This window comes from Plantibacter sp. lyk4-40-MEA-4 (assembly GCF_030209415.1).
GTDB lineage: Bacteria > Actinomycetota > Actinomycetes > Actinomycetales > Microbacteriaceae > Plantibacter > Plantibacter flavus_A.
This window is the reverse complement of record NZ_JARVSA010000011.1, coordinates 170,115-224,785: the sequence shown is the minus strand read 5'-3', so window position 1 is coordinate 224,785 and position 54,671 is coordinate 170,115. Positions and strand designations below refer to the sequence as shown.

60 protein-coding genes (2 of these 60 cut by a window edge) are annotated in these 54,671 nt (G+C 66.3%); 24 read left to right on the top strand and 36 right to left on the bottom strand.

Annotated elements, in window-relative coordinates; genetic code table 11:
* On the bottom strand, positions 1-2 hold a 2-nt sliver of the coding sequence (locus tag QRN44_RS18100) for an ArsR/SmtB family transcription factor (protein ID WP_285039948.1). It extends 313 nt beyond the left edge of the window; a 2-nt sliver of its 315-nt coding sequence is all that appears in the window; only part of the start codon is in view: it crosses the left edge, with 2 bases visible at positions 1-2; its stop codon lies off the left edge, out of view.
* Positions 3-87: 85 nt separating this feature from the next.
* Between QRN44_RS18100 and QRN44_RS18095 the strand changes: the two genes are divergently transcribed.
* Positions 88-1,137 (top strand): SDR family oxidoreductase, encoded by a 1,050-nt coding sequence (locus tag QRN44_RS18095; protein ID WP_285039946.1) that lies wholly within the window; start codon positions 88-90, stop codon positions 1,135-1,137.
* A gap of 113 nt (positions 1,138-1,250) precedes the next feature.
* Here QRN44_RS18095 and QRN44_RS18090 read toward each other — a convergent pair whose 3' ends face one another.
* Positions 1,251-1,502, bottom strand: coding sequence for a hypothetical protein (locus QRN44_RS18090; RefSeq protein ID WP_064295621.1), 252 nt, complete (start codon positions 1,500-1,502; stop codon positions 1,251-1,253).
* Between the two features lie 76 nt (positions 1,503-1,578).
* The gene (locus QRN44_RS18085) at positions 1,579-1,974 is read right to left on the bottom strand and encodes an SRPBCC family protein (RefSeq protein WP_285039943.1); all 396 of its coding nucleotides are present in this window, start codon (positions 1,972-1,974) and stop codon (positions 1,579-1,581) included.
* A 124-nt stretch (positions 1,975-2,098) separates the two neighbouring features.
* On the opposite strand from QRN44_RS18085, the gene QRN44_RS18080 reads away from it, so the two are divergent.
* The gene (locus QRN44_RS18080; protein WP_285039941.1) at positions 2,099-3,169 is read left to right on the top strand and encodes a S41 family peptidase; all 1,071 of its coding nucleotides are present in this window, start codon (positions 2,099-2,101) and stop codon (positions 3,167-3,169) included.
* Between the two features lie 81 nt (positions 3,170-3,250).
* Here QRN44_RS18080 and yidC read toward each other — a convergent pair whose 3' ends face one another.
* From yidC to QRN44_RS18050, 6 genes are all read right to left on the bottom strand, one after another.
* A complete protein-coding gene (gene yidC, locus QRN44_RS18075; RefSeq protein ID WP_285039939.1) occupies positions 3,251-4,021 on the bottom strand; it encodes a membrane protein insertase YidC in 771 nt (256 codons plus the stop codon).
* Between the two features lie 60 nt (positions 4,022-4,081).
* Positions 4,082-4,396, bottom strand: coding sequence for a DUF6412 domain-containing protein (locus QRN44_RS18070; RefSeq protein WP_138945628.1), 315 nt, complete (start codon positions 4,394-4,396; stop codon positions 4,082-4,084).
* Positions 4,397-4,428: 32 nt separating this feature from the next.
* The gene (locus tag QRN44_RS18065; RefSeq protein ID WP_285039937.1) at positions 4,429-4,887 is read right to left on the bottom strand and encodes an NUDIX hydrolase; all 459 of its coding nucleotides are present in this window, start codon (positions 4,885-4,887) and stop codon (positions 4,429-4,431) included.
* 59 nt (positions 4,888-4,946) lie between these two features.
* Positions 4,947-5,525, bottom strand: coding sequence for an NUDIX domain-containing protein (locus QRN44_RS18060; RefSeq protein ID WP_285039936.1), 579 nt, complete (start codon positions 5,523-5,525; stop codon positions 4,947-4,949).
* A gap of 41 nt (positions 5,526-5,566) precedes the next feature.
* Entirely contained in the window at positions 5,567-5,950 is a 384-nt protein-coding gene (locus QRN44_RS18055) for a cupin domain-containing protein (RefSeq protein WP_064295627.1), read from the bottom strand.
* Between the two features lie 84 nt (positions 5,951-6,034).
* Positions 6,035-6,592: a dihydrofolate reductase family protein gene (locus QRN44_RS18050; RefSeq protein ID WP_285039934.1), complete on the bottom strand. Its 558-nt coding sequence runs from the start codon at positions 6,590-6,592 to the stop codon at positions 6,035-6,037.
* 121 nt (positions 6,593-6,713) lie between these two features.
* Here QRN44_RS18050 and QRN44_RS18045 point away from each other — a divergent pair, with 121 nt between their 5' ends.
* Positions 6,714-7,187, top strand: coding sequence for a GNAT family N-acetyltransferase (locus QRN44_RS18045; RefSeq protein ID WP_121289381.1), 474 nt, complete (start codon positions 6,714-6,716; stop codon positions 7,185-7,187).
* 143 nt (positions 7,188-7,330) lie between these two features.
* Positions 7,331-7,840: a hypothetical protein gene (locus QRN44_RS18040; protein ID WP_285039933.1), complete on the top strand. Its 510-nt coding sequence runs from the start codon at positions 7,331-7,333 to the stop codon at positions 7,838-7,840.
* Here QRN44_RS18040 and QRN44_RS18035 read toward each other — a convergent pair.
* Both QRN44_RS18035 and QRN44_RS18030 read right to left on the bottom strand, forming a co-directional pair.
* A complete protein-coding gene (locus QRN44_RS18035) occupies positions 7,795-8,199 on the bottom strand; it encodes a VOC family protein (RefSeq protein WP_285039931.1) in 405 nt (134 codons plus the stop codon). The genes QRN44_RS18040 and QRN44_RS18035 overlap by 46 nt on opposite strands.
* A 53-nt stretch (positions 8,200-8,252) precedes the next feature.
* Positions 8,253-8,741: a MarR family winged helix-turn-helix transcriptional regulator gene (locus QRN44_RS18030; RefSeq protein WP_285039929.1), complete on the bottom strand. Its 489-nt coding sequence runs from the start codon at positions 8,739-8,741 to the stop codon at positions 8,253-8,255.
* Between the two features lie 96 nt (positions 8,742-8,837).
* Between QRN44_RS18030 and QRN44_RS18025 the strand changes: the two genes are divergently transcribed.
* Positions 8,838-9,629: an SDR family NAD(P)-dependent oxidoreductase gene (locus QRN44_RS18025; RefSeq protein ID WP_285039927.1), complete on the top strand. Its 792-nt coding sequence runs from the start codon at positions 8,838-8,840 to the stop codon at positions 9,627-9,629.
* 54 nt (positions 9,630-9,683) lie between these two features.
* On the opposite strand, the gene QRN44_RS18020 is transcribed toward QRN44_RS18025, so the two are convergent.
* Positions 9,684-10,574, bottom strand: coding sequence for a MurR/RpiR family transcriptional regulator (locus tag QRN44_RS18020; protein WP_071262092.1), 891 nt, complete (start codon positions 10,572-10,574; stop codon positions 9,684-9,686).
* Positions 10,575-10,776: 202 nt separating this feature from the next.
* On the opposite strand from QRN44_RS18020, the gene QRN44_RS18015 reads away from it, so the two are divergent.
* From QRN44_RS18015 to QRN44_RS17995, 5 genes are all read left to right on the top strand, one after another.
* Positions 10,777-12,099, top strand: a complete 1,323-nt coding sequence (locus QRN44_RS18015) for an MFS transporter (RefSeq protein ID WP_064295641.1) — start codon at positions 10,777-10,779, stop codon at positions 12,097-12,099.
* A complete protein-coding gene (locus QRN44_RS18010; protein ID WP_285039924.1) occupies positions 12,096-13,259 on the top strand; it encodes an anhydro-N-acetylmuramic acid kinase in 1,164 nt (387 codons plus the stop codon). Before QRN44_RS18015 ends, QRN44_RS18010 begins: the two co-directional genes overlap by 4 nt.
* An 87-nt stretch (positions 13,260-13,346) precedes the next feature.
* Entirely contained in the window at positions 13,347-14,243 is an 897-nt protein-coding gene (gene murQ, locus QRN44_RS18005) for an N-acetylmuramic acid 6-phosphate etherase (protein ID WP_285039922.1), read from the top strand.
* Positions 14,244-14,262: 19 nt separating this feature from the next.
* Positions 14,263-15,048 carry a glucosamine-6-phosphate deaminase gene (nagB, locus tag QRN44_RS18000; protein WP_285039921.1) on the top strand — a complete coding sequence of 262 codons (786 nt, stop codon included), beginning with the start codon at positions 14,263-14,265 and terminating at the stop codon, positions 15,046-15,048.
* A gap of 119 nt (positions 15,049-15,167) precedes the next feature.
* On the top strand, positions 15,168-17,999 hold the full coding sequence (locus QRN44_RS17995) for an FAD-binding and (Fe-S)-binding domain-containing protein (protein ID WP_285039920.1): 2,832 nt from the start codon (positions 15,168-15,170) through the stop codon (positions 17,997-17,999).
* 58 nt (positions 18,000-18,057) lie between these two features.
* Here QRN44_RS17995 and QRN44_RS17990 read toward each other — a convergent pair whose 3' ends face one another.
* Together QRN44_RS17990 and QRN44_RS17985 are read right to left on the bottom strand one after the other, a co-directional pair.
* Complete coding sequence (locus QRN44_RS17990) at positions 18,058-18,693, bottom strand: LysE family translocator (protein WP_064295645.1); 636 nt, start codon at positions 18,691-18,693, stop codon at positions 18,058-18,060.
* 90 nt (positions 18,694-18,783) lie between these two features.
* The gene (locus QRN44_RS17985) at positions 18,784-19,659 is read right to left on the bottom strand and encodes an oxidoreductase (protein ID WP_285039918.1); all 876 of its coding nucleotides are present in this window, start codon (positions 19,657-19,659) and stop codon (positions 18,784-18,786) included.
* Positions 19,660-19,769: 110 nt separating this feature from the next.
* Here QRN44_RS17985 and QRN44_RS17980 point away from each other — a divergent pair, with 110 nt between their 5' ends.
* Positions 19,770-20,198 carry a winged helix-turn-helix transcriptional regulator gene (locus QRN44_RS17980; RefSeq protein WP_285039917.1) on the top strand — a complete coding sequence of 143 codons (429 nt, stop codon included), beginning with the start codon at positions 19,770-19,772 and terminating at the stop codon, positions 20,196-20,198.
* Positions 20,199-20,335: 137 nt separating this feature from the next.
* Here the strand turns inward: QRN44_RS17980 and QRN44_RS17975 are convergent, their stop codons facing one another.
* From QRN44_RS17975 to QRN44_RS17965, 3 genes are all read right to left on the bottom strand, one after another.
* The gene (locus tag QRN44_RS17975) at positions 20,336-21,049 is read right to left on the bottom strand and encodes a hypothetical protein (RefSeq protein ID WP_285039916.1); all 714 of its coding nucleotides are present in this window, start codon (positions 21,047-21,049) and stop codon (positions 20,336-20,338) included.
* Between the two features lie 279 nt (positions 21,050-21,328).
* Positions 21,329-21,727 carry a hypothetical protein gene (locus QRN44_RS17970; RefSeq protein WP_285039914.1) on the bottom strand — a complete coding sequence of 133 codons (399 nt, stop codon included), beginning with the start codon at positions 21,725-21,727 and terminating at the stop codon, positions 21,329-21,331.
* Between the two features lie 198 nt (positions 21,728-21,925).
* Positions 21,926-22,807 carry a MerR family transcriptional regulator gene (locus QRN44_RS17965; protein WP_285039912.1) on the bottom strand — a complete coding sequence of 294 codons (882 nt, stop codon included), beginning with the start codon at positions 22,805-22,807 and terminating at the stop codon, positions 21,926-21,928.
* A 319-nt stretch (positions 22,808-23,126) separates the two neighbouring features.
* Between QRN44_RS17965 and QRN44_RS17960 the strand changes: the two genes are divergently transcribed.
* Positions 23,127-23,996 carry a hypothetical protein gene (locus tag QRN44_RS17960; protein WP_285039911.1) on the top strand — a complete coding sequence of 290 codons (870 nt, stop codon included), beginning with the start codon at positions 23,127-23,129 and terminating at the stop codon, positions 23,994-23,996.
* Between the two features lie 337 nt (positions 23,997-24,333).
* Here QRN44_RS17960 and QRN44_RS17955 read toward each other — a convergent pair whose 3' ends face one another.
* Positions 24,334-24,840, bottom strand: a complete 507-nt coding sequence (locus tag QRN44_RS17955) for a hypothetical protein (RefSeq protein ID WP_121289443.1) — start codon at positions 24,838-24,840, stop codon at positions 24,334-24,336.
* Between the two features lie 279 nt (positions 24,841-25,119).
* Complete coding sequence (locus QRN44_RS17950) at positions 25,120-25,992, bottom strand: alpha/beta fold hydrolase (RefSeq protein WP_285039910.1); 873 nt, start codon at positions 25,990-25,992, stop codon at positions 25,120-25,122.
* Positions 25,993-26,077: 85 nt separating this feature from the next.
* Between QRN44_RS17950 and QRN44_RS17945 the strand changes: the two genes are divergently transcribed.
* A complete protein-coding gene (locus tag QRN44_RS17945) occupies positions 26,078-26,575 on the top strand; it encodes a CGNR zinc finger domain-containing protein (protein ID WP_175116567.1) in 498 nt (165 codons plus the stop codon).
* A gap of 46 nt (positions 26,576-26,621) precedes the next feature.
* Here the strand turns inward: QRN44_RS17945 and QRN44_RS17940 are convergent, their stop codons facing one another.
* Both QRN44_RS17940 and QRN44_RS17935 read right to left on the bottom strand, forming a co-directional pair.
* Complete coding sequence (locus QRN44_RS17940) at positions 26,622-27,173, bottom strand: RES family NAD+ phosphorylase (protein WP_285039907.1); 552 nt, start codon at positions 27,171-27,173, stop codon at positions 26,622-26,624.
* Positions 27,136-27,501, bottom strand: coding sequence for a bacteriocin immunity protein (locus QRN44_RS17935; RefSeq protein WP_175116568.1), 366 nt, complete (start codon positions 27,499-27,501; stop codon positions 27,136-27,138). The genes QRN44_RS17940 and QRN44_RS17935 overlap by 38 nt, the downstream gene beginning before the upstream one ends.
* An 89-nt stretch (positions 27,502-27,590) precedes the next feature.
* Here QRN44_RS17935 and QRN44_RS17930 point away from each other — a divergent pair, with 89 nt between their 5' ends.
* Positions 27,591-28,043: a hypothetical protein gene (locus QRN44_RS17930; protein WP_175116569.1), complete on the top strand. Its 453-nt coding sequence runs from the start codon at positions 27,591-27,593 to the stop codon at positions 28,041-28,043.
* Positions 28,044-28,094: 51 nt separating this feature from the next.
* On the opposite strand, the gene QRN44_RS17925 is transcribed toward QRN44_RS17930, so the two are convergent.
* Positions 28,095-28,340: a hypothetical protein gene (locus QRN44_RS17925; RefSeq protein ID WP_175116570.1), complete on the bottom strand. Its 246-nt coding sequence runs from the start codon at positions 28,338-28,340 to the stop codon at positions 28,095-28,097.
* Between the two features lie 107 nt (positions 28,341-28,447).
* Here QRN44_RS17925 and QRN44_RS17920 point away from each other — a divergent pair, with 107 nt between their 5' ends.
* Together QRN44_RS17920 and QRN44_RS17915 are read left to right on the top strand one after the other, a co-directional pair.
* Positions 28,448-29,185: a MerR family transcriptional regulator gene (locus QRN44_RS17920; RefSeq protein ID WP_285039904.1), complete on the top strand. Its 738-nt coding sequence runs from the start codon at positions 28,448-28,450 to the stop codon at positions 29,183-29,185.
* Positions 29,186-29,439: 254 nt separating this feature from the next.
* The gene (locus tag QRN44_RS17915) at positions 29,440-30,111 is read left to right on the top strand and encodes a CPBP family intramembrane glutamic endopeptidase (RefSeq protein ID WP_285039902.1); all 672 of its coding nucleotides are present in this window, start codon (positions 29,440-29,442) and stop codon (positions 30,109-30,111) included.
* A 543-nt stretch (positions 30,112-30,654) separates the two neighbouring features.
* Here QRN44_RS17915 and QRN44_RS17910 read toward each other — a convergent pair.
* Positions 30,655-30,831, bottom strand: a complete 177-nt coding sequence (locus tag QRN44_RS17910) for a hypothetical protein (protein ID WP_285039901.1) — start codon at positions 30,829-30,831, stop codon at positions 30,655-30,657.
* Between the two features lie 315 nt (positions 30,832-31,146).
* Between QRN44_RS17910 and QRN44_RS17905 the strand changes: the two genes are divergently transcribed.
* Positions 31,147-32,028 (top strand): hypothetical protein, encoded by an 882-nt coding sequence (locus QRN44_RS17905; protein ID WP_285039900.1) that lies wholly within the window; start codon positions 31,147-31,149, stop codon positions 32,026-32,028.
* Between the two features lie 58 nt (positions 32,029-32,086).
* On the opposite strand, the gene QRN44_RS17900 is transcribed toward QRN44_RS17905, so the two are convergent.
* The 3 genes from QRN44_RS17900 to QRN44_RS17890 form a co-directional block, all read right to left on the bottom strand.
* Positions 32,087-33,358, bottom strand: coding sequence for an AlbA family DNA-binding domain-containing protein (locus QRN44_RS17900; RefSeq protein WP_285039897.1), 1,272 nt, complete (start codon positions 33,356-33,358; stop codon positions 32,087-32,089).
* Positions 33,359-33,406: 48 nt separating this feature from the next.
* The gene (locus tag QRN44_RS17895; protein ID WP_285039895.1) at positions 33,407-34,615 is read right to left on the bottom strand and encodes a Fic family protein; all 1,209 of its coding nucleotides are present in this window, start codon (positions 34,613-34,615) and stop codon (positions 33,407-33,409) included.
* A 224-nt stretch (positions 34,616-34,839) separates the two neighbouring features.
* Positions 34,840-36,117: an AlbA family DNA-binding domain-containing protein gene (locus QRN44_RS17890; RefSeq protein WP_285039894.1), complete on the bottom strand. Its 1,278-nt coding sequence runs from the start codon at positions 36,115-36,117 to the stop codon at positions 34,840-34,842.
* 328 nt (positions 36,118-36,445) lie between these two features.
* Here QRN44_RS17890 and QRN44_RS17885 point away from each other — a divergent pair, with 328 nt between their 5' ends.
* Positions 36,446-37,387, top strand: coding sequence for an SIR2 family protein (locus QRN44_RS17885; RefSeq protein ID WP_285039892.1), 942 nt, complete (start codon positions 36,446-36,448; stop codon positions 37,385-37,387).
* A 243-nt stretch (positions 37,388-37,630) separates the two neighbouring features.
* Positions 37,631-38,014 (top strand): hypothetical protein, encoded by a 384-nt coding sequence (locus QRN44_RS17880; RefSeq protein WP_285039890.1) that lies wholly within the window; start codon positions 37,631-37,633, stop codon positions 38,012-38,014.
* Positions 38,015-38,369: 355 nt separating this feature from the next.
* Here QRN44_RS17880 and QRN44_RS17875 read toward each other — a convergent pair whose 3' ends face one another.
* Positions 38,370-38,648, bottom strand: a complete 279-nt coding sequence (locus QRN44_RS17875; protein WP_285039888.1) for a penicillin-binding transpeptidase domain-containing protein — start codon at positions 38,646-38,648, stop codon at positions 38,370-38,372.
* Positions 38,649-39,256: 608 nt separating this feature from the next.
* On the opposite strand from QRN44_RS17875, the gene QRN44_RS17870 reads away from it, so the two are divergent.
* Positions 39,257-40,597: a hypothetical protein gene (locus tag QRN44_RS17870; RefSeq protein WP_285039887.1), complete on the top strand. Its 1,341-nt coding sequence runs from the start codon at positions 39,257-39,259 to the stop codon at positions 40,595-40,597.
* 176 nt (positions 40,598-40,773) lie between these two features.
* Here QRN44_RS17870 and QRN44_RS17865 read toward each other — a convergent pair whose 3' ends face one another.
* Positions 40,774-42,057 (bottom strand): MBL fold metallo-hydrolase, encoded by a 1,284-nt coding sequence (locus QRN44_RS17865; RefSeq protein WP_285039885.1) that lies wholly within the window; start codon positions 42,055-42,057, stop codon positions 40,774-40,776.
* 626 nt (positions 42,058-42,683) lie between these two features.
* Here QRN44_RS17865 and QRN44_RS17860 point away from each other — a divergent pair.
* The gene (locus QRN44_RS17860) at positions 42,684-44,597 is read left to right on the top strand and encodes a hypothetical protein (protein ID WP_285039883.1); all 1,914 of its coding nucleotides are present in this window, start codon (positions 42,684-42,686) and stop codon (positions 44,595-44,597) included.
* Between the two features lie 278 nt (positions 44,598-44,875).
* Here the strand turns inward: QRN44_RS17860 and QRN44_RS17855 are convergent, their stop codons facing one another.
* Together QRN44_RS17855 and QRN44_RS17850 are read right to left on the bottom strand one after the other, a co-directional pair.
* Complete coding sequence (locus QRN44_RS17855; RefSeq protein WP_285039881.1) at positions 44,876-45,463, bottom strand: restriction endonuclease subunit S domain-containing protein; 588 nt, start codon at positions 45,461-45,463, stop codon at positions 44,876-44,878.
* Between the two features lie 95 nt (positions 45,464-45,558).
* The gene (locus QRN44_RS17850) at positions 45,559-46,350 is read right to left on the bottom strand and encodes a DUF6414 family protein (RefSeq protein ID WP_285039879.1); all 792 of its coding nucleotides are present in this window, start codon (positions 46,348-46,350) and stop codon (positions 45,559-45,561) included.
* Between the two features lie 556 nt (positions 46,351-46,906).
* On the opposite strand from QRN44_RS17850, the gene QRN44_RS17845 reads away from it, so the two are divergent.
* Positions 46,907-47,326, top strand: a complete 420-nt coding sequence (locus QRN44_RS17845) for a hypothetical protein (RefSeq protein WP_285039878.1) — start codon at positions 46,907-46,909, stop codon at positions 47,324-47,326.
* A gap of 227 nt (positions 47,327-47,553) precedes the next feature.
* On the opposite strand, the gene dnaB is transcribed toward QRN44_RS17845, so the two are convergent.
* The 5 genes from dnaB to rpsF all read right to left on the bottom strand — a co-directional run bounded on the left by dnaB (position 47,554) and on the right by rpsF (position 51,231).
* A complete protein-coding gene (dnaB, locus tag QRN44_RS17840; RefSeq protein ID WP_502928654.1) occupies positions 47,554-48,927 on the bottom strand; it encodes a replicative DNA helicase in 1,374 nt (457 codons plus the stop codon).
* 575 nt (positions 48,928-49,502) lie between these two features.
* Complete coding sequence (gene rplI / locus QRN44_RS17835) at positions 49,503-49,955, bottom strand: 50S ribosomal protein L9 (protein ID WP_056780635.1); 453 nt, start codon at positions 49,953-49,955, stop codon at positions 49,503-49,505.
* Between the two features lie 12 nt (positions 49,956-49,967).
* A complete protein-coding gene (gene rpsR, locus QRN44_RS17830) occupies positions 49,968-50,231 on the bottom strand; it encodes a 30S ribosomal protein S18 (protein ID WP_056010351.1) in 264 nt (87 codons plus the stop codon).
* 65 nt (positions 50,232-50,296) lie between these two features.
* The gene (locus QRN44_RS17825; RefSeq protein ID WP_064295656.1) at positions 50,297-50,818 is read right to left on the bottom strand and encodes a single-stranded DNA-binding protein; all 522 of its coding nucleotides are present in this window, start codon (positions 50,816-50,818) and stop codon (positions 50,297-50,299) included.
* A gap of 5 nt (positions 50,819-50,823) precedes the next feature.
* The gene (gene rpsF / locus QRN44_RS17820; protein ID WP_217485263.1) at positions 50,824-51,231 is read right to left on the bottom strand and encodes a 30S ribosomal protein S6; all 408 of its coding nucleotides are present in this window, start codon (positions 51,229-51,231) and stop codon (positions 50,824-50,826) included.
* A 204-nt stretch (positions 51,232-51,435) separates the two neighbouring features.
* On the opposite strand from rpsF, the gene QRN44_RS17815 reads away from it, so the two are divergent.
* Together QRN44_RS17815 and QRN44_RS17810 are read left to right on the top strand one after the other, a co-directional pair.
* Positions 51,436-52,743: a heparan-alpha-glucosaminide N-acetyltransferase domain-containing protein gene (locus QRN44_RS17815; RefSeq protein ID WP_285039874.1), complete on the top strand. Its 1,308-nt coding sequence runs from the start codon at positions 51,436-51,438 to the stop codon at positions 52,741-52,743.
* Positions 52,744-52,751: 8 nt separating this feature from the next.
* Positions 52,752-53,843 (top strand): hypothetical protein, encoded by a 1,092-nt coding sequence (locus tag QRN44_RS17810; protein WP_285039872.1) that lies wholly within the window; start codon positions 52,752-52,754, stop codon positions 53,841-53,843.
* Positions 53,844-53,929: 86 nt separating this feature from the next.
* On the opposite strand, the gene QRN44_RS17805 is transcribed toward QRN44_RS17810, so the two are convergent.
* A protein-coding gene (locus QRN44_RS17805; RefSeq protein WP_502928652.1) for a bifunctional 3'-5' exonuclease/DNA polymerase crosses the window boundary here: on the bottom strand, positions 53,930-54,671 show its final stretch. Its footprint extends 977 nt past the window's final position; the window shows 742 of its 1,719 coding nt (coding positions 978-1,719); its start codon lies beyond the right edge, outside the window — the gene reads right to left on this strand; its stop codon occupies positions 53,930-53,932.

Here is a 54,671-nt window from a genome sequence, read left to right as displayed (position 1 = left end):
ATATCTCAACCATATCGCAATATCGCGATTCCACGATGTTGTGCAACACTATGGATCGGTAAATCGCAATCTAACGATGGAGATGTCATGACGCAGCACACAGCACTGGTGGTCGGCGCCCGCGGGGTGATCGGCGGGAACCTGATCACCCACCTCGAGGGGCTCGGCTGGGACGTGGTCGGGTTGTCCCGCCGCGGCGGCACCGACCGGGGATCCGTCAGGCACCTCGCGGTGGACCTGCTCGACCGCGACGCGACCATCCGCCGGTTGCGCGGACTGTCGGAGGTGACGCACCTGTTCTACGCCGCGTACCAGGATCGCCCCAGCTGGGCCGAGCTCGTCGCGCCGAACCTCGCGATGCTCACCAACGTCGTCGACGCCGTCGAACCCGTCGCGCCGGGCCTCGAACACATCAGTCTGATGCAGGGCTACAAGGTCTATGGCGCACACCTGGGGCCCTTCGCCACACCGGCGAAGGAGTCCGACCCGCCGCACATGCCACCGGAGTTCAACGTCGACCAGCAGCAGTTCCTCGAGCGCCGCCAAACCGGGGCCAGCTGGTCGTGGTCGGCGTTGCGACCGTCGGTCGTGGCCGGGATCGGCCTCGGCAACCCGATGAACCTGGCGATGGTCATCGCCGTCTACGCGTCCATGAGCAAGGAGCTCGGCATCCCGTTACGCTTTCCCGGCAAGCCCGGCGCCTACACGAGCCTGATCGAGATGACGGACGCCGACCTCCTCGCGAAGGCCACGGTGTGGGCGGCGACCACGGAGCACGCCCGCAACGAGGCGTTCAACATCACGAACGGCGACCTGTTCCGGTGGTCGTCGATGTGGCCGAAGATCGCCGCTTTCTTCGACCTCGACGTCGCACCGCCACTCGAGATGAGCCTCTCCGAGGTGATGGCCGACAAGGAAGCCCTGTGGAACGCGATGGTCGAGCGGCACGGCCTCGCGCCCACCAGCTACGCCGAGGTGTCGTCGTGGGCGTTCGGCGACTTCGTCTTCGCGTGGGACTACGACGTCATCGCCGACACCTCGAAGTCCCGCCGGGCCGGCTTCTACGAGTACGTCGAGACCGAGGCGATGTTCCTCCGCATCTTCCAGGACCTGCGGGAGCAACGACTCATCCCGTAAGCGTCGGAGCCCGGCTACTGCTCGAAGGCGATGTCGAGGGGATCGAGAGGAGGAGGCGCCCCCCTCGAGCCCGAACACCGGCCCACCGGTGAGCTGGACGGCGACGCCCTGCTTCATCGACGAATGCCGGCGGTAGCGCCGTGTTCCCGCTCGAACGCCTGCTGCGTCCGACGCGAAGCCACTACCCGCCGGATGCCGAAGCACGCCCAGACGGTCCAGAACACCGCCATCGCCCAGCTGAGCGGGGCGCCTGCGGCTGCGAACCAGACGGAGCCGACCACGAAGAGCAGACCGACCGTGATCATCACCCAGCCGACGGTGCGCTCACGTTCGAAGGCGAGCCGTTGCTGCACGAGCGAGTCCATGGGAGGACGCTATCGCGAGGTCCGGAGCGACGGCCCACCAACCGACGAGACCGCGGCCAGGTCAAACGGGTGCCGATCACTCATGCCCGGTGAGCCGACGATCGAGGCGTTCGAGGTCCGCCTCGACCATGGCGACATCCCGCGCGAACGCGTCGTCGTCCAGCTCGATCTGTCGGACCGTGAAGACCACCTCGGCGCCCTCCGGATGGGCCAACACGCGGACCGGGTTGGTCACGACGGTCCCCGACGGCAGGGTGACGTCGTGGTCGAGGACGCCGAAGCGGTTGCGCTCGACGAACCGGACCTCCACCCGACCCATCGGCGACTCGACGAACAGCGAGTCACCCTCACGGACCACCTCGGCCTGCGCGAGACCGGCCGCCCACCGCGGGAGGTTGTCGACGTCCGACGCGTACTCGTAGACGGCATCCGGCGACGCGTGGATGACCCGGCTCACGTGGCGACTTCTCATGGACGGCATCCTGCCACCTCGGTGTGTCATCCATCAGCCACGTCCCGCCTGCGAATGATGCTCCGCGAGCGGGATCGTGCTGCAGACTGACGATTCGACCGTCGATGGTTCGTAGCCTGGAGGCATGCCCCGGAACACCAGCGATCGCTCGGCCCCGTCACCACCGGCCTCGGCGGAACGGCGTCATCGTCGGCGTCGACGTGGCTTGATCGCAGGCATCGTCGTAGCCTCCCTCCTGGCCTTGGTCGTCGGTGGGTCCTTCGCCGCCGCACCGCTCTTGCGGTCCTACGGGATCTACCTCGTTCCGCCGTCGCCCCAGACCTACGCCGAGGTCGCACTGGACGCCATGCGCCGGGGTGTCGAGGCGACACCGGACCGCTACGCCGAAGTGCGGAGTCGGGTCCTGTCCGAAGTCGCCGACGCCTCCGACTATGCCGACACCTACGGACCGCTCACGAAGGCTTCGGCCGAGCTGGGCGGCCCGCACACCACCTTCAACGATCCCGCGACCGCGGCCGAACTGTTCGGACCGACGTCGGGATCGAAGGCGGAGAACGAACTCCCCACCGTCACGAGCGCTGACGGCGTGACGACAGTCCGCCTTCCGACGCTCATCGGCGGCGGCTCCGGAGAGGACTCCTTCGGCCAGCGGTACATCGATACGGCCGTCGACGCGATCGCCGCCGCCGCGCCCGACACCTCAGCGTGGGTGGTGGACCTGCGGGACAACCACGGCGGCAACGTGTGGCCCATGCTTGCCGCCGTGGCACCGCTGCTCGATGACGGGACCGTCGAGACCTTCGAGTCCGTCGACGGGTCCACGGTAGTATCCGTGGACGGCGGGACCGTCTCCTCCGACGGCACACGACAGGGTGCGGCGATGACACCGCAGCCGAAGGTGCACGGGCCGATCGCCGTGGTCATCAACGGGATGACCGGTAGCTCCGCGGAGGCGGTCGCGATCGCCTTCATCGGGCAGTCGGACGTGCGAGTGTTCGGGCAACCCAGCTACGGTTTCAGCACGGCGAACCAGCCGGTCCACCTCTACGACGGCGCGGTCGTCAATCTGACCGTGGCCGTCGACGCCGATCGCACCGGCAAGCGCTACGGCGTGCCGATCGAGCCCGACACCACCGTCGAGGACTTCGCGCAACTCCCTGCGGCGATCAGCGAGTGGCTGGCCACGCTCGGCTGAACGACGCGACCGCCGAGAGAGCTCGTTCTGCTCGCCGAATCGCTCCAGAAGAGCAGTTCGAGCTCGCTCGGCGAGACGTACTCAGACAGCGGGTGCGTAGGGGTCGCGGATCACACGGCGGAGGATCGCCCGCTCCGCGACCGTCCACAGGGCGCTCGTCGCGAGGTAGACGGCCGCTGCGAACGGGACGATCGTCGCGAAGCCGACCGACAGGAACGGGAGCCAGCGCATGACGGGACCGATTGCGGCGGTGCCGGCGGGAACGGGTGTCCGTGCCTCAACAGATTCCTGAGGGACCGCCGTCCATCGCACGCTCGCCCGCCGCGTCAGCTCGATCGCCAGTCCCAACAGGAGCAGGACGACGAGGAACGGCCAGACGGCGGTGACCGTGGTGCCGATCAGCTGGAACAGGTTCGAGCCGAGCGGGACGCCCCCGACCACGGCTGCGAGCAGCGCGTTGGCATGACCGGCGATGTCCTGGTGGACGAACAGCGCGTACACGGCAGAGACCACGGGCGCCTGCGCCAGGAGCGGCAGACAGCCGGCCACGGGAGAGGTACCGTGCCGCTGGTAGAGCTCGACGAGCGCGCGATTCAGCTCCTCGGGGCGTCCGGCGTAGCGCTTCCGCAGGCCTGCGAGTTCCGGGGCGAGGCGGCGCCTGGTGCGTTCGGCGCGGACCTGTGAGACACCGACCGGGAGCAGGAGTAGGCGCACCAGCACAGTGAGGACGACGATGGCGAAGAGCGGCGCCCACGAGCCGGTGAACGGTTCGAGGGCGGCGCCGGTGGCTGCGACGAACCCGGCGAGGCCGTCGAGGATGGTGGAGACGAACGGGATGGTGGAGAGGTCCATGAGTGGTCCTTCGATCGAGAACGGAAGAGGATCGTTCGACCGTCACGGACCACCGGGGCGCTACTGCACGCTGAAGCCGGCCGTTCTGACGGTCACGATCGCGCTCCCGGGTGCTCGCGACCGGACGTGCCCCGGTGCGTCGGGGTTGTTGTGCGTGACCAGCACGCGCAGGTTCTCGACCTCGCGCAGCTCGACCGGACCGGTGCGTGGCCGGAGCGTCACCCGCACCTGCAGGATGACGGCGATGAGGACAGCCGCCGCGGAAACGGCCCCGATGAACCCGAACACCATGAGGGCGGGGATCACGACGTTGCCGCTGCCCCCTGCTCCCAGCAGCGCGAACGTCCGCGCCACGAGTTCGAGCAGACCGACCATGCTCCGACGCTAGCAGCTCCCTCGAAGTCGACTCAGTTCACCAACGGGTACCAGTGTCGGTCGCGCAGCTGAAGCTCGTCGTCGTCGAGACGCACCCACGTGCCGTCAGTGATCGGGGCCGCGTCCGAAGCCCACACGCCGAAGTGGGCGAGCGGGGCCGGCCACTCGTATCCGTCATTCGGCGCTTCGACGACGTTGCGCACGGCGCCGACGAACTGCATGGGCGGGTGCTCGCCGGTGATGCGCTGCGCCAGTTCGCGAACGGCAGCCGTGCCGTCGGCATCAGCGGATGCAGCGTCGAGCATCGGCAGATCGAGCCGACCTGTGCCCTGCCTCGGCACGCAGAACACCCGATCGGAGTCGCGCAGGAGCAGGCGCACGACCGACATCGGCCGGGGTGGTGTCGTCCGGCGGACCACCTCGGCCCGGCCTCCAGGAGGCAGCCACGGCGCGTCATGCGTCACGTGGACGAGCGTCTCGTCTTCGTTCACGCCGCGAGCGTACCTGAACCCAGGGAGCAGGCCATCCCCGGACGACGTGCGCAACGAGGTCATAACTCGCTGGCCACTCCGAGTGGTGGGAGGACACCCTGGGCCGCCGCCACGGCTCGGGCGACGATGAGGGGCGGGTCGACGATCGTCCCGGTGGCGATCAGTGCGTCGAGCTCGGGCAGCGGGATCCGCACGAGCCGCACCTGCTCCGCGGGATCCGATCGGTCTGCCAGGCCGTCACGGATGCCTCGAGTCGAGACGAACAGGTGAGTCGGCCAGGACGCCCGCCCCGGGTTCATGAAGAAGGTGTGCAGCGGTCGGAGATCGTCCGGAACGATGCCGAGTTCCTCTTCGAGCTCGCGCCGGGCGGCCTCGAGCGGGGCTTCGTCCGTTCGACCGGCACCACCCGGCAGGTCGTGGATCCAGCGGTCGAGCGGGTATCGGTACTGCCGGGCGAGGAGCACGTCGTCGCCGTCGATGATCAGCGAGGCGACGGAGAAGGGGACGCTCTCGTCGACGAGGTACTCCGACCGCGACCCGTCCGGCAATCGGACCTCGTGATCGACCAAGGTGACCCGGCCCCGGTGGACCGTCGTCCTTCCGAAGGTGGTCCAATGCGATTCATCCGCAACAGGCATCCGCCCACCCTACGGTCGAGCGGCGGCCGGCGGTCAGGTCGTCAGCGGAAGTCGCCCAGCTGGCGCTCGACGGGCACCGTGCCCTCGACGATCACGTCGCCGGTGTGCGCAGTCGTGACGGTCTCGATCAAGACGATCTCGACCTCCTCGTCGGCGATGGGATTGTGCTGCACGCCCCGCGGCACGACGAAGAACTGGCCCGGCGTGAGCACGACCTCCTCATCGTCGGGGAGCTGGATACGGAGCGTGCCGGAGACGACGAGGAACATCTCGTCCTCGTTCGCGTGGTCGTGCCAGACCAACTGGCCGAGGAGCTTCGCGACCTTCACGTATTGATCGTTGACCCGCCCGACCACTCGAGGCGTCCAATGGGCCTCGACCTGTCGGAGTTCGGCGGCGATGTCGATTCCGTGGAGAGCGTTCATGTGTCCATCCTCTCCCGGCTGGAGTGCGTATGCGGACGTCCCTCTTCAGCAGGGGCATCGAGCATGGGCGATCTGGCGACGACGTCAGACGGGTCGGTATCGCATGGCGACCGCGCCCGAGCGGAGCTCCCGGCGGTCCACGAGTTCGAGCTCGATGCGCTCGCGCAGCCCGGCGAGCAGGGTCGGGCCGCGTCCGGTAAGCACCGGCTGCACGAGGAACTCGTACTCGTCGATCAGTCCCAGGTCCGCCAGCGCGAGCGGCAGCGTCACCCCACCCACCCACAGGCCCTCGCCCGGTTCCTCCTTGAGCCGCCGGACCTCCTCCTCGAGGTCGCCACGGACCAACTCCGCGTTCCAGTCGGGATCACTCAACGTGCTCGAGACCACGCACTTCTCCGCCCGGTCGATGGTCTCCGCGAAGGGGACCTGCCACGGCTCGACCCAGTCCGGCCAGGTGCCGGAGGCCGGCCTCCGCCAGGCGGACTCCATCATCTCGTAGGTCACCCTGCCGAACAGGAGGGCGTCCGCCCGCGCCAGCTGCTCGGTCCAGTACTGCATCGACTCCCCATCCGGCAGGAGTCCCGCCTCGTGATGACAGCACCCGTCGAGTGTCACGTTGATCGAGTATCGGAGTGGTCTCATCGCACTGCGCTCCCTCACGGATCGACGGCCTCCCGACGCTGGGAACCCGTCTGGCCAGCGAACCACGTCGCTGATCGGATGTCGATCACAGGTGTCTCGTCGCCCTGCCAGACTGGCGTCGATGATCATCCGCACCGAACGAACCACCCTCGAACCGATCTCACCGGCGCTCGCGCGACGCATCGTCGAACGCGACGAGCGTGACGGTGACGCCTGGCACCCGGAGTACCCCTTCGCCGATGAGCTCGGCCCGCTCCGCGGTCTTGCGGAATCGACCGTCAGCGACCCGATCTTCACGATGTACCTCATCCGTGATGCCGACGGTTCGGCCGTCGGTGGACTCGGCTTCTTCGGGCCGCCGGACAGCGACGGTCGCGTCGAGTTCGGCTATGGTCTCGTTCCCGCCGCTCGCGGGGTCGGACTCGCGACGGAAGCGGTCGTCGGCGCGCTGTCGTTCGCCGCAGCGCACGGCGCCGAACGGGCGGCCGCTGAAACCGACGTCACGAACGTCGCATCACAGCGGGTGCTCCTGAAGGCGGGACTGGCGGAGACCGGACGCACCACCACGACGGTGTCGTTCGCGCGCGAGCTCTGACAGCAGATGCAAGCCATGGTCGAGGCCTGATGGCTCCGCTCGCCCGAGCGGAACGTGAGGAGACCGTCGGGGTTCCGGGGATCGACGTATGGATCCCGTGAGGGCGATCGCTCGGGCAGACGGTGAGGCGTAGACCGGAGGTCATGACCCTCACGACGATCCTGCCTTCACTCCGCCGCAGCATCCCGGACCCGTTCGCCCCCGACCGCTGGCCGGCACACACCCACCTCAGCACCACGGACGTGATCGTCGACGACGTTCCGATGCTGCGCCTGGTCGAACAGTGCGGAACCCCGTGCGTCCATTCGGCGGCAGCGGTGATCCCCGGCACGGGCGGGTGCCCGTCCCCCGCCGCACGCACCTCCGTGGTCGTCGTCCGCGTGAACACGGCGATCTTCGACGAGGACGGCCATCACCTCACCCTCGAGGCCTGCCTCTCAGACGTCGAACCGTGCTGGTCGGAACTCCGGCTCATCGGGCGAGCGTCGACGACGCACACGGTGCCGTTCCGCATCGGCAGCGAGGCCGGAATCGAGCAGCGCGTGCCACTCCCCCGCGACCTCGCGCCCGGCGACCTGCTCGCCGTGCCGTGTCGCGGCGAGGTCGCTCAGTCGGTCGGCTCGGCGTCGGGCTTCATCCAGAACGGCGAGTAGTGGTACCCGTCGGGGTCGTCGAATTGGCGCTGGTACATGAAGGGGTAGTCGTCGGTCTCGCCGATCCGTCCACCCGCGGCCCCAGCGCGCTCGACGAGCTCGTCGACCGCCTCGCGGCTCCCGAGGTCGAACGAGACCGTGACCTTCGAGGGCGTGTCGGGTCCACCGATCAGCTCCTCAGTGCCGCCGACGCTCGCGTACATCTCCCGGCTGCCGAGCATGACGTACTGCTCGGGCGCGATCTCGAAGCAGGACACCTGGTCGGTGGACATCGCGGCGTTGCGGGTCCAGCCGAGGGCGTCGTAGAAGGCGGTCGCGCGTTCGACGCTCTCGACCGGACACGTGATGAAGAGGCTCATGCGGTCAAGCTACGCCCGGCGTGAGCGGGTCCACAAGGACGTTCTTCCGAGGTTCACTCGGACGGCGCCCATGGCACGGTCGGGTCGATCGTCGTCGCGATCTTCGCGCTGATCTCGGCCAGTTGCCGCACCTGCGCCTGGGTGAGCGAGCCGAAGACGAGCTCCTCGACCAGGGCGTGGTGCGCGGGCGTGGACCGCGCGACGTGAGCGTGCCCGTCGTCGGTGAGCACCGCGAGCGTGAACCGACCGTCGCTCGGGTCGACCTCACGCCGCACCCAGCCGTGCTTCTCCAGTCGCGAGATCGCGCGGGAGAGCCGGGAGAGCGTGCTGCTCGCGTACCCGGCGAGGGTGCTCATCCTGAGCGCGCGGTCCTGGGCGGTGTCGAGCGCGAAGAGCAGCCCGTGCTCGTAGTGGCTCAGCCCGCTGTCGCGCTGCAGCTGGGCGTCGAGGGCGGCGGGGAGTCGCTCGAGCAGGGTGGCGACGGACGCCCAGGCTGCAAGCCGATCACCGCTGAGGCCGGGACGTTCGGCGGGATCGGTCATGGGGCAAGCCTATTCGACTTGCTTGAGCAAGTGAGCCGACCTATGGTGACTTTCCTGAGCAAGTGAATCGGCGCATCGCCGACAGAGGGAGATGACATGGACCTACAACTCCGAGGCAAGACGGCCTTCATCAGCGGATCGACCGGCGGGATCGGCGCAGCCATCGCCCGGACGCTCGCCGCGGAGGGTGCACGGGTCATCGTGAACGGGCGCTCCGAGCAGGCGGTGCATGATGCGGTCACCGCACTTCGGCGCACGCACCCCGACGTCGGCCACGACGGGATCGTCGCGGACTTCGCCGATCCGGCCTCCGTCGAGCGATTGCTCGGCGACCTCGCCGCCGTCGACATCCTGGTGAACAACGTGGGCCGGTTCGGTCTCGCGCAGTTCGAATCCATCTCGGACGACGACTGGGCCCACATCCTCGAGGTCAACCTGATGAGCGGCGTCCGGCTGTCCCGGCACGCCCTGCCAGGCATGTTGGATCGCGGCTGGGGGCGCATCCTCTTCATCAGCAGCGAGTCCGGTGTGAACATCCCCGCCGACATGATCCACTACGGCGTCACGAAGGCGGCGATGGTCGCCCTCGGCAACGGACTCGCGAAGCGGACCCGCGGCACCGCCGTGACAGTCAACACGATCCTCGGCGGCCCGACCTACTCGGACGGCGTCGCCACGACGATCGCGTCGATCGCCGCCGACCAGGCCGCGCCTGTCGACGCCGTGAAGGCCTCGATCATCGGTCGCAACACCACCACCCTGCTCGAACGCTTCATCGAGCCCGAGGAGATCGCCGCGCTTGCGGCCTACCTCGCGAGCCCACTGGCGTCGGCGACGAACGGTGCGGCCCTCCGCGCGGACGGCGGAGTGCTGACCGGGATGCTCTAGCCCGGCCGGTTGCGACGGGGCTGGCGGCGGCACTATCGGATACCGGCGCCCTCGTCACTCGGAGGAGCGACGCTCCCGTACCGCGTCGAAGGTCCGCTGCAGCGCACCGATGGACGACTCGGAGTCGACCTGGGCGACGCCGATGAAGAGGCAGTCGACGACCATCAGCTGCGCGATCCGACTCCCGAGCGCTCCCGAGCGGAACGCCGTCTCCCGCGCGGACGTCTGGAGGACGATGTCCGCGCTGGTCGCCAGGGTCGACTCCGCGTGGTTCGTGATCGCGATGGTCGTCGCGCCGGAGCGGGCCGCGAGCCGGAGATAGTCGACGGTGTCCGCGGTCGCGCCGGAGTGCGAGATCGCGACGGCGACCGCCTGCTCGTCGAGGATCGCCGCGGCGGTCCAGGCGGCATGCGGGTCGGGCCATTCGAGCGCCACCCGTCCGATCCGCGAGAGTTTCCGCTGCAGGTCGACGGCGACGATCGAGCTCGCCCCGACACCGAAGATGTCGACCCGGCGAGCGCCGGCGACCGCGGCGACCGCACGCGTGAGGGCTGCCGTGTCGAGGGCCTGAGCGGTGTCGGCGATCGAGAGGGATTCGTTCGCGGCGACTTTCGCGACGATGTCGTCGAGGCTGTCGCCGGCGACGATGTCGGGCGACTGCACATTGGTCCCGGCGAGCGCGAGCCGCTCGCGGAGGTTCTCCTCGGTCAGGTCGTGGCGGAAGTCCTTGAAGCGGTCGTAGCCGATCTTGCGCGTGAAGCGCACGACCGTCGTCGTCGATGTCGAGGCCTCCTCGGCGATCTCGGCGACCGACCGCGTCGCGAAGGCGCCCGGGTCGGCGAGCAGCGATTCGGCGATCCGCCGCTCGGAGGGGCGGAGTTCGTCGAGGCGGGCGCGCACCTCGGTGGACACCGCTCGTGATGTCCGGTGGACGTCGGCTCCCATCGGTGCTCCTCTCGACCGTGAACACTGTACCGTCGGCACCCACCGGCGGGATGTATGGAAATTACCATCCAGCGTCAAACTGTGTATGTTTGTTGCAACGACTCGCGACCGGTGCCCTCCTCAGGTGCGGACTGGCCGACACGTATAGCGGAGTACCGCGGGTACTGCCGGCATGCACGATCCAGGAACCAAGGGAGGTCCCGTGACCAGCTCCACACCACGCAGCGACGTGATCAGCAGCACTGCCCGACGCCGGGCCATCGTCGCCGGCAGCGTCGGCAACTTCATCGAGTGGTACGAGTTCGGGATCTACGGGTTCCTCGCCACGATCCTCGCCGCACAGTTCTTCAGCGACGGCCAACAGACCGGTATCGAGTCGCTCATCGCGACCTACGCGTCCTTCGCGATCGCCTTCTTCTTCCGCCCGGTCGGGGCTGCGCTCTTCGGCCGCATCGGCGACCGGATCGGCCGCAAACCGACGCTCATCCTCGTCCTGGTCATGATGTCCGGGGCGACCGCCCTCATCGGCATCCTCCCGACGTACGCCTCGATCGGCGTCGCGGCGCCCATCCTGCTCACGATCGTGCGCATCCTGCAGGGCCTCTCCGCCGGCGGTGAGTTCGGCGGCGCCGTCTCGGTCATGACCGAGTTCGCCCCGGCCGGGAAGCGTGGCTTCTACGGATCGTGGCAGTCGTTCACGGTCGCACTCGGACTCCTCGGCGGCGCCGGCACCGTCGCGCTGCTGGCATCCCTGCTGTCCGAAGCCGATCTGGCGGCGTGGGGCTGGCGGATCGCCTTCCTGCTCGCCATCCCCCTCGGCGCGGTCGCCCTGTTCCTCCGCTTGAAGCTCGAGGAGACGCCGGAGTTCCAGAAGGTTGCCACCGCCGACACCACCAAGGTCGCCGAGCCGGTCGTCCGCGCGGGTGCCGCAGAGACCGCCAAGGCGATCCTCCTGGGGATCGGCCGCCTGATGGGCTGGTCCGCCGCCGGGTACACCTTCCTCGTCGTCATGCCCTCCTACCTCCAGAGCAGCCTCAACGCGTCCTTCCAGGAGGCGCTGATCTCCACGGTGCTCGCGAACGCCGGCTTCGCCGCGACGATCCTCCCGGCCGGCTGGCTGTCCGACAGGATCGGTCGGCGTTGGGTGATGCTCACCGGCACCGGTCTCATCGTGATCCTGGCGCTGCCCCTGCTCAACGTGCTGCAGAACCCGGACCTCGGCGTCGGTGTCCACGGCCTCGCCGTGTTCGTCGCCGGAGCGGTCGTCGGCCTGATCGCAGGCCCGGGCCCCGCCATGCTCGCCGAGATGTTCCCCACCTCCGTGCGATACACCGGTCTCGGACTGTCCTACTCGATCTCGAACGCCGTCTTCTCGGGCAGCGCCGGCCTCATCATCACCTCGCTGATCGCCTCGACCGGTAACGTCGACGTCCCGGCCTACTACGTGATGGCGACCTGCCTGGTGAGCGCGATCGCCATCGGCACGCTCCGCGGGAACGCCCACCGGGCGGAGCTGCGCAAGTGAGCCGCCCGATGCGCGTCATCGGCCTCATGTCCGGCACCTCGCACGACGCGATCGACGCCGCCGCAGCCGAGATCGGCGTGGACGGCGACACCCTCGTCGTCCGCCCGCTCGGGATGATCACCGCCGGGTACGACCCGGAACTGCGAGCCGCTATCACCGCAGCCCTGCCGCCGGCGACCACCACTGTCGACGACGTCTGCCGGTTGGACACGCGGATCGGGCAGGCCTTCGCCGATCTCGCGGTCCGAGCGGTCGAAGAACTCTGCGGCGGGGAGGCCGACCTGATCGTCTCCCACGGCCAGACGATGTACCACTGGGTGGAGGGCGGCCGGGTCGAGGGCACGCTCCAGCTCGGCCAGCCGGCCTGGATCGCCGAACGCACGGGCTGCACCGTCGTCGCCGACCTGCGTTCGCGTGACGTCGCGGCCGGTGGGCAGGGCGCTCCGCTCGTGAGCATGATCGACGCGCTCTGGCTGGGTGGCGAGACCGCTGCGGCCGTCAACCTCGGCGGCATCGCCAACGCCACCATCGTGCGGCCGGGCCACGACCCGATCGCCTTCGACAGCGGACCGGCGAACGCGCTCATCGACGCCGTCGTCGCCGAGCACACCGGCGGCGCCCGGCAGTTCGACGCCGACGGCGAGCTCGCCGCGCGTGGCACCGTCGACGAGGAGACGCTCGACCTCCTCCTGCGCGAGCCGTACTACCAGCGCCCCGCCCCGAAGTCGACGGGCAAGGAACTGTTCCACCTCGACTACCTCCGCGAGCAGCTCGCCGGCCGTCCGACGCTTCCGATCGAGGACCTCGTCGCGACCCTCACCGAGCTGACCGCACGGACCGTAGCCGACGCCGTCCGTGGGGTGGAGCGCGTCATCCTCGCCGGCGGAGGGGTGCGCAATCCTCAGCTCGTCGCGCGCATCCGGGCCGCACTCCCCGAGGCCGACGTCGTCAGCAGCGACGACGCGGGCCTCCCCTCCGACGCGAAGGAGGCGCTCGCCTTCGCCGTCCTCGGCTTCCTGACGGTGAACGGCCAGGCCGGATCCCTCCCCTCGGCCACCGGCGCCTCACACGGCAGCGTCCTGGGTGCGATCGTCCCGGGACGCTCGCTCCCCGCGCGGACGCTCGACGGGCCGCCTCGCTCGCTGCGGTTCGAAGCATGACCGACGACAGCCCCACGGACCACCACGACGGCGTCAGCCCGTCCGACCCAGAACGGAGGGCCGTTCGTGCCTGAAGCATCGAGTACCTTGGCAGCGCTCTCCACCGAGGGACGCAACCCGCGCACGGTCGACCTCGACACGCTGGACACGCTCCGGCTGCTCGAGGTGATCAACGACGAGGACCGACTCGTCGCCGACGCGGTCCGAGCGGAACTGCCGAGCATCGCGCGCGCCGTGGAACGCATCACGGAGGCTCGCCGGCAGGGTGGGCGACTCGTCTACCTCGGTGCGGGGACGAGCGGCCGGATCGGACTGCTCGACGCGGTCGAGTGCCCGCCGACCTTCGGCACCGATCCCTCCGAGGTCCTGGGGCTCATCGCCGGGGGCGAGCACGCCTTCGTCGTCGCCGTCGAGGGCGCCGAGGACGACATCGAGCTCGGCGCCTCGGAACTCATCGCGGCCGACCTCCTCCCCACGGACGTCGTCGTCGGTCTCGCGGCCAGTGGTCGCACCCCGTACGTCATCGGCGGCCTGCGCTACGCACGCCATCTGGGCGCGGGGACGATCGCGGTGTCCTGCAACCGGAACGCCCGGATCAGCGCCGAGGCGGACATCGCCATCGAGGTGATGACCGGCCCTGAGGCGCTCACCGGTTCGACCCGGCTGAAGGCCGGCACCGCGCAGAAGCTCGTCTGCAACATGCTGTCCACCGCGTCCATGGTGCGCTCGGGCAAGGTCTTCTCCAATCTCATGGTCGACGTGAAGCCGACCAACGAGAAGCTCGTCGACCGCGCGCAGCGGATCGTCGCGGACGCCACCGGTGTCGAGCGGTCGATCGCCGACGCCGCCCTGGAGCAGGCCGGCGCACACGCCAAGACCGCCGTCGTCATGCTGCTCGCCGATGTGGACGCGGCGACGGCCGCCCGGCTGCTCGAATCGCACGACGGCGACGTCCGCTCGGCCGTGGCCGCGGCGAGCGCCTGAGCAGGAACGAAAGGACACCGTGGAGATCATCATCCTTCCCGACGCCGCCGAGGTCGGTCGCGTCGCCGGCGCGAAGATCGCGTCGATCGTCGCCGGACGGCCCCAGGCCGTCATCGGCCTGGCGACCGGGTCCAGCCCGCAGGGCATCTACAAGGAGCTGGCCCGTCGCGTGCAGGAGGACTCGCTGTCGTTCACCGAAGCGCGCGGCTTCGCGCTGGACGAGTACGTGGGCATCCCGGCCGACCACCCCGAGTCGTACGCCAGCGTGATCACGCGCGAGGTCGTCGCCCCGCTCGGCTTCGAACCCTCGCGCGTCCGTGTCCCGGACGGTCGCGCCGCAGACCTCGCGGCCGCCGCGAAGGAGTACGACCGGGCCATCGCCGAGGCCGGCGGCATCGACGTGCAGATCCTCGGCATCGGGTCGAACGGACACATCGGATTCAACGAGCCGACGTCGTCGTTCGCGTCACGCACGCGCATCAAGACCCTCGCGCCGAAGACCCGACAGGACAACGCCCGCTTCTTCGACTCGCCCGACCAGGTACCGACCCACTGCATGACGCAGGGGCTCGGGACCATCCTCGAGGCGCGCGAACTCGTGCTGGTCGCCCAGGGTGCTGGAAAGGCCGACGCCGTCGCGGCCGCCGTCGAAGGACCGCTCAGCGCGTTCGTCCCCGGGTCGGCGCTCCAGTTGCACGAGCACGCGACCGTCGTCATCGACGAAGCGGCGGCATCAGGGCTGCGGTTGTCGGACTACTATCGCTACACCTACGACAACCGGCCGGACTGGCAACGCTTCGAATGAATCGGCCGGGCGATGGCCGACGACGCCCCCGTCCTCTGAGGCGTCCGGCCACCGCAGCCGCAACCCAGCACCCCGCTCCCCTGCACCCCGCTGACGCCCGCATTCGAGAAGGAAGCCTCGTGGCACACCCGACCACCGCCCCATCCCGCATCACCGAAGCCATCGGCGGAGCCGTGGGCGATCCCACGCGCATCCGCACCAGGGCGATCGACCTGGCCGCCTACGCCGGGGATGCATCGCACTACCTGCTGACGCCGGAGGCGGTCGTCATCGCGGAGAGCGCTGCCGAGGTCGCAGCGATCCTCCGGGCGGCGACGCGGTCCGCCGCACCCGTCACGTTCCGGTCGGGTGGCACCAGCCTGTCCGGCCAGGCGTCAGGTTCCGGCATCATCGTCGACACCAGGCAGCGGTTCAAGACCATCGAGGTGCTCGACGACGGCAAGCGCGTCCGGGTGCAGCCGGGTGCGACGGTGGCGCAGGTCAACGCGCGACTCACCCGACTCGGCTACCGGCTCGGCCCGGACCCGGCGAGCGAGGTGGCGTGCACGATCGGCGGTGTGATCGCGAACAACTCCAGCGGTATGGCCTGCGGGATCGACGAGAACACCTATCGGACGCTGGAGTCGATGGTGTTCGTCCTCCCGTCCGGCACCACGATCGACACGGCCGACCCGACGGCCGACCGGCAGCTCCACGAAGCGGAACCGGAGCTCGCCGAGGGCATCGAGCGCCTGCAGCGCCGCGTGCGATCGGATCCGGCGTCGGTCGCGTCCATCGAGCGCCAGTTCTCCCTGAAGAACACCATGGGGTACGGGATCAACGCGTTCCTGGACTTCGAATCGCCCGTGGACGTCCTGCAGCACCTCATCATCGGCTCGGAAGGCACGCTGGCCTTCGTCGCCGAGGCGACCTTCCGCACCGTCCCCGTCCTCCCGCTGGTGTCGACGGCACTGGCCGTGTTCCCCTCCCTCGACGCGGCGACGCGCGCGCTGCCCGAGTTGGTCGCGTCCGGAGCCGCCACGCTCGAGCTCATGGACGCCACGTCCCTGACGGTCGGGCAGCGGCTCCCCGGCAGCCCGGCGGAGATCCAAGGGGTCACGCCGCAGGATCACGCGGCACTCCTCGTCGAGTACCGCTCCGAGGACGCCGTCGAGCTCCGGGACCGCGCGACGGCGGGCGGCGTGCTCCTGAACGGTCTGGACGTGCACGCGCCGGTGGTGTTCTCGAGCGACGCGTCCCAGCGGTCGCGCGCCTGGGCGCTCCGCAAGGGTCTCTACGCCTCGGTCGCGGGAGCGCGCCCCTCCGGCACCACGGCCCTCCTCGAGGACATCGTCGTCCCGACCGCCGCCCTCGCAGACACCTGCGCGAGCCTGCAGGAGCTCTTCGTGCAGCACGCCTATCGCGACTCGGTCATCTTCGGCCACGCGAAGGACGGCAACATCCACTTCATGCTGACCGACCGGTTCGAGGGCGACGCCGCGCTCGGCCGGTTCAACGGCTTCACCGAGCAGATGGTCGACCTCGTCCTCGACGCGGGCGGCAACCTGAAGGCCGAGCACGGCACGGGTCGCGCCATGGCACCGTACGTCCGCCGGCAGTACGGCGATGAGCTGTACGGGGTGATGCTCGAGCTGAAGCGGTTGGTCGACCCGGCCGGGGTGATGAACCCCGGCGTGCTGATCGACGAGGATCCCAAGGCGCACCTCCAGGGGATCAAGCTCCAGCCGACGGTCGAGGAGGAGGTCGATCGCTGCGTGGAGTGCGGGTACTGCGAACCCGTCTGCCCGAGTCGCGACCTGACGCTGACGCCGCGGCAGCGCATCGTCGTCCGCCGTGCCGAGGAGTCCGCTCGCGCCCGCGGGGACATCGCCCTCGCCGAGGAGCTCGCGGACGACTACGACTACGCCGGCGTGCAGACCTGTGCCGTCGACGGGATGTGTCAGACCGCGTGCCCGGTCCAGATCAACACGGGCGCGCTGGTCAAGCGCATCCGGCGCACGGAGGCGGCTCCGGTCGCCGCCGCGGGTTGGAAGGCGGCCGCCACCGGTTGGGGGCCGGTCACGCGGATCGGTTCGGTCGCACTCTCCGGCGCGAAGCTCCTGCCGGCTCCGGTGGTCGGTGCGGTGACCGACGTGGCCAGGGCCGTGCTCGGTACCGACACCGTGCCGAAGTACTCAGGAGATCTGCCGGGCGGCGGACGCTCGCGGAAGGCACTCGGTCGGACGGTGGGTGCCGCTGAGGGCCCGACCGTCGGCATCTACGTCCCGGCGTGCGTGAACAGCATGTTCGGCGCGGCGGACGGCGGGGACGGCGTCATGGGCGCTTTCACCCGACTGCTCGAACGGGCGGGCCTGAGCATGATCGTGCCCGACGGCGTCGAGTCGATCTGTTGCGGCACCCCGTGGTCGTCGAAGGGCTTCGCGTCCGGCGCTGCGGTGAACGAGCAGCGCACGGTCGAACGCATTCGAGCGGCCGTGGCCGACAGCGGCCTGGTGGTCGTCAGCGACGCGTCGAGCTGCACCGAGGGCTTCGCGAAGCTCCTCAGCGAGAGCGGCGTGGTCGTCGAGGACGCGGTGGCCTTCGCCGCCCGGGAGATCCTGCCTCGGGTCGACGTCTCAGCGCAGATCGAGCAACTCGTCCTGCACCCGACCTGCTCCTCACGGCAGATGGGCCTCGACCCGGATCTCGTGCGGATCGGCGAAGCCGTGGCCGAGCGCGTGCACGTCCCGGACGACTGGGGCTGCTGCGCCTTCGCCGGCGACCGCGGCATGCTGCACCCCGAGCTGACGGCGTCCGCGACGAAAGCCGAGGCCGCCGAGGTCGCCGCCCTCGGTGCCGATGCGCACGCGTCGTGCAACCGCACCTGCGAGCTCGGGATGACCCGTGCCACGGGCGAGGACTACCGCCACGTGCTCGAGCTGCTCGACGCCGCGTCGTCCGGCCCGGCCTAGGAGACACCGCGCCCCGCTGCCGTTCTGATCCCGAGTCGACGCCCTCGACTGCCCGTGCTCAGCGCGCCACGGCGAGACGGATGCCGAACCCGGTGATCGCGGTGCCGGCGACGACGTCGAGCGTCGTGGCGACCGCTCGTCGATTGAGCCACTGGCGGAATACCTGGGCGGTCAGGACGAGCGTCGTGAGCCACACCGATCCGAGGATGACGTGGACGCTGGTGAGCGCCATGCCCCAAGCGAGTTGCGGTGCATGCGACGGAATGAACTGGGGCAGCAGGGCGAGGTAGAACGCGCCCATCTTCGGGTTCAACAGATTGGTCGTCAGCCCCTGGACGAAGCCCGACACCACGCCGCCCGACGATTCGGTGTCCCGAGCGTCAGGCGCGATCGACCGCTTGCTCCGCAGCGCCGTCCACACCATGCGCCCACCGATCCAGACCAGGTAGGCGGCACCCGCGAGGCGAAGTGCGTCGTACGCGACCTCAGACGCGGTCAACAGCGCTGTCACCCCGATCGCGGTGAGGGCGCCCCAGACGAGCGTGCCGACTTGGATACCGGCGATCACGCCCCAGGCGCGCCGCTTGCCGGTGAAGGCGGCGGTGCGCAGGACGAGGGCCGTGTCCAGCCCAGGGGTGATCGTCAACAGACCGACGACCAGGGCGAACGACCAGAGGGTTTCCGCGGGAGGCATCACGGACTCCCACTCTATCGACGCGTTCCTCCTGATCTGACGAAGCGGGGGCGAGAACCGGCACCGGTCGGTCGCCACTCATCCACTCGATCAGGGCGCGGCGATCCGGTCCAGCTCGGCGAGGTCCGCTTCGGCGAGCGTGAGCGCGGCGCCCGCGAAGTTCTCGCGGAGATGGGCCACGGATGACGTGCCCGGGATCAGCAAGATGTTGGGTGAGCGCTGCAGCAGCCACGCCAACGCGACGGACATCGGCGAAGCGTTGAGTCGAGCTGCGACCGCGGTGAGCGCGTCGGACTGCAGCGGGCTGAACCCACCGAGGGGGAAGAACGGGATGTAAGCGATCCCTTCGCCGGCGAGTCGGTCGATGAGCGCGTCGTCCCCTCGGTTGGCCAGGTTGTACGAGTTCTGCACCGACACGATCGGCGCGATCGCCTGCGCTTCCTCCACCTGCTCGGCGGTGGCGTTGCTCACGCCGAGGTGACGGATGAGTCCCTGTCGCTGCAGGTCGACCAGGGTCTCGAAGGCTTCCGTGACCGGCTCGGGAACTGGTCCGTTCGCATCACCCAGGCGGAGATGGACGAGGTCGAGGACGTCGACACCGAGCGTCTCGAGATTGTCGTCGATCTGCGCTTTGAGCTCATCGGGCTTCCGCGCTGCAGGCCAGCCGCCCTGCGCGTCACGGCGTCCGCCCGCCTTCGTCGCGATGAGCAGTTCCGCGGGATACGGGTGCAGGGCCTCGCGGATGAGTTCGTTGACGACGCGGGGCCCATAGGTCTCCGCGGTGTCGATGTGGGTGATGCCGACGCCGGCCGCTTCGCGGAGGACGGCGAGAGCCGCGTCATGGTCTTTCGGCGGGCCGACCACCCATGGGCCGGCGAGTTGCATGGCGCCGTAGCCGAAGCGGGAGACCGTGTGGTCGCCCAGGGTCCAGGTGCCGCCGGGGAGTTCCAGGGTGGTCGGGTTCATCGATGTGCCTTCCGGTGGGTGTCGGCCGAAGTGTCGTCATCCACTCTGGGCGAGGCGCTACCCTTTCGGAAGGAGTTACCTGAAAGTGCGTTGATACCGAAAGCGAGACCATGGCCACCATCACCGCGGCAGATCAGCGGGCTGCGGCGAAGACGCAGTACAACGCGTTCCTCGCCGCCTGTCCGAGCCAGCAGCTCCTCGCGCAGGTGTCCGGGAAGTGGGTGGCTCTCGTGCTGTCGGCGCTCGGGAGCGGTCCGGACTGCGACGGCGAGCCGCGACCGATGCGGTACTCCGAGCTGGCGCGGACGCTCGCGGGTGTGAGTCCGAAGATGCTGTCGCAGACCCTGAAGTCGTTGGAACGCGACGGGCTCATCAGCCGGACGGCGACCGCGACGGTTCCCGTGACCGTGACCTACGACCTGACCGACCTCGGGCTCTCACTCCATGAGACCGTCCGGCAGCTCAAGGCGTGGTCCGAGCTGCACCGCGACGAGGTCTCGGCGCACCAAGCGCGGTTCGACGCTGCCAGGCCCCAGTGAATCGCGAGCCTCGGACGATTCGACCGGAACCTGAGAGGCCTCGTCCTCGACGCACTCCCCGTCGCCCGGGCTCGTGAGCATGCCCCGCGCCCTGGTTCCGGAGAAGCGGAACCAGGGCGCGGGGCATGCGGAACCGATCAGTGACCGGGCCCACCGTAGGCGGCGTCGGCGACGAATCCGCAGGACGCCTCCCAGGTGCTCTGCTCCGACTCGGGGTAGCTGGAGTCGTAGCCGGTCGCATCCAACTTCCACTGGTGGCTCTGCTCAGGCGACAGGCCGTCGGGCATCCCGGTCGCCTGTTGACCTTCGGGATACGGGTAGGCCTGGAGCGTCATGTCGACGGCGCCCACGAACTCGTGGCCGCGATCGGCCATGCACGAGCGCATCGCATCGATCCAGCCCTGGTACTGCGTCGCGAACGCCAGTGCCGTGGCACGCTCCTCCTCGGTCGGCACGTAGGCCGCCTCGGCGGCAGTGGTCGCCGCGTCACGCTCCTCCCGGCAAGGGACCGCAGCCGTCTGCCAGGCGTCCTGGTCGGCCTCGCTCAGGCCTGGCGGCATCCCGTCGAAGCTGGTGTCGTCGAACCCGAACCCCGCTTCGGTCATGCAGGACGCCATCGCGGCTTTACCAACCTCGAAGAATCGCTGCCACAGACCCTGCAGGTAGAACTCGTTGATGTACGTGGACTCGGTCGGCAGCGTGGTCGCGGCCGGCGTCGCGGCCGGAGACGCACTCTCGGTCGGCGTCGCGGGCGCCTCCGCCGGCGCCTCCGCGGAGCTCGCCACGGCCTGCGCTGCCACACCGCCGAGTCCGCCGGCGACCACCAGTCCGGACGTGAGCAATACCAGCATCTTCTTGCGAATCATCGTCTCCCCCAATGTTCGTGGAACGTGTTTATAGGAAGATAGCTTCCCCAAACGGATCTCGCAACCGGTCCCTGAGCCGGAACACGTCTCCCGGCCACTCGTCGAGCAGTGCAGCGGTGCCTCAATCCTGGGTGCTGTGAGCATTCCTCGGAACGACAGTGGGCCGGTGCGCGGCTGGCTCGGCCCGGATTGGGAAGCGATCCGGGTCTGACCGCGGACGGGCCCCGAGAGGTCTCCCGGGGCCCGTCATCGCACCGTGTGCGCTTACGCGACGCAGGACTTCAGTCCGTAGACGGAAGCAGCCAGGCCCACGTAGGCGACGACGCCGGTACCGGCCGTCTGGACGATGCCGTACGCCGACGCGCCGGTGCCGACGACGGCGACCAGGCAATCCATGTTGATGGCGTTCGGATCGGCGATGGTCCCGTGTCCGGTCAGCGCGATGGTTTCGATCTGCTTGCCGTTGATGTACTTCTGCAGGTACGAGCCCTTGCAGGTGCTCAGCGCCGCGCCCTTGCTCATGCTGTAGGACGAGCCGTCGGTGCCGACGCAGACGTATTCGTACTGCCCAGCGGGTTCGGCGTTCGCGGCGCCCGCCGCGCCGACGGTCAGCCCCATCGCTGCGACCGCGGTGATCAGGATCCGAGAGAACTTCGTACGCATCAGAGATACTCCTTTGTCTCGTTTGTTTCCGAAGCCGACACCGTACCCACCCGTCGTCGCTTGAAGTCAAGGACGAAGGCGTGTTACTCGCGGGCGCGCGTGCCACTCCGACGATCCGCGCGCCAGCCCGGCCGATTGTGGCCACAGGACCGATCGCTGGATCGGAGGCCGCACGATCGACACCCACATGAAGAACCTCTAGGCCGGTGGCGTGAGGTCGAGCGCATCGAGTTCGAGGACGAGTTCCATGCACCGCAGGCGTGCGCGGGAGAAGTCGTAGGGCATCATCCGGACGGCCTCGATGAGGCTCGTCGAGCCGCACGTCGGGCCTGCGCCGTCCTCGTCGTCGGGAAGGGGGTGCGACTCGTCCCACGCGTCGAAGCGGTCGTCGTCGGCCTGCGCCAGGCCGGAGTCCTCGATGACCGTGCGGAGGGCCGCCTCGAAGGCATGCCGTTCGGCAGCGACCTCAGCGACGCGGGGGTCGTCGACCGCGACCGTGTCGTCGAGTGCTTCCTCGGCGGCGTCGACCCGGTCGGACTCCTCCCGCAGCTCCGGGTGGGTGGCCAAGGCGATGAACCGCGAGGCCTGGACGGAGGCGCCGAGCCCACCGAAGATCCGCTCGGTCACGAGCAGGGTGTCCAGGTCGTCCTGCCGCAGGGCGCCCACGGGCAGGTCTGTGAGGCGGTCGCTCACGACGTCGGAGAGCAGCCCCAACCTGCTGCCCTGCGCACGCATGCGCTGCACGGCGGTCCGCTGCTGCTCGAGTTCCGCCTGCCGAGCGACGAGGGAGCCCTCCAGGCGGTCCAGGATCCGCGCGACATCATCGTCGGTATCGGTGATGCCTTCCGCAAAGGCGTCGCGGATGTCGTCGAGGGCGATGCCGGCGTCCGCCATCCGACGGATCCAGAGCAGGCGGATCATCTCGTCGTAGCCGTAGCGGCGGCGACCGTCGCTCCCCCGCTCGGGCTCAGGGAGCAGACCGATCTGGTGGTAGTGACGGATCGCCCGTGGGGTGATGCCGACGAACGCGGCGGCGCCTCCGATGGTGACCTGGCGCGGCGGGGTGAAAGTCGAGAACATGTGGGGGGCCTTCCTCGGTGGGCGGAATACGTCCACTGCACCACATGACGCTACGGCAGGTGCAAGTCGACCCACGGCCGTCCCCCGGGAGACGGATGTGCCTCAGTTGTGGTTCTCCTACGTTCGAGTGCACGAACAGGATGAAGCCGACCATGACCAGAGCAACGAGCCTGAACCTCTACCAGGACCACATCGCCCGCCACTCGCGTCGAAGGTCCGTCGAGAGCGCGCATTCCGCTCGCCAAGGCGTGACGAACGAACCGAAGGCGCACGCTCGGCACAGGGCAGCACCCTGGGGCGCCATGGTTACGCTGGCGATATGACCGATCGCGTCCTGCGGAACAGTGACCCGGTTGACCCTGACGCCGACGTGCGTGCCGAGCTGACGACCCGTCTCTCCGAACTGCGAGGTCAGCCGCGCCTCGATGCCGTGGTCGAGGCCTCCCGCGCGGCGGTACTGGCGGCAGTGCCGAGGCTGCGCAGCGCACAGGCGCGTCTTGCTCGGGACAGCGGTGGCGACGGACGAAGAGCGTCCCGCACCCGCTGGGGCGCTCGCGACACGGCGACGGTGGTCGCGCTCCTGCTCGGGCTCCTCGCGGCGGGCCTTGTCCTGCCGTCTCCCCGCAACGGCCGGCCGGCTCTCGGTGTCGACGAAGCCGCGATGTGGGTGGGGCTGTGCGCGATCGTCTCAGCGGTGATCTTCGGCCTCCTCGAACGGGGAAGACTCACGTCGTTCCTGCTCGGCGCACACACGCGCGGCGCGGCGCGGCTGTACGTGGTGGTCGGCGTCGTGTGGACAGTGGTCTTCGCTTACGTGGTGGTCAGCTGGGATGAGGTCGATCGGTACGAGCCCGCCCGAGCCATGACGGGCCTCGTGCTCCTCGGCACAGCTGTGGCCGGGATCGCTGCGCTGGCGGTGGTCGCTCGCCGCCGGGACCGCGTCGCGCTCGCTGATCCGATCACGGCGGCGAAGGACGAGTGGGGCAGGAGCCCGGGAGACGTCGATCCACTTCGGCAGTGGTGGGCTGCGCTCCCCAGCACGCTCACGCCAGCCGAGCGGCGTGCAGCGGATCGCGCCTACGGTGTGACGCTCGAGGTCTTGGAGGGGGAGAGGATCCTCCGGGCTCGCGACACACGGCGCCTCCGACGCAAGAATCCTGCCGCTGTCTGGCGGGGCGACGCAGGCTGAGATGAAGCGTGAGCACCGCCGACCGACAGCGACGCACGACAGCGCTCCGGGCGAGGATCCTCTCATCCGGTCAGCAGCGCTCCGTTCGCCGATGCACGGATGCCTCGTCGCCGTTCATGCAGCTTTCACCCGCGCGTTCCGCCGGTCCTCGCGAATGACACTGATGATGCCGATAGCCGTTGCGAGCAGGAGGAGGCTCTGCACGATCGCGGGGTACAGCTCGGTCGGTACCGGGTGTCTTCGACGCTCCGGCACGGCAGCGACATCGCGAACACGACCGCTGAAGCCACGCTCGCCCAGGTCCGGGGGGCGAGGAGCATGACTTCGAGATCCGACCTCAGCTGAGAGCCGGGAGGGCCCAACAGCTCAGGGCTGCGCCGGTACCGAGTATCACGGCGGCGCCCCAGACGAGGCCCGCGCTGATTCTCCTGGTCAGCCCGAGGCGTTTCCGCAGCCGCGTGACGGTCTCGACGTGTCCCGCCATCTCTGCCGTGAAGCGCCGAAGCAACACCTCGTCTGCAGGTGTGGCCGGCGCAGGAGTCGTCGGCTCGGACAGACGTTCCACCGCGCGGGAGACCGAGTCGATCCGCAGCTGCACGGCTCCCGTGTACTGCTGGACGATGACCCCGGCAGACAGGACGAACGCCCCTATGGAGGTCGTGAAGATCGGCAGTACCTGCGCCAGCTCCTTCTCCGAGTAGTCGTCCAGCGGGCCGATGAACGCTGCCGACGCTATAAAGCCGACGCCCAGTACCGACAGGAGGACGACCAACGCACCCGGCCAGGTGGCGAGCGGCTCATCGACCAGCTTCCTGAAACCGTGGACGTTCAGCGTCTGAGCCATGCAACCGAACCTACCCGCGACGGTGACAATCGCGCAGCATCGATCCCGGGGCTGCACTTCTCGACGGCGGACACCTCGGTGCAGAAGCTCGTCGACGCCGGGATCCTCGTCCAGTCCTGCGCAGGCGGACGGAACCGCTACTGGCAGGCCGGCGAGGTCCTGCAGGCGCTGGACGAGTTCGGCGCACGGGCCAGTCGTCGGCGGGGAGGTTTCCGAGCTGGCCGGCCCGGAACGCGCCGCCGCTGAGCGCAGTCAGGGTGGAGGGACCGACCTGCCGAGCTAGGCGCTTCGCTCGGTCGTCCGGAGCCAGTCCGTGATGGTGGTAGCGACGTGGTCGAGGTCGGATTCGAGGAGGAAGTGTCCGCCGTCGACGAGTTCGACGCGAGCATCGGGGGCGTCGCGGGTGAACGCCGTGGCGCCGGCGGCTGCCAAGATCTCGTCGTGACGCCCCCAGATCGCGAGCACCGGTACCTGTGAGGTGCGGAGCCATTCGTGCACCGCGGGGTAGAGGTCCCGGTTGGTGGCGTAGTCGAGGAAGAGCGCCAGCTGCACGTCGTCCTGACCCGGTCGGGCGAGGAGCGCGAGGTCGTGCTCCCAGGCGTCGGGGTCGACGGTCGTCGGGTCCGGCACGCCGTGGGTGTACTGCCACTCGACGGCCTCCCGCCCGAGGGCCGGACGGAGCGCGTCGCGCGTCTCGGTGGTCCGTTCGGCGGCGTCGGCCCAGATCGGGTCCCAGAAGCTCGGTACGAAGCCCTCTTCGTACGCGTTGCCGTTCTGGGAGATGACCCCGACGACGGCAGCGGGGTCGTTGAGAGCCAGTCGCCAGCCGACCGGGGCGCCGTAGTCCTGGACGTAGATCGTGTACTGCGTCACGCCGATGGTCGAGAGGAACCGGCTGGTCACCCCTGCGAGGGCCGCGAAGGTGTAGTCGAACTCGTCGACCGAGGGGGCGGAGGAGCGACCGAAGCCGATGTGGTCTGGAGCGATGACGCGGTACTGGCCGGCAAGCGCCGGGATGAGGTGCCGGAACATGTGGGAGCTGCTCGGGTACCCGTGAAGGAGCAGGAGCACGGGAGCGTCGGCAGGGCCGGCCTCACGGTAGAAGACGTCGAGCCCGTCGATCGAGACGGTGCGGTGGTGGACGGTGACCATTGCTAACCCCTTAAGATTGTTTTACTGGTTAGCCAGACGGTAGCATGGATCCAGGGCGCCGGTCGGCGCGACAGAACGGAGAACGATGCTTCGCGACGAGGAGCTGCTGCTGGGCCTGTTGAACAGTGCGCCGGTCGTCGAGGGCACCCCGACCGATCAGCTCGAGGGGGTGGCCGGGCAAGACCTGGCGCGCAGCTGGGGCGGCACCGGATCCGTGGACGAGTTGACGCGCCTTCGACGTGCGAGGCAGGCGCTGCAGACCATGATCCGTGGAGATGACGGAGGAGCGGTCAGAGACCTCGCGGGCATCCTCGGGGATGCCGTGCGCACCCCGCGTGTCACCCGGGACGGCGTGATCTGGGACCTGCAGATGCCGGAAGACGACCGCCTGGTGGCGGGGGCCGTCCTGGCGTGGTCGAGCGTGATCACGGAGTTCCCTGGTCGCCTCCGTGCGTGTGCGAACGACGAATGCAACCTGTTCCTCCTCGACCACAGCCGCCCTGGCACCGCGAAGTGGTGCTCGATGGCGGTCTGCGGCAACCGGATGAAGGCGCGCACGCATGCGCGCCGCGCTCAGAGCTGAGCGGCCCGGTACACGCTCGGATCAGGACGAACGTCGTGTCGCGGCGTCACTTCGCGGCGGCGACATGAGTCCCTCTCAAGCTGACGCTCGGCGCATCAGGCTCGTTCCAGCGGAAGAGCACCAGATGCCAGAGCCCCGGCCGCTTGCGCGAGGGATCGATCAATCCATTCGCGCCGCCGGCAAGGAGGCGGTCGCGGACGCTCCACGACGTCGGCGTGCCTCCGCCGGCGGCGATGTCCTGCCACGGGGCTGTCGCGTCAGCGAGGTCGATGCCTGCCGACTCCAGAGCCCGCGCGTCGCGCAGGTCGACGATGCCGGGCGCCTCGACGTCGATCTCAACGATCTCGCGCGCCCCCGCCCGAGCATCCTGGTGGGCGATCATCGCGGCCTCGACACCGTCGACGGACGAGCTCAGGTACAGCGTCGGCTCGTTCGCCCGCGAGTAGCGCCCAGCGGTGCGCGATCCGGCGATCGCGAACTCGCGGAAGCTCGGGTCGATCGCGCGGTAGAACGTGCCCCTCAGTGGTGGCGCGAAGGTCAGGCCGATGTCGGTCACTGTGTCAGAGCGCAAACGGCCGGTAGGCGAGCGCGCGGACAATGATCTCGTCGGGCGAGAGCACGGACGGCGGCCAGTAGATCAGGTCGGACACGCGCGGATCAGGCACGTTCGCGCGAAGGACCCCGAGGAGCTGGTCCTGCTCATCCTCGGTCCCCGTCGCGGCCTGGAGTCGGCGGACGATGTCGACGAGCTCCGCCCGTCTAGGTCCAGTGAGATCGGCCATGACCACCATGGTCATATCGGCGGTGGCCGACGGGTCGGTGGCCGCCGGCAGTGCGCGTTCTACTTGCTGGAAGGCGCTGAGCCACGGAGACGCTCCTCGGGCCCGTCGTCGCAGTGCGACGAGCCAGTCGTCGAGAGTGCGCATTCTGCTGCTTCGAGGGCGATGAGGGAACGGAACGGACGCTCTCGGTAAGGGGCTGCAGGGCCGCTATGGTCGTTCGAGGGAGGCGACGGATGAAGGCGTATGCGGCATTGTGGGGTTCGCTGCTCGGAGTCTTCCTCGCCTCGACGTTGGTCTCGGCGGCGATGATGGGACCCCCGGGCCGCCGGAACCAGTACCTCGACGCGATGACGGCGGTGGCGGTCGCCGGGCCGGCCACGGTGGTCGCCTTGCTGGCTGGCGTCACGGTGTCGCTGCTCCCCGTGCCGACTCGACGGGCGTTCGCTCCGACCGCGGAGACGTTCTCGATCACCCTGCTCGTCATCGTCACCGCGGTCGCCCTCTATCGCGGAGCCGTGGGCGCTGACGACGATCGCCAACTCGACGCCGGAGCGGTCGGCGGATGGCTGTTCGGCGCCTTCGGGATCATAGTTCTGCTGACCGCGGTCACGATCCGCGCCGACCGCAGGCGACGAGCCGACCGTCATGCCACGTCGACGACCGCACGACGGTCGTCGCGCCGCTGACCGCAGCGGCGCGCGCACCGGGACGAGTGAGGCCGGAGTGGGGCAAGCACGCTACTGAGCGGAACGACGCGATTGCTCCTTCTCGACTCGACCTTCGACATACAGCCGAGACAGAATCGCGATCGCGCCTACCGCGGTCCCGATCCAGGACACCCAACCGTGGTCCATCATGAAGTTCGTGATCGGGTCGGGGAGGAACCGCAGCACGTTCGGGTTGCTGTTGTGCAGGGTGAAGGAGACGGCGATCAGGATTCCGAGACCCGCGAGGACGGCGAGGGCGGCACTCAATTTCTTCATGGATCGAGAGGACACCGTGCCCTTGGGGCCGAGTCAAGTCGTTCCGTTCGCTTGACGCTGCCCCTGGGGCATCTGCTGGTATTGAGATCGAAGACGGGGAGAACCGTATGGCGTGGAGCACGCAGCAGCTGGCCGATCTGGCCGGCACGACGGTGAAAACGGTCCGGCACTACCATCAGGTCGGGCTCCTCGATGAGCCGGAGCGCGCGCGCAACGGTTACAAGCAGTATCAGACCTCCCACCTGGTGCGGCTCCTGCAGGTCAAGAGGATGAGCGATCTCGGCATCTCCCTCGCGCAGATCCGCGCGCTGGCCACGAGCACGCTCGACACGGACGCGTCCATCGCCGTCCTCGATGCCGAACTCGAGGCGAGCATCGAACGGCTGCAGCGCGTGCGCGCGGAACTCGCCCTCCTCCTGCGATACCGCGCGCCGCTCGACACGCCCACACCGTTCGCGCACTCCGCCGACGGCCTCCCGGAGCAGTACCGCGGGCTGCTCACCGTGTACTCCCGCGTCCTGAACGAGACGGCGCTCCACGACACGAGCGACCTCCTGAACGAGCCGGATGAGGCGAGCGAACCGTTCGAATCCCTCACCGACGAGTCGGACGACAGGGCCATCGACGATGTCGCACAGCTCCTCGCGGTGTCGATGACGGCCCACCGGAAACGGTTCCCGTGGGCTGCTGATCTGCGATCGGCTCAGCGGACGAAGGGCAATCTCGCGCAGGAGGCACTCTCCTCCGCGGTCGTCGATGCCTTCAACCACGGCCAGCTGCGCGCTCTCGCGCGCGCGAACGAGATCGTGCGCAAGGCTGACCCAGTGGACGATGAAACGCTGTGATCGATCCGCGTCACGGGCGCCACGGAGTTGACCCTGTCGTCGGGGCACGGTGTCCGATGACGCCCATGAAGAACAACACCTTCTCGGTGGCCTGACGGCTGTATCCGCGCTCACGCGATCGCCCGATTCGCCGAGAGGGCACGTGATCATTCGAATCGGCGAGGCTTGACTCGGCCCCAAGGGCAGGCTGTCGACTGTCCGTGTCGTGAAGTGCGCGACACCGACAGGAGGGCTTTTCAGTGAACACCGACACCATGCCGACAGATCGTTCTCGCAGCGTCGGCTGGCCCGAACTCGCCGTCGCGGCGATCACCGCTGTCGTGCTGTACATCGGCGGCGGGCTTGGCCTCTATCTGCTCGAGCTCCCAGCCGCAGCATCGGGAGTCGCGCAGTTCGCACTCTCTGCCGCCGTCCCCGTGCTCGCGTTCGTCGCCGCGGTCCTCATCCGCCGGCGACCGCTGAGTGCATTCGGGTTCCGCCGGGTCGCCCCGAGGTGGTTGCTCCTCGCGGCATTGCTGGGCCTCGTCGCGATGGGCCTCGCGTCGCTGCTGTCGATCTTCGTCCTCGATCCGCTCTTCCCTGACGACAACACGCAAGCGGACTACGACACCGCCGCGACCGCAGGCATCGCATTCTTCCTCGGAACGCTCGCCATGGGCGGAGTCATCGAACCGTTCGGCGAGGAGCTCCTCTTCCGCGGTGTCCTCGCGAGCCTTCTGAAGCGTTGGGGGCCATGGGTGATGATCATCGGATCGACCCTGGTGTTCGCACTCGCCCACGGCATCAACGTCGTCTTCTTCTCAGCCGTCTTCATGTCGGTCGTGAGCACCTACCTCTATTGGCGGACCGGATCGATCTGGACGAGTGTCATCGTCCATATCACCTACAACTCCGCCGCCCTCATCGCCAAGGGCCTCGGGCTGTAGGGCCGAGACGAATAGGAAGGCACCATCGCGCGATTCCCCCGGCGTGGAATACCAGAGCGTCCTGACCGGCGATACACGCCGAATCGGTCGCGGGCTCATCATCTCCCGCTCGCCTTCCGCTTCCTGGGAGGCGCAGAGAGAGCCGGTTGCCCACTCCGAGTGAGCCAGAGGGCTACATGTGAACGCGGACGTAAAGTGTCGCTGGAGCCCCGCTGAATCAGCGGGTTTCCAACGTAAAGTGTCGCCGGCGTTTCCAGCACAAAGTGTCGCTCCGAACATGCCCGCGTGATTCCGCGGTTCTGAGGGCGTGATGGGGTCATCTGGTGGCGTTCAGCGGCAGGGTCTAAGCGCGGAATGTTGAGACGCCGTCGAATCAACCGCTCTCCAGGACCATGCTGGGCTCTACGTCGCGGAAACTCAGCAAAGATCTGTGCGGCGTGGACCGACCCTCGCGACTCCTTGCCGAGAATCACCAAACAAACGCCGGAGCCGTAGAGTGCTTCGGCGTTTCAAACGCTTGCGCCATGGCGGTGAGCGTCGGATTCAGCTTCGAAGTGTACAGTCCTTCGTCGTCGACGAACTCTTCCATTCCCGGACGCATCGACGCCACATCGTACCGACGGGTCGAGCGCTTGTGTTGATGCCGGTGACGTGGTTGGCGTCCTCGATGTGCACGACGACGAGGGTGCCGTCCGTGTCGACCTTGATCTCTGTGAGCATTGCTGCCCCTCTCTGTTTTCCGCATCGGGGCGTTTCCCCGATACGGAGAGCAGATAGTGAAGCGGAAGAGAGACCATAAGCGGGCACCCCTGTTGGTCGGGAAGTTCTGGGCCGCAATGAGGGAGCTCGAGACCGTGGCTCAGAAGTTTGCCGCGCGCATGTGCCGGCACTGCGGCCGCGTTGGGCACGGGGTAGTGGAAGCACATGATCGGAGTCTCGGGGAAACCCCAGACCCGGCACGGGTCAACACGGCGCCGGCAACGCCGGCCCCTCATCGCTCAGGTGCACTGAGCTGAGCGTGCGTAGGCTGTGCGCATGGATGCTTCCGTGCCGTCGGTGTTTGCACCGATAGCTGAGGAGTGGGGCATGGTGCAGGCCCGTCTTGCTCGAGCTGAGGAGCACTACGCGGCATTCGGGCGCCGCTGGGCTCAACACCTTGATCAAATGGATGATCGGCTGGACCTGCAGGTCGACGATACCGGCACCGCGACGGTGCGGGTCGGCCGCGCTTCTGGGCTCCCCATGGAGCTGTCCATTCTCTTCGGCGAGTTGCTGTACGAGCTTCGCGCAGCTCTAGATAACTGCCTTTACGCGGTCGCTGTGCTGGTCTCTGGTGAGAACCCGCCGCCGAACGCAGCCCGGCTTGAGTGGCCCATCCGGCTGAATGCAGCTGACTGGAAGAATCAGTCATCTCGTTACCGTGACCTACCCAGCTCGATCACACGAGCGCTCGAGGCAATTCAGCCCTACCAAGCCGAAACTCCCGGTTGGAACGCTCTGGGCATCCTGCACGAGCTTGCTCGAGTTGATCGCCATCGCTCGCTTCATGGACTTGGTATCTATCTCACGGAGGCTCGTCTCGGCGTGAGAGCGGCTGAAGTCGACGTTCTCTACCTCCGCCGTGAGGGAATCGTCGATGACGGGGACGTCGTCGCTCGCGTGCAGCCAATGCACGGCATTGAGTTGTCACCATCCAACTTCGACCTTGACCTTCAGTTCACCGTCGAAATCACGAGCGTCGAGACCTCGGTCGGACCGCATGGGGAAGACAAACGCCCATGGGGTCCACTCGACAATCGGCTTCGAGCGCTCATCAAGGCGTCCCGTGAGTACACGAGCGAGCTGTTCGACATCGCCGCTGACCACATAGCCCATGACGCATCGTCCGGGGCTGCAGATCCGACTAAGCGGAATTGAGGTCAACGGGTGATCGATACCCGTACTTGTACTAAGTGAGCCTCGTTGGGCTTGGTCGTCACAGGGACGCCCCGCCAAATGCTTCTTCTTGAACAGCTTCGACGATGTGTTTGTTTGCTCCCCTCCAACCAAATCGATGGAGCAGATGCAGGCTCGGCTCGACCGCGAGGGTTCGAGCATCCGAGGACCCGCTTCCGGTAGCGCGCAGATTGATGGTGCGGCTCCACTCGTTCGAGCCAAGCTGGTACTCGCCAGGCAGCATCCGGCGCCGGTTGTCCGAAACAAGCTTCCATCCCCGTGCTCCATTCAAATGGAGGTCGACCGTGACTGGAACACCGTCCAGCACCCCCATCTGGTACCGGATCGCGAATGCGATCACCTCGGTGAATTGCGTGATGGGTGCCCACAAGGCGAAGTAGTGTTCGTCGTCGTCAGTGCTGGCTATCCGGTAGTCAGGTTCTGATGCCGGAACCTTATGCCAGGAGGCGAATTGGCCGCTTTCGAATGCAGCCCAGGTCTCCCTGTGCATGAACAGGTTCTCCTCGGTAACCCACCGGTGCCCTACTGCGGGACGCGATACGTACGGGTAGGGCCAGCCGCGGGCGCGGACTACTGAGCGATGAACGCCCTCGCTCAGCGCGTTGAAGTCCACCCGCTCAGAGACGAACTCCGTCGGGCGGATCGTGTAGCGGAAGTGCGCAGACTCGAAGATGTCAGCCAGACTCACGTCCTTGATGAAAGCGTCGAGCTCGTTCTCGTACTGTTTCTCATCCGTCGGGCCGAGCTCAAGCTCGAACCCGGAATCGCGCGCAAGCGTGCGGAACCGGGTCAGTTGTTTCTGCGTAGCCAGGTCGAGAACGCCCCGGAGTTCATTCTGCGTGTGAGTGTTCGTGCTTTCAGGTTTCCTCATCGAGCGGGTGTAGAGCGTCCCACGGACGAGGGTCTTCCCGTAGTCCCGTGCGCACAGCACCGGGATGTCATCAAACTCCGCGATCTCCAGCACGACGACAGGTTTACCGTCCGCCAGCTTCCGCAGCGCTCGTTCGATTCGGAGCGGTGGGTCCGCATATCGATTAATCTTGTCGACAACGGAGTCGTAGTCGAGCCACTCAGCGAGCCGCTCATCCGACAACCCGCACCGTTGAGGATCGATTTCGTCGAAGCCGATGATCACATGCCCGCCGTCACGTTGATTGGCGAGCGCGATCGCTGCGCGACTCACCTTGGCGAGGAACTCGCTGTCAGATGTGGACCCGGGTCCTTTGAACTCAACCGCTCGCGCCTCGTACCCTGACTCGATGAGGGCGGTCAGCTCGTCGTTTGAAAGCATAGGGCCAATGTACTGCGAGCGGACCGTGCAGCCAGTCAGGCTTATTTATTAAGCGGGCTCGCGTTCAACGGCCTCAGGCGGCAGAGCTCGTGGCACGCTCCCGGGCCCGACTTGGGGCGATGTACTGAACGGATCGATGTGCCTCCACGCTCGTCCGAGGCCGACTTCCCGTCGAAGATTGAGGAGAGGTTCTGCCGCCGTATAGGCGCGACCGCGCTTCTCGCCGGTCGCAGTGAGCAGGCCGGCTTGCGCCAGTGTTGTCAGGTCACGTGTAGCGGTCTGGGGGCTAATCTCCGTACCCGATTCGGCGAGCGAGGTCATGTATCGACCGCGAGTGACGGTAGCTCCGAACAGAGCGTCGAACAGCGCATCCATTGCTCGGTCATCAACCCCCGCACCCTCGAGCAGGTCGCTCAGCGCCGTAGACGCCTTCCCCGCCGCGACAATGCGCGAAGCGCGCTCCATAGCCTGGTTGAAGTGGGCAGTGAGAACGAATCGAATCCAGGGACGGACCTGCTCTGGTGTTGCTGACTCCGGAGCCCATTCGCCTTGGCCAACCGCCGCCAGCACGTCATAGTAGGCCTGAGTGTGGCGGCCGAGGTACTCCTCTGTAGAGAGGAAGACCGGCGAGATGTCGTCGTCTCCGGCGAGCACGAGGGACTGCAACACTCGCGCCATGCGCCCGTTTCCGTCCTTGAACGGATGAATGAGGACGAAGTTCAGATGCGCCATCGCTGCGTCAATGAGCAGGTCGCCGCTACCCATTACGGAGTTCGCGAGCTCGTCCATCAGCTCAGGTAGCGCACCCGCGTCGGCGCCTTCGTGGACGATGTCGCCGGTAGATTCCTGCTGTACAAATACCGGGCCGATACGGTACCGCCCAGGTCGCTTCGTCAGGTCATGTGACGTCACCATGTAGTGGAGGCTGCGGATGAGAGTGGGGTCCACGACGACGGGATCTTGAGCTAATTGCAGCACATAGGTCATCGCCAGCTGGTAGCCGGCGAGAGCTCGCTCAGTATCCTCGTCAACGGTGGCCGGCGTCTCGCCCTGAGCAATCGCAGCCACGTCGTCGACGCTTGCATTGATACCTTCAATGCTGTTCGAGCCTTGCACGTTGCGGGCAAACGTCATCCGACGGAGCGGCGCTGTCCAGCGATTTCCCTGACGCACCTGATGCTTCAGCGCGTCACTGAGCTCCTGAATGGAAGCGCGAACCTCCAGCTCTTCGCTGGTCAGAGGGGGGGCGGTATACACGGGTTCTCCGGACGACGACAATGATGATTATTTATCATCATAGCAGCACCTGGTCGAGAGTGAACAGCTATGCAGCGTCTGCGCCCCCCGCGACGTGGCCTCGCGCTTCGCGCTTCGCAGAGCCGACTTCGAGCGAGCGATCGAGTCTAGATGGTTCCGCGCCCTACATCGGCATCTGTCTGTTGGCGCTCGGACGATCAAACGAGCCGCCACGGCACTTGGAGCTATAGGTATTGATGGGCTCTCGGAGGAAGCATCGTACTCAGCGTCTCCGGCCCCCGAAAGCCGACCTGGTTGAGGCAGTCCGTGGCGTAGTCCACGACTGTGCTGATGAATTCTCTTGCCGACACGGAAGGATCAACGGTGATCGTGAGGGGGTGGAACCGTGCGGCTAGCGGTGTCGACCTCTCAGATGACGTGAAGCTGTCTTGATGGAACGTGAGCCGCTTGGTGAGTCTCTCGGAGTTGTCTGGCGTCCACTCGACGCCGATTCGAACTTCGAGGTCGCCGGCCGGGGCATCTTCAGCGACGGTGTAGGCGAGCGCGAGGAGGGCCGCGACGAACCCTTCCAAAGCTTTGACCGGCACCTGCCACGGTTCGAGGTTGTGCCCTACTGGTCCGTTTCGGTGTCCTCCAGCGCGCCATGCGAGGCTCGCGGAGCCGTCGTCGAAGACGGCCGCGCGGCCCGGCCTCCACCCATCTGCGTTGGCAGGCGGCGCGATCCACCCGCGAAGTCCGGCACGGCTGCTGTACGGGCTCACGTCTGACAGGGGGTGGTACTCCTCCGAGCCTCCGGCCAGCCACCAGGTCGCCAATTTGCGTGCTTTCTCAAGGATTAGCGCCGCGTCCGCCATGTCACGCCGTCCCACAAGAACCGGAGGGACTCGAGGGCGAACCGCACCGACGAAGATCGCGTGCTGGCCGGTATCGAACGACTGAGCCATCGCTTCGTAGACGCTATCTAGCTCCTCCCGAGCTCGGCGTGCGGCGTCGAATCGCGCCCGGTACGCAGCCTCAATGTCGCGCTCGGTCATCCAATGTGTGTCCGCATCGGTGCGCAGTGGCGCAGCGAATAGATTGCCCTTGTAAATGAGATGCGGGCCAAGAACGCTAGGCGGCACGACGATAGCGACCGCCCGGTTCGGCCCGCTGCCCACCTGGTAGGTGCGGACACCAAATACGGGCGGGGTAATGGCAGTCATGCAGACCTGCTGGATGGTGCGCTCGTAGTTCTCGTCGCACTCGCCCGCATCCACTCGCTGGACGGCAGCCTTCTCTTCCTCGTCGACGCCGAAGACAAGCATTCCGCCTGTCGCGTTCGCGAAGGCCGCGATGTCTTTCAGATGGTCTGACTGCTTGAACTCTCGCTGCGGTGGCAGCTCGGTTTTCCAGTCCAGCTCCTGTGACTCAGGGATGCCCTGTGCGACCGCGGTATCGATCATGGCGTCACTGAGGGGCCCTGGCGCCTCACCAAGCAAACGATGGAGGGGGGTGTGCAACATGCCGCCATCCTATGAGCAACAGCATCTAAGTGGCGGTGCCTATGCAAACCTTTCGTGCCAGCTCGCGCCCGCCGAACGCTACCGTCGTCTCATGACCTCTGGCGCGCCTTTGACGACATCTCGTCTCATAGATCCCCGCTTCTCTCTTGCTACGGCTCTCGCATCTCAGCCAGGCGTTTACGCTCTGTTACTCGGCTCTGGAGTATCCACAAGCGCCGGAGTCCCCACCGGATGGGGAGTCGTCGAGAATCTGGTCCGTCGGATCGCTGCCGCCGGCGACTCTCCGCTCGCGGCAGACGAGGACTGGGAAGCGTGGTGGCAAACCCAAATGAGCGGAAGCGAGCTCGGTTACTCGCAGCTGCTGGCCGACATCGCGTCCACGCCCGCAGCGCGACGGGCGCTTCTTGCCGGTTTTTTCGAGCCCACAAGCGAAGATCTCGAGACAAACAGCAAGTCTCCCAGTGCCGCCCACAAAGCTATCGCCACCCTCGTCGCTCACGGGATCATCCGGGTCATCGTCACCACGAACTTTGATCGGCTTCTTGAACATGCTCTCGCTGCGGAAGGTGTGATGCCGCAGGTCATCAGTACTAATTCGGACGTACTAGGCATGGAGCCGCTTCAGCACGCGAGGGCCACGATCATCAAGGTCAACGGCGACTATGCAAGCCTCGATCAGCGCAACACCGTCGAAGAGCTCGATAGCTACCTTCCCGAAACAACTGCTCTCCTTCGCCGCGTTTTTGACGAATACGGCCTCGTTGTCTCTGGTTGGTCCGCCGACTGGGATGCCGCCCTGGTCTCGGCAGTCAAAGCGTCCGCTAACAGACGGTATCCGCTCTATTGGACCGCGCGAAGCCACGTGGCGTCTGGGCCGGCGGCAGAAATAGTCGCACGCACCGGGGTGTACGTCGTCGAGGACGCGTCGGCGGAAGTTTTCTTCCCCGACCTGGTAGATCGAGTGAAGGCCGTCCAGGGCCTCCTGGAGCCTCCGCCCTCGCGAGCTGTGAAACTCGCACGGCTACGCCGCGCATTGCCGGACCCAGTCCGCCACCTCGACGTTCGATCAATCTTCGAGGCCGAGCTGCGCACACTCAAGACGTGGTCTCAGCAACGCCCAGAAAGCCCCCCAGAGAACACCAACAACGACAACGCCTTGGACCAACTCGTTCAAGTGCACACCCAGTTTGAGACACTCATCGAGCTGTTCGCTACCGGCATCCTTCTCGATCGAGACCACCAGCACGACGATCTCTGGGTGTGGGTCTAACAACAGGCCCTGAACACGCGCGAACGTATGACAGGTAGTTTCACCGACTGGTGGGACAACCTCCTGCATCTCCCAGCTTTTTTCATGCTCCGAGCGGCCACAATGGCGGCCCTCTTGGCAGGACACGAGCAGATTGTTGTCCGAATGGCGGAAGAACCAACCTGGAATGACCCTCACCGGGCTAGAGGACCGATACCTGCCTACGAAGCTCTGCACCTTCACGTCACCCTCGACTACGAGATCATGAACGCGATTACGCCTACCGGATGGTCACGCAATCCTGCGAGCAGGTGGGTACGTACGAGCCTGGAACCAATTGCGAAGATCTTGAACGGCAACGGCCCCGTGGGCTTGCTGTTGGATCGGATGGAGTACCGGATGGCGCTTGCAAGCCAGCTTCTTGAACGCGACGGCGATCTGTTTCCGTACCCCCCGGCCGGTGGCGAATTCGCCCGAGATGCTCGGGGTCGAAGTAGGGCGCCAAGCGGGCACCTCGCGATCACCGATGACTTCCTCAAGGTGGGCGATCGCGTCGCCTGGGGCTACCGTCCCGAGGAGGCCTCCGTCTTTGAGTCAGAGATCGGCGAACTGGACGATCATCTTTCACGCACCTACCTGGGCTACTGACGCCGAGTAGCCCTCGGCCGCTCGGTACGGATCCAGGCATGGTCTGCCGCCCGGCCATCAGATCATGACTGAAGAAGCACCGGGCCGGGGTGCCCAGACCAGGGGCCAGGAGAGTAGCGGGGCGGGGTAACCCTGGCCTATTCAGTGAGTTTGACGTCGATGTCCGCGATTTGCGCGATTCGCCACTGCACCGATTCATTGGTCGATTCAGGGCGCCGCCACCCCGGTCGGATGCAGAGCCACGGCCTCAAATGGTCGAGGATGACGAGGGCACCGGATGCAGCGTTTCACCTCCAGGACGGGAGACGCGTCTCGGTGCTCGCGCGCTTGCGGGCCACTTTAGGTCGCCACTCGTTCAGAACACGAGGTCGAGCTCGGTCGCTGGCTCGATGGAGGGTGGGACACTGAATGCTTTCGCCAGGTGACTGATTACGTCACGAAATACAGGAGACGCTGCGCCGGAGTTATTCATGAGTACCGGGTCCGCGATGTTCACGGACACAACGTACTGCGGCGCCTCGGCTGGGAAGAACCCGCTCATCGAAACTAGGTAGCTGTCGGAGTATCCGCCCGCACCGTCCGGCTGCTGCGCCGTGCTGGTCTTCATTGCAACTCGATAGTTCTCGACTTTCACCTGGTCCGCCACCCAACTCGATCGATCAAGCTCTCGAGCACATCTGTCGCCTGCTTTGCTGCGCGCTCGGAGATGACCCGACGGCCGGGTGCAACCGTCGACTCAACCATCGTTCCGTCCGGTGCCCTGCAGCCAGCGACGAGTTGCAGCGGCTGCAACACTACATGTGAACGCGCACGTAAAGTGTCGCTGGGAGCCCAGTGAAACACTGGGCTCCCAGAATAAAGTGTCGCCGCAATTTTCATAACAAAGTGTGGCCGGGAACACGCCCGCGTGATTCCGCGGAACTGGGACCAGGGTGGGGTCATCCGGTGGCGCTTCGCAGCGATACCATCGCGTAGAGTGACGAGCCCGTCGTGCGCAGCGATCGGCGACAGCGCGTGACCGGGTGCGCCCCCACCGATCGTGCGGCGACGACGAATTCTTAGGATTACCGCGGCCTATTCTTGAGCTCATGGAACCCCCGGAGGTTTGCATGGCCGTTCACGCGCTTACGTGCCCTCCTCGGGCGAACTCGAAGGCCCGTCGAACGCCCGCCGCAAGGAGTTAATGAGCCCGTCTGCCCTGGAACCTCTTGCGGAGACGGACGGGCACTAGCGTTAGAGCACGTGGCGGTGATCTATGCCACGATCCGGCGAGAGGATTTGATGTTCGAAATTGATGTGTTTTCGAACCCGCTCAGTGCAGTTGTGGGCAAAGGGCAGTCACTTCGACATGAGGACTACTCCCGGACGGTCCAGTACGACGAAGAGCTTGTGAAACCTGCATTGCTACTGGCTGACGTCGTGACCCTGCGTTCTCACCGCGTCGATCTGCTTCGAGGCGAACAGCGCGATTTCGATATGACGAGCCGCCGGGTGCCGCTCTTTGCGCAGTTCATCAACTTGTCGGCAACGAGAGACCGTAGTGCGCTCGAATTCCTGGGCCTCGCTGATCGAGACCTGCTGTCACCGAAGGAGCTCGAACATTACCGCGCGGTGCTAGCTCGTGAGAGCGCCGATGCAGAGCGATTGAGATCTGTTCCGATGCCCACCAATGCGCTTGAGATTCGTGCTCTGCGCGCCGCACACTATCGCGAGATGTCCAAGTATGACGTTGAGTGGGAGAGGTTGCAGGCGCGAGCGTCGCCCCTCCAGGCCGCACTTCGGCAGCGTCACGGGGAGGCGATCGAGGCGTTCAGGAGCGTAACGTTGGAGAAGCTCAGTCTGACGGGGCTTCTAAAGCAGGAAGCTTGGGACTCCCTGCCCAAATCGCGGCCACGGCAGGTACTAGACAATCTCGTCGGTGACGAGTCCGAGTTTCGACGGGCATTTCAGTCGATGGTCGATGAGGTCGTTGGCTCCACTAGAAGTGTCATGTTGGACAACGAGGTCAATGGTGCGATCGCCGATCTGAGTCCTACGGCAGGCGGGCTCGAGTCGGCGCTCACCATTAGCGGGGCAGTGAATCTCATGCGGATGGTCGAGGGCGTGAGCGCACTGCCGATCGATGAAATTCCCGGCGTTCGAAAGGAATTGGAGAGCTACCTACAGCCATTCCGCAGTTTCGTTATTGAAGTCTCTCGTGGAGTCGATTGGGCGGGTGTAGATGATGCGGAACGGGTTCGTCTGCTTCAGATTGCTTGGGAAGCAGACGTTCAGCCGGCCGTGGCAGAGATGGAGGCCCACGTTAGATCGGCGAGCTTCATCCGAAACGCCGTTGATGTCTTCGCTGACGGCCACGACACATTCGCAGCTGTCGGACTTGCCATCGGAACCGTTGCTGCCAGTGGGTTCCTCGGATTCTCGACTTTGACGGCGACGGCGGCAGCGGCGCCGCCACTACTGAAAGCGCTCCTTGGTTCCGTACGCGTTCGAGAGGCAGTAAAGGGAAACCGCGCATACCTCGTGCACGCGCTCCCCAAGACGAAGGCGGTGAGGCGTGCGATTCGGTCGTCCGCACGCGCTTGACTTCAAAGAGAAGCACACGAGATCGCACACCCATGAGTGGGCCCGGCTCATGTTGGTCGAGGACCGTAACCGGGACTGGTCGGCCACCGCCCCGCTAGCGTTGCGCCCACCGACCTCCGACGTTCTCGAGCCGCGTGAATACAGGCCCGCGGTTATGGGTGCCTGTCCATACGGGGCTAGCGAATGGTTCCGAACCAGTGGTCCATCGTTATCGGGCCGCAGTACGCGAAGTGGGTGCGCACAGCCCGTCGTGCGTAGAACGGATTGAAGTTCCCCTCATGACGTCGGCCATTCTGGGCGACCAGGAGGTTAGCGAAGGGAAATAGGTCTTCTGTAGCCAGGTCCGTTCGCGCAGTTCCGTGATGCGGGGCCAAGATGAGGTCGTAGACACACCGTCCGAAACGGTTGTGGTGGTACGACACGGCGCCGGCGAGTCCCCACCCTTCGGCGTCTCCGAAGTTCAGCACTGATCGATCGTCTGCCGCGATTACCAGGCTCAACGCGTTGTTGAGTCGCTGCAGCCGTTTGCCCAGACTCTTTACGCGCCTCGCATGGTCAATCGTCAGGGGAACGAAATCGTCGCGCCGACAGTGTCCGAGGTCGGCGTCATGCGCCGCCTGCGCCGCCTCATCGCTGTCGAACCATAGTTGGTCGTCCCAGAGTTCTGCCCCGTCCTGCGGTCCTATCTGATCGCGCTCCTCCGGCCACGAGTCGCCGTCGGGCAGATCCGCATCGGCGGAGTACGACGCTTCAGACGCCGCGCCATGGATCTCAGCAGCGACGTCGCCCCAGGAGTCACTCCTCCTCGAGCACGGTTCCTCTGCAACTTCATTGCTCGACCACCACGAACCGTATGCCTCTTCGAAGGCGTCCTTCAGCGCGGGTACCTCGTTGGCGAGAGTCGTCAGCTCAGCGAATGTGTTCACCGCCGCCCGGCTCATTGTGCTGCTCAGCTGACGTGGAGGCCAGAGCACCTCCCAGGTTCTGCCTGCGCCGTCGAACTGCTGCCCTTGCCTCATCGGGAGAGGCAGGAGTTCGGCCCCGATTTCATGCCATGCTCGCTGAAGACGGGTGGGCGTCACGAGCGGCTGACCGCTGGATACTGTCACGAGGGCAGCAATCATAGATGGCACCCAGTCAACGACGCTTGGCAGTCGGGGGTATCGCAGCTCGATTGTTGGCACAACCGGGCTCTCGCAGCCTGGATGCAGTTTCGCGTACTCCAGCAAGCCACGCCAGTGGTCGGCGTCAAAATGAGTCACCACGACAGTCGAAAGACCGCTCGTAGCAACCGGCCCGATCGCGGAATGAAGTTGCGACGCTGGTCCACGAGCGCTGGAGCCCCAGACTCCGCAATCCACAACCATCACGCCGCCAGAGCGGACGGTATAGATCGAACAGGCTCCGTCGCCTACGTCGAGCACGGTAGATTCAGCGAGGTCGAGGATCCAGGGCACCATGGGCCGACTCTACCCGCGGCGTTGGCTTATCGTCGATGGTCACGCAACGCTCAAACAGTCCTATGGAAATCGCTACCGGAACCCGAGTCCTCAACGAACGATGAGGCCGTTTGGTCCCCCTTGCCGTGCGCTAAATCGTGCTCGCGTTTGACCTGTACATGGCGTCCGACGTCTTCGGCAGTCGTGTCAGAGGTAGTCGCCTCACCCGGAGTTGGAATGTGCACTCCGTGCGCGACACGGTTTCGCAGGTCCCTCAGCTCATGGCGGATTGAGGCGCGTTGGCGGGAGATCATGGAGACATGAACTTGCTGAGGCGATTCCCCGGCGTACTCGGTATGATCGCCGCTGTGCGCGAACGAGCGGCGCTCAGACGCATACGACGCGCAAGCCGACGATTGGATGCCTTCGACGCCATCGCCAACTTCAGTCTCTCAGTGACTCAGCTGGAAAATCGATCAGATCAAGAAGTCGCGACTGACCACCTCATGGCGATACCGGAGTTCGCGGCCCTGGTCTTTGCTGAGCGTTCTAGGCGACGTATCACAGGAGCTTCGGGCGGGGCCCGAGCGCTCTCGACCATGCATTCACTGATCCCCGGTGCACTTTTCGCGGCCAATATGCGCACGATGTTCTCCCTCACCCGAATAGCCCAGAGAGCGCCGGAGCCCGGACGCGTCGTACCGCGCCTTACACATGCGGCGATTTCCCGAGAGGTGTTTCTCCGACTCCCAAGGTTCCACGACAAGGAGATGCAGCTACTCAAAGAGTTGTTCACGGGAGAGGTACGTCAATCGCTGGTGGACAGACTCGGGTTCGGGGCCGAGGAAATGTTCGCCGTCTACGAATCCCTCAACGCGTTCGTCGCACAGACCGCGTTTGATCGAATCCGTAGCGCCGCGGCCGACCTCGATGATCGCATTGCCAAATCCCCCGAACTGCTGGCATACCTGGAGGGTCGTCCTGAAGGAATCGAGGAAGCAAAGAAGCACATCGCTGGCGTGCAGGGCTTCTCGGATCTTGGCTCCGCAATCTCACTGACATTCGAGGAGATCAGGGCACGCACCAACCTCGATGGACAATCTCTGCGCGCGCTACTTGACCGACTCAGCATCGACCTTGACGTAACACACCGCGGGCTTGTCAAGGACTTCCTGGCTGGAAACAACCCGATGCGAATCCGGCCCTTCGTAACAGGAACGAACGCTAACGGAGAGAGGGTCTGGCTGCTGGTGCAGCCAACCTGGCTCATCTTCGGAATGCGTGAGCTGTTCGAGATCGAGCTGTCCACTGAGCCAATGGATCAGAAGTACATGAAACGGCGCGGCGAACTCCTCGAACAGCGTGGGATGCGTGCCCTCGTGAACTCGCTTGATCCCGACAGTGCCCTCATCAATGTTGAGTACACCGACAGCCAGCACAAGCGCTTCGAAGCCGACGGGCTCATTCTCGTGGGCAATGTGGCAATCGTGGTAGAGGCGAAGAGCAACCGCATCACTCCGCTCGCGCGCTCCGGTGCGGCCAATCGCCTCTGGCTCGAGCTTGGACCAATCATCACCAAGGCTGCAACGCAGGCCGATCGACTCCGTGCGCTCATCCACGAAGGCACCTCGCTCCACATCCGCAGTTCGTCATCGATGCAATCGGATGGCACCACAGACAACCCGAAAAAGAACTGGGATCTCGACACAACCAACATCACCGAGGTGTACACCGTCGCCCTGTCGCTTGAAGACCTCAACTTCATTGCGACAGTCACGGCTGAGCTGGTGGAGAGTGGGCTGATCCCGGCCGGCGCACCGGCACCATGGATCGTGAACGTGCATGACCTCGAGATCGCGACCGAGCTGTTGGAACGCCCCAGCGAACTCGTGCACTTTCTCTCGCGTCGGAGAAAAGCAGCAGGCAAGAACACCGTCCTGGCAACTGACGAACTTGACTATGTAATGCACTACCTCCTCATGGGGCTCTACACCGATGAGGACAAAGACGCGACAGAGCTCGTGTCCAGCCTCACCGAGGATCTCGACGCCTGGTACTTCTACCGGTCGGGTCAGAAGACGACGTTCGCACCAAAGCCCGCCCAGCCACTCACCACCGACATGGCCGACACCCTCGACCTACTGAACGACCACCGGCCCCACGGATGGCTGCAGGCAAGCATCAACCTCCTCGAGATGGATCTCCCCCAACGCGCCCAGCTCAGCGGCGCCCCGAGGAAACTCCGCGCAACCACCAGACACGATCACCAGCTCCATTCCATGTATGTCGAGGTCAAGGCCCCTGCCGCGGAGCGTTTCGGGTTCATCGCAATGAGCTTTAAACCTGGCATCCCTGAAGCCGCAATGCGGGCCCAGTTCCTCCAATACGCGACGCTCCGACAGTACGCATCGCGGATGGGACCACTATCTGCCTTTGCAAGCTGGCAGGGCAGCAACGCCGCGTTCGACATGTTCCTACATCTCGACGGCGAATGGTCCTACAACCCCCAATTGGAGGCGGCGACAAAAGCCGCGGGGATACAGAGGTCGGGGGAACCGTAGGCGTTGACGCACATCAATCTCCGACAACAGCGTAGAAGGTTCAGCGCACCGGAATAGGCTAAGGGCAACGCGATGATCTGGGTTCCGCCCAACTTCGTTGGTATCGACTCCGATGGATAGTGCCGGCGATGGGCGTTATAACAGTCGCCTCGAGTACACGCTGTGTGGACTGTCGCACACCGGCCGCGAGGGCCCACGAGCGACGCAGGCAACCGCTCCAGGCCAGAGGAAGTCGGAGCCGACATGCCGAGCTGAAACTCTTTACTGGCGCTACCCGATTACTCCAGCCCTCGAAGACGCTTTTGCTCATTGAGATACTCCGCGTCTGTCATCGCTCCCAAACGACCACGATCAGCTTCGGCGTCTGCAAGCTGGCCCTCGAACCGAGTCTTCGCAACCTCCCACCCCCTTGCCGCCGACTGGTTCTCGTGCGCGATGTCGCCGAAGCCGTACTGGGCGGCGTCAGCTGCTTGGAACACGCCTGCCTTGTACCGTCCGTCCGCATCGATGATGCTTATACGGACCTGCGCGATCTGATCGTCCAACTCGCTCAACCGTTCCCTTCGCGTCGGCAGGGCGGTGATTAGAGCTGTTCGCTTCTCGATGAGAGCAGTCTCAGCGGCGGCCACCTTGTCTTGCCGCGCGGTCTCGGCGTCCGCAGCGAACTGCGCGATTGACGCTTCCGTCGAGAGCATCGTCGCACGCGTGTCCGCGTGGAAGATGAAGGTCGCGATCAAAGAAGCCGCTGTTGCACCGAAGAGAGCACCGATTCCCAGTACTACCCAGTCCCGTCCAGTTATCTGTTGGGTCGCAGCGAAAAAGACGAGCGCGAACACGAAAGCCGCCGCGGTGAGAATTCCGAACACCCAAGACCATCTACTGTTCACGAACTCATTAAACAGGATGCGCCGCGCAAGGTACTAGTCGGACGCACCGGATTGCCTATCCTGGAGAAAAGTAGCTACCGGTAGATCGCCAGTATTTCGATCATGAGCGCGGGCCCCTGCAACCAGCTGTCATCGCTCGGTCCGCTCGGCCCTTTCGCCTCCAGTTCGCGCCGCTGCGCTCTCGGAAGTATGTCTAGACCGGGCAGGGCAAGAAGAGGTTTCTGGTCTTCGACGGCGAGTGTGCGGCTGACTTTTCCGACCACGTGCACATTGCCATCGAGCTCATCAGCGGCTGCTCGCAGATGGTCATCACGAAGCCTCCCGGCGACCTTCCAGTCGTCAGAGTCGGTTTCGCCCACGATCACCAGATCCCCGCCCATGACGTTTCCGAGCGTTTCAAGCATTGCGAGTTTGGCGTCGTCAATCTGAGGGATGTGAGCAGTCCCGAGCGTGGAACCGACCTCCTTCAGGGCCCTCAACGCTTCGCCCATCCCACTCGCAGGAGCCAGTGCCTTTATCACCGAAGGAATCTGTATGTCACACTCGACGTCGATCAGCGCACCCACGCGAAGCTGCGGAAACTCCTCATCGGGCTCATGCACAGCCGCCCAACCCGAAAGCTCGGGGTCCGCGGCAACGAGGGTCATCAACCGCTCAAACTGCGAAGGAGGCGTATCGACTAGTCGTACGGTGGTCTCTTCTGTGCGTGCGTAACGCCCCGCAGCGTCAGAATTCGACCCAGCACTGTCGTAGCTGCCGGCGGATCTCAGATTTCCATCCTTGGTCGAGGAACGTTCGCCCCCTTCGAGAGCGCTGAGGTAATCGCTCAGCGCTAGCTCATTCAGATACAAGAAGTTCTTCAGCATGCACGTACACCTCTCCTAGGGCCCAGTGGCCTCACGGGTACATCTTTGCATGTGGACGAGCTCGGGATTGATTACGTAATGAGGACGTGGAAGTGCCTCCGCGCCGCGAACGCGAGTTGGCTCTTAGCGCTGAGTTGCATACGGACTTTAGATCTCCTGGAGCATTTCCCCGCCCGGGCGGCCTTCGCGGCAGATGATGAGAACTCACAGATCCGGGAGAGCACTACTGCACGTTTCTCGATCGGAATGCGCCGCAACCCGAAACCGTGTGATCGAATCGCGTCGAGGCAGGGAGAATGTCTGCCACCACCCAGACGATGACCCTGTCGCCTGGTTCGACGGCAAACTTTCCCGACCACGCCCCGCCGAACCGACCGCCCAAAGCGACGGCTTGATCCTGCCCGATGCCGACGGATACCCCCGCCGGCGCTACACGAAGCGGAACCGATCGAGCCTGGGGGCTTCAGCATCGTTAACCTCGTCTGGCCCATCCCCGATCGAGTCTTCGAATGGGTAGAACCCGACGATCAGTAACCTGATCCATCCGAGGGTCGCCTTGACCTCAGATCGAAGCTCCGGCATCTGCATCCGCGTTCTCAGAGAGCTGAACGCCGCGCGTCGCAGTTGGCGTGAGGACATCGATGCAGCGCTCCGTCAAACGATGAGCGCCGCGAACGACATGTTCCGTGTCATCGCATACCTTGCTGCCGAACTCGGAAGCAACGACCAGGGAAGACCGAATCGGCCTGATCCGGTGCCTGAAGGGTGGCAGACCTACCTCGAAGACAGTTGGGACGAGTCGGCTTCGACCTATCAGCGCCTGCGCGCCGTCGACGAACCAATGCGCACGGACGAAATCGCAGGGATTGTGGGTGAACTCTGCGTCATCGCCGGAGCCTGGCTTGGGTCGATCGGTGTCGACTACGGATTCACCGGCGGCCGCGAGTATGTCTTCTGGACCAACGAGACCTACTGACACCGCGGCCTGAACGCCACCCACACCCTCCGGCAATCCGAGGCACCGGCCTCGCCGCCGGGGCGCTCACTTGATAGCTTCGGCGGCTGGACCGCTCAGAGCCGCTCGGATGCAGCCGCGACTGCCACAAGACATCGCCGCGAGGACGTTTTGCAATCTAAAACGTCGCTCCGAACAGAAAGCGACAATTTAGATTGCAAAGCGACACTCTACGACGTGCGTTCACACTACATCCCCGGCGCCATGTCGGCGAAGCGCGAGAAGTGCCCGTGGAAGCCGACCGTGATCGTGCGGGTCGGTCCGTTGCGGTGCTTGGCGATGATCAGGTCGGCCTCGCCTGCTCGCGGGCTGTCCTTCTCGTAGGCGGACTCGCGGTGCAGGAGCACCACCATGTCGGCGTCCTGCTCGATCGAGCCCGACTCACGGAGGTCGGACAGTGCCGGCATCTTGTCGGCTCGCTGCTCAGCACCACGGTTCAGCTGCGACAGCGCGATGACGGGGACCTGGAGCTCCTTCGCCATGAGCTTCAGCGCCCGGGAGAACTCCGAGACCTCCTGCTGACGGCTCTCGACACGCTTACCGGACGTCAGCAGCTGCAGGTAGTCGATGACGACCATCTTGAGTCCCACACGCTGCTTGAGTCGACGGCACTTCGCACGGATCTCGACGAGCGTCATGTTCGGGCTGTCGTCGATGTAGAGCGGAGCGTCGTTGATGCGGCCGCGCACCTGCGCGATCTTCGTCCAGTCCTGCGAGTCGACGGTGCCCTTACGCATCAGCTGCAGCGGCACCGACGCCTCAGCACTCATGAGACGCATCGCGATCTCGCTGCGCCCCATCTCGAGCGAGAAGAAGATCGACGGCTGGTTGTAGTGCACGGACGCAGCGCGGGCGAAGTCGAGCGCGAGCGTGGACTTACCGATAGCGGGTCGGGCGGCGACGATGATGAGCTGACCCGGGTGCAGACCGTTCGTCAGTTCGTCGAGCTCGCGGAAGCCTGTCGGCACGCCGGTCATGGAACCGTCGGTGTGCTTGGCGGCCTCGATCTCATCGATCGCCGCGCTCACCGCATCGGTCAGCGGGACGTAGTCCTCGACCTCCTGGTTGCCGGAGACGGCGTAGATCTCGGCCTGAGCGGAGTTGACGAGCTCGACGGCCTCACCCTCGGCGGCGTACCCCATCTGCACGATGCGGGTGCCCGCCTCGACGAGACGACGCAGCAGCGCGCGCTCCGCGACGATGCGGGCGTAGTACCCGGCGTTCGCCGCGGTCGGCACGAGGCTCGTGAGCGTGTGGAGGTAATCGGCACCGCCGGCGCGGGACAGCTCGCCCGTCTTGACGAGCTCGTCGGTCACGGTGATGACGTCGGTGGGCTCACCGTGCGAGTACAGCGTCAGCAGGGCGTCGTAGATGACCTCGTGCTTGGGGATGTAGAAGTCCACACCACGGAGCGTCTCGACCACATCGGCGACCGCGTCCTTCGACAGCAGCATGCCGCCGAGTGCACTCTGCTCCGCGAGGAGGTCGTGCGGAGGGACGCGCTCGTTGCCGCGCGGCTCGTCGTATGAACCGCCGCTCTCAGAGCGGTTGAGGTGAGCGATCGACAAGTGGACATCCCTTCTCGATGTGGACTCAGATGGTGCGGGTGGAGACGACTCAGGTGTAGCAGGAACGTGCGACACGCACGGGCCCTGCGGGGCGCCCACGGGCTACGGACGAGGGCTGCTCAGCCTGCTCGCTCGGCTGTTCCGAGACGCCGATGACTCACGATAGGGCCACTCGTCTCCACAACCAACTCCGCCTGTGGATAACTCTGTGGAGAGATCGGGGGAAACGCCGCGTGTCGTGTGCACAAGCTGTGGGAAACCCTGTGGAGAGAGAAGTTTTTCCGCCAGTCAATACTGTCCTGACCAGGAGATTCTGATTCCACAGGCTGTGTGTGGAAAGTTCTTTCGATCCTGTGTCGAACGTTGAGGAGAACGGGGGTCACCTGTGTACAACTTGCTTGACTCCGAGGGCGAAACGGGTGTAACACGCAGACGCCGAGACGACACTCCACCCCCGTTCTGGGCACAGAAAAGCGCGATGGCGGCAGACCTCTCGGTCCACCGCCATCGCGCTCATCACGACATGCGCGAGGTGCCGGGCCCGAAGGCCCGACACCGCACGGCGGGTACTACTTGGCCGCGACCACCTGAAGGGTGATCGTGGCGACGATCTCGTCGCGGAGGCTGATGGTGGCCTCGTGCTCGCCGACGTACTTGATCGGCGTGTGGATCTCGATCTTGCGCTTGTCGACCTCGCCCAGCCCGGCTTCCGCCACGGCCTTCGCGATGTCGGCAGGCTTCACGGAACCGAACAGACGGCCTTCGCCACCCGTCTTGACCGTGAGCTTGACCTTGGTGGCCTGGAGGCGAGCCTTCAGGTCCTGGGCCTCTTCGATCGTGGCGTGCTCGCGCGCAGCGCGGGCCGACTTGATCTGCTCGACCTGCTTCTCGCCACCGCGGGTCCACGGGGTCGCGAAACCCTGGGGCACGAGGAAGTTGCGAGCGTAGCCGTTCTTGACGTCGATGACGTCACCAGCGGAGCCGAGGCCGGAGACCTCGTGCGTCAGAATAACTTTCGACATGTGCGGCGCCTCCTAGCGGCCAGAGCCGGCGTAGGGCAGGAGCGCCATCTCGCGTGCGTTCTTGACCGCACGTGCGATGAGTCGCTGCTCCTGGACGTTGACACCGGTGATACGACGAGCACGGATCTTTCCCCGCTCGGAGATGAACTTGCGAAGCGTGGCGACATCCTTGTAATCGATGACACCGACGCGGATCGCCTTCGCGGGAGCGACGTTCTTGCCGCCCTTGGCACCGCGGGCAGGCTTGCGGCGGTCGCCGCTCGACTTTCCAGCCATGGTTGTTCCTTTGCGTGTGAATGGAGTGATCGGCTAACCGGCAGAACCGGACCGATCGAATCTGTTTAGAAGGGGGTCTCGTCGCTGTAGCTGCCCGGAGTGTTCCAGGCATCTGCACCGCCGTTGCCGCCGGAAGCTGCGGGTGCGCTCTGAGCCCAGGGCTCGTTCTGCTGCACCTGCGGAGCTCCGCCGCCGCGCTGCTGACCACCGCCGCCGCCACCCGAGGGTGCACGGCTGATGGTCGCGGTCGCGTACCGGAGCGAAGGGCCGATCTCGTCGACTTCGAGTTCCATCGAAGTCCGCTTCTCGCCTTCCTTCGTCTCGTAGGAACGCTGCTTGAGACGCCCGGTCGCGATGACGCGGCTTCCCTTGGTGAGCGATCCGGCCACGTGCTCGGCGAATTCACGCCAAACGCTCGCGCGCAGGAACAGCGCTTCGCCATCCTTCCATTCGTTCGTCGCGCGATCGAAGTTGCGCGGCGTGGAAGCGATGGTGAAGTTGGCGACAGCCAGGCCGTTCTGCGTGAAACGCAGTTCCGGATCGCTGGTCAGGTTGCCCACCACGGTGATGACGGTCTCGCCGGCCATGAGCCCTAGGCTTCCTTGGTCTCAGCCGCAGCCGGAGCCGCGTCTGCCTTGGGAGCCGCGGCGACAGCAGCAGCGGGCTTGGCGGCAGCCTTGCGGGCGGCCTTCTCTTCGCTGCGCTTCGTCTCGGTGGCGACCTGAGCGATGGCCTCTTCGGCACGCAGCACCTTGGTGCGCATGACGGCCTCGGAGAGCTTCAGCTGACGGTCGAGCTCCTGCGTGGCAGTGCTCGTCGCAGTGAAGTCCACGACGGCGTAGATGCCTTCGGTCTTCTTGTTGATCTCGTAAGCGAGACGACGACGGCCCCAGATGTCGACCTTGTCGATGGTTCCACCATCGTTGCGGATGACGTTGAGGAACTTGTCGAGGCTCGGTGCAACCGTGCGCTCGTCAATCTCGGGGTCGAGGATGACCATGAGTTCGTACTGATGCGTCACTAACCCACCTCCTTCGGACTCGAACGGCCACAGACTTTCTGTGGCAGGAGGGTGTAAGCATCGTTGCGATCGGGCGAGAACAGAGCGGACGCACCCGGGCAACCTTCACAGCGTACCGGACGGGAGCCCGTACCGCCACCGCGGGCCTGTCGCGGAGCCGCCACGCGTGGGATGCTGGACCCGATGAGCAGCCCAGCCAGCCGACAGCGCGCCGACCGACTGATCGGTCTCGACCTTGCGCGCTTCCTCGCCCTCATCGGCATGATGGCCACGCACGTGTGGGCGTTCGACATCGCCACTGGCGGACACACGCCGATCACGGAGGTGTTGTCGGGCAAGGCCGCTGCACTGTTCGCCGTGCTGGCCGGCATCGGGATCGTCCTCACGAGCCGCCGAGGCCTCGCCGCCGGCTCCCCCGCCGCGGCGCAACTCAACCTCTTCGGACGCGGCTTCGCCCTGCTCGTCCTCGGCCTCACCCTCGGCGTCCTGCCAGGCGGTATCTACGTGATCATCGCCTACTACGGCGTGACCTTCTGGCTCGCGATTCCGGCCGTCACGTGGCGTCCGCGCACGCTGTTGATCGTCGCGGCCGGCTGGGCGGTGGTCTGGCCGATCTGCTCGCAGGCGCTCCGCATGCCGCTCAGCGGCGTCGACTCCCCCGAGATCGGCAGTGCGTCCTGGTTCGACGTCTCGGGCGGTGGGTTCGCCCGAGGCCTGCTGCTCACCGGGGTGTACCCGGCGCTCACCTGGATCGTGTACGTCCTCGTCGGGATGGCGGTCGGCCGGCTGCTCATGGATGCGCGGGCGGACGGGACCCTGCGACGGTTCGCACTGCAGCTCGCGGCGATCGGACTCGTCGTCGCGATCGCCGCGGACCGCCTCGCCGCCCTCCTGCTCGGTCCGGTCGGCGGCGTCCAGGGCATCGCGCGCGCCTGGACCGGCGGGCTCGAGCCCGATCCGACGACGATCACCGCCGTCGAGGACGCCCTCGCCGAAGGGATGTACGGCACGAGCCCCACGGAGTCCTTCTGGTGGCTCGTCGCCCGTGCCCCGCACTCGGGCACCACGCTCGACCTCGTCTTCACGATCGGGATCGCGGCGGTCGTCATCGGTCTGTGCCTGGCGCTCGGCACCGCCCTGAACCGCGGCTGGTCGCTCGCGCTCCTGCCGGCGACCGGCGCCGGGGCCGCTCCGCTCACCGTCTACTCGGCGCATGTCTTCATGGCGTCGGTGGGAGCCTTGATCGCCGCGATCGCCGGGACGTACGCGGACACGGCGTGGCTCATCTCGAGCCCGCAGCTCTGGCTCGTCCACGTCGCCGGCGCGCTCCTCCTCGGCTGGATCATCGCCCTCACGAAGCGTCGCGGTCCGCTCGAGGCCCTGGTCCACGCGGCCGGCCGGGCACTCACGGTCGCCGCGAACCGCCCTGGTTGGACGCCCGCGACGATGACGCCCCTGCCCGAACCGCACGGAACACCGCACGTACGATGACCGGTCCGATGACACGAACCTCGACGCTGGACACGCGACCGCTCACGGAACGGATCGACCGACGCGCGCTTCGCGAGTACCGCAGGGGCCTCCCGGGCGAGATCCGTCCACCACTCCTGGCGGCGATCTGGCCCGCCGTCGTGCTGGCGGTGCTGCCGATCTTCTTCCTCTCCGCCTGGTGGTTGGTGCTCGAAGACGGCTCGATGCCGGATGAACCCTTGGACTGGTCGGCCCTGATCCTCCTGCCCTACCTCGCGCTGCCCGTCGGCATGCTCGTCCTGCTGGTGCGCACGGTCCGACGACGCAGCGGCGTGCGTCAGTACCGGCTGGACCGATTCGCTCGGGCGAACGGCCTGGGCTACCGACCGATCGCCGTTCCCGTGGCGCTGCCCGGGCTGATCTTCACCATGGGTGGGACGAGCGTGGCCAGGGACCTCGTCTGGCGCGACGGCAGGTCGCAGCTGTCGGTCGCGAACCTGGAGACGACCATCGGCTCGGGGCGGAACCGGAAGGTGCACCGCTGGGGTTACATGGCCCTTCGGCTGCCGGTGGCGCTCCCCCACATCGTCCTGGACGCCGTCGGCAACAACTCGCTCCTGCACCCGAGGCTCCCAGTCACGTTCACGAAGGACCAACGGCTGCGGCTCGAGGGCGACTTCGACCGCCACTTCGCGCTGTACTGCCCGCGCGGGTACGAGACGGACGCCCTCTACCTCTTCACGCCCGACGTCATGGCGCGGTTCATCGACACCGTCGCCGAGCTCGACGTCGAGATCGTCGACGACCACCTCTTCCTCTACTCACCCAAAGACCTCTCGACCCTCGACCCCGAGGTGTGGACGTGGGTGCTGTCGGTCGTCGACATCCTGACCGAGCGCGTCGCGCAATGGGAGCGCTGGCGGGATCGCCGACTGGAACCGGTCGACGCGGCGTCGATGGCGGCTTCGTTCCCACTGATCCGTCCACCACGAGGAGTGGCACGGCAGGGACGGCGCCTGTCCCGTCGGACGGAATGGTGGTGGCTCATCGGTCTGGCCCTCGGCGTCTACGGCTGGTACCTCATCATCACCGACGCCGTCCGGGCGATCACCGGCGGCTGAACCCCCCCCCCCCCATCCCAGCCCGCGAACTGTCACGTCGGAACAGTGCGGGCCGCGCACACCCGCATCAAGTGACAGTTCGCGGGCTACTTGGCGTCGGCGTAGGAGGTGACGACGGCGGTGGTGACCGGGAACTCGACCGGCGCGGTGCCGAAGATCAGGCGACCGGCCTCGGCCGCCGCCTCGCGCACGAGGGCGACGACCCGCTCGGTCTGGTGCTCGGGGCAGTGGACGACGATCTCGTCGTGGAGGAAGAAGACGAGGTGGGCCGACTCGGTGAGCGCGGCCGCCGGTCCGACCGACTCTGCGGCGAGCGCCTGCAGCCGCGTCCGGAGGCCGGCCATCCAGCACAGCGCCCATTCGGCGGCAGTGCCCTGCACGACGAAGTTGCGGGTGAAACGACCCCAGCTGCGCGCCTCCATGCGGGCGCGCTGGGTCGCGGCGGCGTTCGCGCCCTCCATCGACGCGGCCGACTGGATCTCCCGCCAGGTCTCGCCGGGCAGCGGTGAGGTGCGTCCGAGCCGGGTGCTGACCCGTTCCCCGCGCTCCCCAGCACGGGCGGCGGCCTCGACGAACTCGATCGCCCGCGGGAACGCCCTCGTGAGCCGCGGCAGGAGGCGCCCGCTCTCCCCCGTCGTCGCGCCGTACATGGCACCGAGCATCGCGATCTTCGCGTGTGGTCGGGTGTCGACCGCGCCGACGTCGACCATGCCCTGGTAGAGGTCGACGCCGCGTCCGGCATCGGCCATCGCGCGGTCGCCGGACATCGCCGTGAGGATGCGTGGCTCGAGTTGCGCGGCGTCGGCGACGACGAACCGCCAGCCGTCG

What these genes read in the sequence shown, in the direction of transcription:
- QRN44_RS18055 (WP_064295627.1), bottom strand. Translation starts at nt 5,950, where the DNA reads ATGAACGCTCTCCACGGAATCGACATCGCCGCCGAACTCCGACAGGTC.
- QRN44_RS18025 (WP_285039927.1), top strand. Translation starts at nt 8,838, where the DNA reads ATGGACCTACAACTCCGAGGCAAGACGGCCTTCATCAGCGGATCGACC.
- QRN44_RS18060 (WP_285039936.1), bottom strand. Translation starts at nt 5,525, where the DNA reads ATGCCTGTTGCGGATGAATCGCATTGGACCACCTTCGGAAGGACGACG.
- QRN44_RS17880 (WP_285039890.1), top strand. Translation starts at nt 37,631, where the DNA reads ATGAACGCGATTACGCCTACCGGATGGTCACGCAATCCTGCGAGCAGG.
- QRN44_RS17850 (WP_285039879.1), bottom strand. Translation starts at nt 46,350, where the DNA reads ATGCTGAAGAACTTCTTGTATCTGAATGAGCTAGCGCTGAGCGATTAC.
- QRN44_RS17990 (WP_064295645.1), bottom strand. Translation starts at nt 18,693, where the DNA reads ATGCCTCCCGCGGAAACCCTCTGGTCGTTCGCCCTGGTCGTCGGTCTG.
- QRN44_RS18050 (WP_285039934.1), bottom strand. Translation starts at nt 6,592, where the DNA reads ATGAGACCACTCCGATACTCGATCAACGTGACACTCGACGGGTGCTGT.
- QRN44_RS17920 (WP_285039904.1), top strand. Translation starts at nt 28,448, where the DNA reads ATGGCGTGGAGCACGCAGCAGCTGGCCGATCTGGCCGGCACGACGGTG.
- QRN44_RS17890 (WP_285039894.1), bottom strand. Translation starts at nt 36,117, where the DNA reads ATGTTGCACACCCCCCTCCATCGTTTGCTTGGTGAGGCGCCAGGGCCC.
- QRN44_RS18035 (WP_285039931.1), bottom strand. Translation starts at nt 8,199, where the DNA reads ATGAGCCTCTTCATCACGTGTCCGGTCGAGAGCGTCGAACGCGCGACC.
- rplI (WP_056780635.1), bottom strand. Translation starts at nt 49,955, where the DNA reads ATGTCGAAAGTTATTCTGACGCACGAGGTCTCCGGCCTCGGCTCCGCT.
- QRN44_RS18095 (WP_285039946.1), top strand. Translation starts at nt 88, where the DNA reads ATGACGCAGCACACAGCACTGGTGGTCGGCGCCCGCGGGGTGATCGGC.
- QRN44_RS17930 (WP_175116569.1), top strand. Translation starts at nt 27,591, where the DNA reads ATGAAGGCGTATGCGGCATTGTGGGGTTCGCTGCTCGGAGTCTTCCTC.
- QRN44_RS17910 (WP_285039901.1), bottom strand. Translation starts at nt 30,831, where the DNA reads ATGCTCACAGAGATCAAGGTCGACACGGACGGCACCCTCGTCGTCGTG.
- QRN44_RS17975 (WP_285039916.1), bottom strand. Translation starts at nt 21,049, where the DNA reads ATGCTGGTATTGCTCACGTCCGGACTGGTGGTCGCCGGCGGACTCGGC.
- QRN44_RS17945 (WP_175116567.1), top strand. Translation starts at nt 26,078, where the DNA reads ATGCTTCGCGACGAGGAGCTGCTGCTGGGCCTGTTGAACAGTGCGCCG.
- QRN44_RS18070 (WP_138945628.1), bottom strand. Translation starts at nt 4,396, where the DNA reads ATGGTCGGTCTGCTCGAACTCGTGGCGCGGACGTTCGCGCTGCTGGGA.
- rpsR (WP_056010351.1), bottom strand. Translation starts at nt 50,231, where the DNA reads ATGGCTGGAAAGTCGAGCGGCGACCGCCGCAAGCCTGCCCGCGGTGCC.
- QRN44_RS17985 (WP_285039918.1), bottom strand. Translation starts at nt 19,659, where the DNA reads ATGAACCCGACCACCCTGGAACTCCCCGGCGGCACCTGGACCCTGGGC.
- rpsF (WP_217485263.1), bottom strand. Translation starts at nt 51,231, where the DNA reads ATGGTCATCCTCGACCCCGAGATTGACGAGCGCACGGTTGCACCGAGC.
- QRN44_RS18040 (WP_285039933.1), top strand. Translation starts at nt 7,331, where the DNA reads ATGACCCTCACGACGATCCTGCCTTCACTCCGCCGCAGCATCCCGGAC.
- QRN44_RS17950 (WP_285039910.1), bottom strand. Translation starts at nt 25,992, where the DNA reads ATGGTCACCGTCCACCACCGCACCGTCTCGATCGACGGGCTCGACGTC.
- QRN44_RS17860 (WP_285039883.1), top strand. Translation starts at nt 42,684, where the DNA reads ATGTTCTCCCTCACCCGAATAGCCCAGAGAGCGCCGGAGCCCGGACGC.
- QRN44_RS18085 (WP_285039943.1), bottom strand. Translation starts at nt 1,974, where the DNA reads ATGAGAAGTCGCCACGTGAGCCGGGTCATCCACGCGTCGCCGGATGCC.
- QRN44_RS17960 (WP_285039911.1), top strand. Translation starts at nt 23,127, where the DNA reads ATGACCGATCGCGTCCTGCGGAACAGTGACCCGGTTGACCCTGACGCC.
- QRN44_RS17900 (WP_285039897.1), bottom strand. Translation starts at nt 33,358, where the DNA reads ATGCTTTCAAACGACGAGCTGACCGCCCTCATCGAGTCAGGGTACGAG.
- QRN44_RS17965 (WP_285039912.1), bottom strand. Translation starts at nt 22,807, where the DNA reads ATGTTCTCGACTTTCACCCCGCCGCGCCAGGTCACCATCGGAGGCGCC.
- QRN44_RS18045 (WP_121289381.1), top strand. Translation starts at nt 6,714, where the DNA reads ATGATCATCCGCACCGAACGAACCACCCTCGAACCGATCTCACCGGCG.
- QRN44_RS17865 (WP_285039885.1), bottom strand. Translation starts at nt 42,057, where the DNA reads ATGGTGCCCTGGATCCTCGACCTCGCTGAATCTACCGTGCTCGACGTA.
- QRN44_RS18020 (WP_071262092.1), bottom strand. Translation starts at nt 10,574, where the DNA reads ATGGGAGCCGACGTCCACCGGACATCACGAGCGGTGTCCACCGAGGTG.
- QRN44_RS18030 (WP_285039929.1), bottom strand. Translation starts at nt 8,741, where the DNA reads ATGACCGATCCCGCCGAACGTCCCGGCCTCAGCGGTGATCGGCTTGCA.
- QRN44_RS17810 (WP_285039872.1), top strand. Translation starts at nt 52,752, where the DNA reads ATGACACGAACCTCGACGCTGGACACGCGACCGCTCACGGAACGGATC.
- QRN44_RS17825 (WP_064295656.1), bottom strand. Translation starts at nt 50,818, where the DNA reads ATGGCCGGCGAGACCGTCATCACCGTGGTGGGCAACCTGACCAGCGAT.
- QRN44_RS17955 (WP_121289443.1), bottom strand. Translation starts at nt 24,840, where the DNA reads ATGGCTCAGACGCTGAACGTCCACGGTTTCAGGAAGCTGGTCGATGAG.
- yidC (WP_285039939.1), bottom strand. Translation starts at nt 4,021, where the DNA reads ATGGACCTCTCCACCATCCCGTTCGTCTCCACCATCCTCGACGGCCTC.
- QRN44_RS17905 (WP_285039900.1), top strand. Translation starts at nt 31,147, where the DNA reads ATGGATGCTTCCGTGCCGTCGGTGTTTGCACCGATAGCTGAGGAGTGG.
- QRN44_RS17925 (WP_175116570.1), bottom strand. Translation starts at nt 28,340, where the DNA reads ATGAAGAAATTGAGTGCCGCCCTCGCCGTCCTCGCGGGTCTCGGAATC.
- QRN44_RS17935 (WP_175116568.1), bottom strand. Translation starts at nt 27,501, where the DNA reads ATGCGCACTCTCGACGACTGGCTCGTCGCACTGCGACGACGGGCCCGA.
- QRN44_RS17885 (WP_285039892.1), top strand. Translation starts at nt 36,446, where the DNA reads ATGAGCGGAAGCGAGCTCGGTTACTCGCAGCTGCTGGCCGACATCGCG.
- QRN44_RS17970 (WP_285039914.1), bottom strand. Translation starts at nt 21,727, where the DNA reads ATGCGTACGAAGTTCTCTCGGATCCTGATCACCGCGGTCGCAGCGATG.
- QRN44_RS18090 (WP_064295621.1), bottom strand. Translation starts at nt 1,502, where the DNA reads ATGGACTCGCTCGTGCAGCAACGGCTCGCCTTCGAACGTGAGCGCACC.
- QRN44_RS17815 (WP_285039874.1), top strand. Translation starts at nt 51,436, where the DNA reads ATGAGCAGCCCAGCCAGCCGACAGCGCGCCGACCGACTGATCGGTCTC.
- QRN44_RS18080 (WP_285039941.1), top strand. Translation starts at nt 2,099, where the DNA reads ATGCCCCGGAACACCAGCGATCGCTCGGCCCCGTCACCACCGGCCTCG.
- QRN44_RS17915 (WP_285039902.1), top strand. Translation starts at nt 29,440, where the DNA reads ATGCCGACAGATCGTTCTCGCAGCGTCGGCTGGCCCGAACTCGCCGTC.
- QRN44_RS17980 (WP_285039917.1), top strand. Translation starts at nt 19,770, where the DNA reads ATGGCCACCATCACCGCGGCAGATCAGCGGGCTGCGGCGAAGACGCAG.